General features: G+C 71.4%; 51 protein-coding genes and 1 tRNA gene (2 of these 52 running past the window's edge). 29 read left to right on the forward strand and 23 right to left on the reverse strand.

Annotated elements, in window-relative coordinates:
• Together O0S08_RS48280 and O0S08_RS48285 are read left to right on the forward strand one after the other, a co-directional pair.
• Nucleotides 1–193 carry the 3' portion of an HD domain-containing protein gene (locus O0S08_RS48280; RefSeq protein WP_269036327.1) on the forward strand. The gene continues 1,076 nt to the left of window position 1, outside the view, so only the last 193 of its 1,269 coding nucleotides appear in the window; its start codon lies beyond the left edge, outside the window; the stop codon is at nt 191–193.
• Nucleotides 194–254: 61 nt separating this feature from the next.
• Nucleotides 255–881, forward strand: a complete 627-nt coding sequence (locus tag O0S08_RS48285) for a tRNA-uridine aminocarboxypropyltransferase (protein ID WP_269036328.1) — start codon at nt 255–257, stop codon at nt 879–881.
• 241 nt (nt 882–1,122) lie between these two features.
• On the opposite strand, the gene O0S08_RS48290 is transcribed toward O0S08_RS48285, so the two are convergent.
• From O0S08_RS48290 to O0S08_RS48305, 4 genes are read right to left on the reverse strand one after another with little or no spacing between them, the layout of a single operon-like run.
• On the reverse strand, nt 1,123–2,787 hold the full coding sequence (locus O0S08_RS48290; protein WP_269036329.1) for a hypothetical protein: 1,665 nt from the start codon (nt 2,785–2,787) through the stop codon (nt 1,123–1,125).
• A gap of 59 nt (nt 2,788–2,846) precedes the next feature.
• Nucleotides 2,847–3,224, reverse strand: a complete 378-nt coding sequence (locus O0S08_RS48295) for a hypothetical protein (protein WP_269036330.1) — start codon at nt 3,222–3,224, stop codon at nt 2,847–2,849.
• A gap of 14 nt (nt 3,225–3,238) precedes the next feature.
• Nucleotides 3,239–4,009, reverse strand: a complete 771-nt coding sequence (locus tag O0S08_RS48300) for an ATP-binding cassette domain-containing protein (RefSeq protein WP_269036331.1) — start codon at nt 4,007–4,009, stop codon at nt 3,239–3,241.
• A 10-nt stretch (nt 4,010–4,019) separates the two neighbouring features.
• Complete coding sequence (locus O0S08_RS48305; protein ID WP_269036332.1) at nt 4,020–4,754, reverse strand: ATP-binding cassette domain-containing protein; 735 nt, start codon at nt 4,752–4,754, stop codon at nt 4,020–4,022.
• 153 nt (nt 4,755–4,907) lie between these two features.
• Between O0S08_RS48305 and O0S08_RS48310 the strand changes: the two genes are divergently transcribed.
• From O0S08_RS48310 to O0S08_RS48350, 9 genes are all read left to right on the forward strand, one after another.
• Entirely contained in the window at nt 4,908–5,732 is an 825-nt protein-coding gene (locus O0S08_RS48310; protein ID WP_269036333.1) for an energy transducer TonB, read from the forward strand.
• 35 nt (nt 5,733–5,767) lie between these two features.
• Nucleotides 5,768–6,451, forward strand: coding sequence for a MotA/TolQ/ExbB proton channel family protein (locus O0S08_RS48315; RefSeq protein WP_269036334.1), 684 nt, complete (start codon nt 5,768–5,770; stop codon nt 6,449–6,451).
• Complete coding sequence (locus O0S08_RS48320; protein WP_269036335.1) at nt 6,426–6,875, forward strand: ExbD/TolR family protein; 450 nt, start codon at nt 6,426–6,428, stop codon at nt 6,873–6,875. Before O0S08_RS48315 ends, O0S08_RS48320 begins: the two co-directional genes overlap by 26 nt.
• A 2-nt stretch (nt 6,876–6,877) precedes the next feature.
• Nucleotides 6,878–7,309: an ExbD/TolR family protein gene (locus tag O0S08_RS48325; RefSeq protein WP_269036336.1), complete on the forward strand. Its 432-nt coding sequence runs from the start codon at nt 6,878–6,880 to the stop codon at nt 7,307–7,309.
• Nucleotides 7,310–7,425: 116 nt separating this feature from the next.
• The gene (locus tag O0S08_RS48330; protein WP_269036337.1) at nt 7,426–10,608 is read left to right on the forward strand and encodes a TonB-dependent receptor domain-containing protein; all 3,183 of its coding nucleotides are present in this window, start codon (nt 7,426–7,428) and stop codon (nt 10,606–10,608) included.
• Between the two features lie 119 nt (nt 10,609–10,727).
• Nucleotides 10,728–12,080: a beta-helix domain-containing protein gene (locus tag O0S08_RS48335; RefSeq protein ID WP_269036338.1), complete on the forward strand. Its 1,353-nt coding sequence runs from the start codon at nt 10,728–10,730 to the stop codon at nt 12,078–12,080.
• A gap of 12 nt (nt 12,081–12,092) precedes the next feature.
• Nucleotides 12,093–12,641, forward strand: a complete 549-nt coding sequence (locus O0S08_RS48340) for a hypothetical protein (RefSeq protein ID WP_269036339.1) — start codon at nt 12,093–12,095, stop codon at nt 12,639–12,641.
• A gap of 60 nt (nt 12,642–12,701) precedes the next feature.
• On the forward strand, nt 12,702–13,406 hold the full coding sequence (locus tag O0S08_RS48345; protein ID WP_269036340.1) for a response regulator: 705 nt from the start codon (nt 12,702–12,704) through the stop codon (nt 13,404–13,406).
• 238 nt (nt 13,407–13,644) lie between these two features.
• Nucleotides 13,645–14,334: a glutathione S-transferase family protein gene (locus tag O0S08_RS48350; protein WP_269036341.1), complete on the forward strand. Its 690-nt coding sequence runs from the start codon at nt 13,645–13,647 to the stop codon at nt 14,332–14,334.
• Nucleotides 14,335–14,499: 165 nt separating this feature from the next.
• Here O0S08_RS48350 and O0S08_RS48355 read toward each other — a convergent pair whose 3' ends face one another.
• Nucleotides 14,500–15,438 (reverse strand): alpha/beta hydrolase, encoded by a 939-nt coding sequence (locus tag O0S08_RS48355; RefSeq protein WP_269036342.1) that lies wholly within the window; start codon nt 15,436–15,438, stop codon nt 14,500–14,502.
• Nucleotides 15,439–15,855: 417 nt separating this feature from the next.
• Here O0S08_RS48355 and O0S08_RS48360 point away from each other — a divergent pair, with 417 nt between their 5' ends.
• The 4 genes from O0S08_RS48360 to O0S08_RS48375 are packed head-to-tail and all read left to right on the forward strand — an operon-like array spanning nt 15,856 to nt 20,984.
• The gene (locus tag O0S08_RS48360; RefSeq protein WP_269036343.1) at nt 15,856–16,518 is read left to right on the forward strand and encodes a hypothetical protein; all 663 of its coding nucleotides are present in this window, start codon (nt 15,856–15,858) and stop codon (nt 16,516–16,518) included.
• Between the two features lie 40 nt (nt 16,519–16,558).
• The gene (locus tag O0S08_RS48365) at nt 16,559–17,110 is read left to right on the forward strand and encodes an RNA polymerase sigma factor (protein WP_269036344.1); all 552 of its coding nucleotides are present in this window, start codon (nt 16,559–16,561) and stop codon (nt 17,108–17,110) included.
• Nucleotides 17,107–20,046: a CHAT domain-containing protein gene (locus O0S08_RS48370; protein WP_269036345.1), complete on the forward strand. Its 2,940-nt coding sequence runs from the start codon at nt 17,107–17,109 to the stop codon at nt 20,044–20,046. Before O0S08_RS48365 ends, O0S08_RS48370 begins: the two co-directional genes overlap by 4 nt.
• Before the next feature lie 20 nt (nt 20,047–20,066).
• Complete coding sequence (locus tag O0S08_RS48375; RefSeq protein WP_269036346.1) at nt 20,067–20,984, forward strand: prenyltransferase; 918 nt, start codon at nt 20,067–20,069, stop codon at nt 20,982–20,984.
• A gap of 212 nt (nt 20,985–21,196) precedes the next feature.
• On the opposite strand, the gene O0S08_RS48380 is transcribed toward O0S08_RS48375, so the two are convergent.
• A complete protein-coding gene (locus O0S08_RS48380) occupies nt 21,197–24,355 on the reverse strand; it encodes a serine/threonine-protein kinase (RefSeq protein WP_269036347.1) in 3,159 nt (1,052 codons plus the stop codon).
• A 53-nt stretch (nt 24,356–24,408) separates the two neighbouring features.
• Nucleotides 24,409–24,834, reverse strand: coding sequence for a hypothetical protein (locus tag O0S08_RS48385; RefSeq protein WP_269036348.1), 426 nt, complete (start codon nt 24,832–24,834; stop codon nt 24,409–24,411).
• Between the two features lie 64 nt (nt 24,835–24,898).
• Between O0S08_RS48385 and hemF the strand changes: the two genes are divergently transcribed.
• From hemF to O0S08_RS48415, 6 genes are all read left to right on the forward strand, one after another.
• Nucleotides 24,899–25,837 carry an oxygen-dependent coproporphyrinogen oxidase gene (hemF, locus tag O0S08_RS48390; protein WP_269036349.1) on the forward strand — a complete coding sequence of 313 codons (939 nt, stop codon included), beginning with the start codon at nt 24,899–24,901 and terminating at the stop codon, nt 25,835–25,837.
• A 218-nt stretch (nt 25,838–26,055) separates the two neighbouring features.
• The gene (locus tag O0S08_RS48395; protein WP_269036350.1) at nt 26,056–28,365 is read left to right on the forward strand and encodes a TonB-dependent receptor; all 2,310 of its coding nucleotides are present in this window, start codon (nt 26,056–26,058) and stop codon (nt 28,363–28,365) included.
• An 18-nt stretch (nt 28,366–28,383) separates the two neighbouring features.
• Nucleotides 28,384–29,340 (forward strand): PstS family phosphate ABC transporter substrate-binding protein, encoded by a 957-nt coding sequence (locus O0S08_RS48400; RefSeq protein ID WP_269036351.1) that lies wholly within the window; start codon nt 28,384–28,386, stop codon nt 29,338–29,340.
• Nucleotides 29,341–29,910: 570 nt separating this feature from the next.
• Nucleotides 29,911–31,281 carry a sensor histidine kinase gene (locus tag O0S08_RS48405; protein ID WP_269036352.1) on the forward strand — a complete coding sequence of 457 codons (1,371 nt, stop codon included), beginning with the start codon at nt 29,911–29,913 and terminating at the stop codon, nt 31,279–31,281.
• A 12-nt stretch (nt 31,282–31,293) separates the two neighbouring features.
• Nucleotides 31,294–31,965 carry a response regulator gene (locus O0S08_RS48410; RefSeq protein ID WP_224197279.1) on the forward strand — a complete coding sequence of 224 codons (672 nt, stop codon included), beginning with the start codon at nt 31,294–31,296 and terminating at the stop codon, nt 31,963–31,965.
• Nucleotides 31,966–32,116: 151 nt separating this feature from the next.
• Nucleotides 32,117–33,412 carry a hypothetical protein gene (locus tag O0S08_RS48415; protein WP_269036353.1) on the forward strand — a complete coding sequence of 432 codons (1,296 nt, stop codon included), beginning with the start codon at nt 32,117–32,119 and terminating at the stop codon, nt 33,410–33,412.
• 238 nt (nt 33,413–33,650) lie between these two features.
• Here the strand turns inward: O0S08_RS48415 and O0S08_RS48420 are convergent.
• From O0S08_RS48420 to O0S08_RS48455, 8 genes are all read right to left on the reverse strand, one after another.
• Nucleotides 33,651–33,722: transfer RNA gene (locus O0S08_RS48420), tRNA-Val, on the reverse strand.
• Nucleotides 33,723–33,735: 13 nt separating this feature from the next.
• Nucleotides 33,736–34,254 carry a 2-amino-4-hydroxy-6-hydroxymethyldihydropteridine diphosphokinase gene (gene folK, locus O0S08_RS48425; protein WP_269036354.1) on the reverse strand — a complete coding sequence of 173 codons (519 nt, stop codon included), beginning with the start codon at nt 34,252–34,254 and terminating at the stop codon, nt 33,736–33,738.
• Between the two features lie 49 nt (nt 34,255–34,303).
• The gene (locus tag O0S08_RS48430) at nt 34,304–35,125 is read right to left on the reverse strand and encodes a hypothetical protein (protein ID WP_269036355.1); all 822 of its coding nucleotides are present in this window, start codon (nt 35,123–35,125) and stop codon (nt 34,304–34,306) included.
• 12 nt (nt 35,126–35,137) lie between these two features.
• The gene (gene cyaY, locus O0S08_RS48435) at nt 35,138–35,458 is read right to left on the reverse strand and encodes an iron donor protein CyaY (RefSeq protein WP_269036356.1); all 321 of its coding nucleotides are present in this window, start codon (nt 35,456–35,458) and stop codon (nt 35,138–35,140) included.
• 34 nt (nt 35,459–35,492) lie between these two features.
• Nucleotides 35,493–35,816, reverse strand: a complete 324-nt coding sequence (locus O0S08_RS48440; RefSeq protein WP_269036357.1) for a hypothetical protein — start codon at nt 35,814–35,816, stop codon at nt 35,493–35,495.
• Nucleotides 35,817–35,826: 10 nt separating this feature from the next.
• The gene (locus O0S08_RS48445) at nt 35,827–36,588 is read right to left on the reverse strand and encodes a hypothetical protein (protein WP_269036358.1); all 762 of its coding nucleotides are present in this window, start codon (nt 36,586–36,588) and stop codon (nt 35,827–35,829) included.
• A gap of 85 nt (nt 36,589–36,673) precedes the next feature.
• The gene (gene hemJ, locus O0S08_RS48450) at nt 36,674–37,114 is read right to left on the reverse strand and encodes a protoporphyrinogen oxidase HemJ (protein ID WP_269036359.1); all 441 of its coding nucleotides are present in this window, start codon (nt 37,112–37,114) and stop codon (nt 36,674–36,676) included.
• A gap of 33 nt (nt 37,115–37,147) precedes the next feature.
• The gene (locus O0S08_RS48455) at nt 37,148–37,924 is read right to left on the reverse strand and encodes a 7-carboxy-7-deazaguanine synthase QueE (protein WP_269036360.1); all 777 of its coding nucleotides are present in this window, start codon (nt 37,922–37,924) and stop codon (nt 37,148–37,150) included.
• A 64-nt stretch (nt 37,925–37,988) separates the two neighbouring features.
• On the opposite strand from O0S08_RS48455, the gene asnS reads away from it, so the two are divergent.
• The gene (gene asnS / locus O0S08_RS48460) at nt 37,989–39,380 is read left to right on the forward strand and encodes an asparagine--tRNA ligase (RefSeq protein WP_269036361.1); all 1,392 of its coding nucleotides are present in this window, start codon (nt 37,989–37,991) and stop codon (nt 39,378–39,380) included.
• Between the two features lie 424 nt (nt 39,381–39,804).
• Nucleotides 39,805–40,140: a hypothetical protein gene (locus O0S08_RS48465; RefSeq protein WP_267683333.1), complete on the forward strand. Its 336-nt coding sequence runs from the start codon at nt 39,805–39,807 to the stop codon at nt 40,138–40,140.
• Nucleotides 40,141–40,989: 849 nt separating this feature from the next.
• Here O0S08_RS48465 and O0S08_RS48470 read toward each other — a convergent pair.
• The 3 genes from O0S08_RS48470 to O0S08_RS48480 are packed head-to-tail and all read right to left on the reverse strand — an operon-like array spanning nt 40,990 to nt 44,204.
• On the reverse strand, nt 40,990–42,207 hold the full coding sequence (locus O0S08_RS48470) for a hypothetical protein (protein ID WP_269036362.1): 1,218 nt from the start codon (nt 42,205–42,207) through the stop codon (nt 40,990–40,992).
• Between the two features lie 18 nt (nt 42,208–42,225).
• On the reverse strand, nt 42,226–42,855 hold the full coding sequence (locus O0S08_RS48475; protein WP_269036363.1) for a hypothetical protein: 630 nt from the start codon (nt 42,853–42,855) through the stop codon (nt 42,226–42,228).
• Nucleotides 42,856–42,887: 32 nt separating this feature from the next.
• Nucleotides 42,888–44,204 carry a formimidoylglutamate deiminase gene (locus O0S08_RS48480; protein WP_269036364.1) on the reverse strand — a complete coding sequence of 439 codons (1,317 nt, stop codon included), beginning with the start codon at nt 44,202–44,204 and terminating at the stop codon, nt 42,888–42,890.
• Between the two features lie 343 nt (nt 44,205–44,547).
• On the opposite strand from O0S08_RS48480, the gene O0S08_RS48485 reads away from it, so the two are divergent.
• On the forward strand, nt 44,548–44,712 hold the full coding sequence (locus O0S08_RS48485; RefSeq protein WP_269036365.1) for a hypothetical protein: 165 nt from the start codon (nt 44,548–44,550) through the stop codon (nt 44,710–44,712).
• Between the two features lie 46 nt (nt 44,713–44,758).
• On the opposite strand, the gene O0S08_RS48490 is transcribed toward O0S08_RS48485, so the two are convergent.
• Nucleotides 44,759–46,903: an aspartyl protease family protein gene (locus tag O0S08_RS48490; RefSeq protein WP_269036366.1), complete on the reverse strand. Its 2,145-nt coding sequence runs from the start codon at nt 46,901–46,903 to the stop codon at nt 44,759–44,761.
• A gap of 73 nt (nt 46,904–46,976) precedes the next feature.
• Here O0S08_RS48490 and O0S08_RS48495 point away from each other — a divergent pair, with 73 nt between their 5' ends.
• Nucleotides 46,977–47,879 (forward strand): hypothetical protein, encoded by a 903-nt coding sequence (locus O0S08_RS48495; protein ID WP_269036367.1) that lies wholly within the window; start codon nt 46,977–46,979, stop codon nt 47,877–47,879.
• Complete coding sequence (locus O0S08_RS48500; protein ID WP_269036368.1) at nt 47,876–48,412, forward strand: YkgJ family cysteine cluster protein; 537 nt, start codon at nt 47,876–47,878, stop codon at nt 48,410–48,412. Before O0S08_RS48495 ends, O0S08_RS48500 begins: the two co-directional genes overlap by 4 nt.
• A gap of 199 nt (nt 48,413–48,611) precedes the next feature.
• Here the strand turns inward: O0S08_RS48500 and O0S08_RS48505 are convergent, their stop codons facing one another.
• On the reverse strand, nt 48,612–49,526 hold the full coding sequence (locus O0S08_RS48505) for a hypothetical protein (RefSeq protein ID WP_269036369.1): 915 nt from the start codon (nt 49,524–49,526) through the stop codon (nt 48,612–48,614).
• 302 nt (nt 49,527–49,828) lie between these two features.
• On the opposite strand from O0S08_RS48505, the gene O0S08_RS48510 reads away from it, so the two are divergent.
• Genes O0S08_RS48510 through O0S08_RS48520 form a run of 3 tightly spaced genes read left to right on the forward strand, consistent with a single transcriptional unit; the run spans nt 49,829 to nt 51,698 of the window.
• Nucleotides 49,829–50,386: a DUF2914 domain-containing protein gene (locus tag O0S08_RS48510; protein WP_269036370.1), complete on the forward strand. Its 558-nt coding sequence runs from the start codon at nt 49,829–49,831 to the stop codon at nt 50,384–50,386.
• Nucleotides 50,387–50,389: 3 nt separating this feature from the next.
• A complete protein-coding gene (locus O0S08_RS48515; protein WP_269036371.1) occupies nt 50,390–51,469 on the forward strand; it encodes an SGNH/GDSL hydrolase family protein in 1,080 nt (359 codons plus the stop codon).
• A gap of 10 nt (nt 51,470–51,479) precedes the next feature.
• Complete coding sequence (locus tag O0S08_RS48520; RefSeq protein ID WP_269036372.1) at nt 51,480–51,698, forward strand: hypothetical protein; 219 nt, start codon at nt 51,480–51,482, stop codon at nt 51,696–51,698.
• A gap of 84 nt (nt 51,699–51,782) precedes the next feature.
• On the opposite strand, the gene O0S08_RS48525 is transcribed toward O0S08_RS48520, so the two are convergent.
• The 3 genes from O0S08_RS48525 to O0S08_RS48535 form a co-directional block, all read right to left on the reverse strand.
• Nucleotides 51,783–54,398, reverse strand: a complete 2,616-nt coding sequence (locus tag O0S08_RS48525; RefSeq protein ID WP_269036373.1) for an HTTM domain-containing protein — start codon at nt 54,396–54,398, stop codon at nt 51,783–51,785.
• A 61-nt stretch (nt 54,399–54,459) separates the two neighbouring features.
• A complete protein-coding gene (locus tag O0S08_RS48530) occupies nt 54,460–55,140 on the reverse strand; it encodes a hypothetical protein (protein WP_269036374.1) in 681 nt (226 codons plus the stop codon).
• A protein-coding gene (locus O0S08_RS48535) for an HTTM domain-containing protein (protein WP_269036375.1) crosses the window boundary here: on the reverse strand, nt 55,089–56,425 show its 3' portion. Its footprint extends 1,000 nt past the window's final position; only the last 1,337 of its 2,337 coding nucleotides appear in the window; the start codon falls outside the window, past its right edge; its stop codon occupies nt 55,089–55,091. Before O0S08_RS48535 ends, O0S08_RS48530 begins: the two co-directional genes overlap by 52 nt.

The following is a 56,425-nucleotide window of genomic DNA, read 5'->3' on the forward strand; positions in this document are numbered from 1 at the left end:
CCGGGTCGAGATCGACGCGTATACCGACGACGAGGCGCTCATGGTCCTGCGCAGCGGCGGCCGCGTCCAGCGCCTCCTCGACGCCTCCCCGCTGCTCCGCGGCCTCGCCCGCGAGCGCTTCGTCCACCACCGCGCCGTCTTCCCGCCCGCCTTGCGCGCTCGCGTCTCGGCTGCCCTCTCGGACATGACCTGAAGGGCCTGCTCGAACGGCCCTGTCCGATTCACCCTGTCCCATTCGCCCTGTCCTTCAGAACATGTCCTCGCGCAAGAGCTCACGCCCGCGCTGCCCCGTCTGCGGCCTCCACCTCGAGCGGTGCCTGTGCGCCGAGCTGCCGGTCCTCGATTTGCCGACCCGCTTCGTCCTCGTCCAGCACAACCGCGAGCGCCACAAGCCGACCAGCACCGGCCGGGCGGCCGCGGCCGCGCTGCGCGCCCCGATCGTCTTCTACGGCGCGCAGAACGAGGCCATGGAGACCGGCCCGCTCACCGAGCCCGACCTCGACTACGTGGTCCTGTTCCCCGCCGAGGACGCGCAGGTCGCCGGCCCCGAGCTGCTGCAGACAGCCCCCGGTCGCCGGCGCTGCGTCGTCATCCTCGACGGCACCTGGCACCAGTGCTCGCGCATGGCCCGGCGCGCCGCCCACGTCGCCGACTTTTCAAAGGTGTCCCTTCCGCCAGGTGGTCCCTCGCGCTGGGGCATCCGCCACGCCCCCCGCCCCGAGGCCGTCTGCACCTTCGAGGCCGCCACCCGCCTCGTCGAGGTCCTCCACGGCCCCGACGTCGCCCGGCCGATGGAGCGCTTCTTCCTCGAGCTGACCGCCCGCATGCACGCCCAGCGCGGCTCCCTCCCGCCCGGCCAGGACGAAGACGACGAGGATTGATCGCCCGCCGTCGTCGTGCAGGCGTCGCGTGTCCTCGCGGTCGAAGGCACGCAGGCCGACCTCGCAACCCGCGATGAGTTCGAAGGTGCCCGCGTCGAGGTCTGGTGGAGCAGGCCCGATCTGGCGGCCCGTGATGAGGTCGCGAACCGGAATCGCCGCCTGAGCAGGTCGACCTCGCGGCCGCCATGATGTGGCGAGCCGGCGGCCACCGCCTGGTCGAGCGAGTCCGACCTCGGCCGTCTCACTTCGCGGCGCTCGACTGCACCGCCGCCAGCGCCGCCCAGTCCGGCGTCCCGGAGCGCAGCCGAGGCACCGGCATCGGCCGCCCATCGGCGCCGCGGACCCAGTCGACCGCCTCGTGCTCGCGCGTCGCCTTGCGCAGCCCGCTGCGCGCGTGCGGCGGCAAGCGAGCGACGTACACCCCCGAGCGTTCGCCGTCGCGGACCGAGTAGCTGAAGAGCCCGTCTTCTTCGCCCCACCACACGTCGAGCGAGGTGGCGAACACGTGGTGGTCGACGAGTCGCTCCGCGAGCGTCTCGGGGTCGGTCACGATGAGATCGGCGCTCCACTCGTCGTCGATGCCGACCGGGCCGAGGAGGCGCTCGTCGGGCAGCCGGCGCGTGTAGCCCGTGACGCGCTTGGCGATCTGCTGCGGCATGCCATCGTAGGGCACCCGCCACATCGGCCCCTCGTCGCTCCAGGTGCCGTCGATACAGCACTGCTTGGCCTCGAACAGCACCAGGCCGTCCTCCTCGAACCACCGGATCCGCCCCGGGCGCTCGAACAGCCGCCGCGACGTACCCGCGCGCAGGTCGAACAGGTCGTAGTAGCTGCTGAAGAGGAGGCTCCCGACCCAGCGCTCGTCGTCGATCTTCGCGTTGAGGGACAGGTCCGGCCGCACGTCGACGGAGTCGAGCCCGGGCAGGAAAAAGATCCGGCTCTTCGGCTCACCGTCGACGTAGCCGAGGCCGAGCTGGACGATCCCGTTGGTGGCCATCATGAGCGGGAACGCGCTGTACTGCAGCGACGTCTGGGCCAAGAGCGCGTCGGTCCCGGTCGACAGGTCGCGCAGGATGATGTCGCCCTCGGGGTACTCGGGATCGTCGCGCGTGAGGGTCGAGTCTTGCCAGAGCAGCCAGCGCCCGTCGTGGGACGCCTCCAGCGAGCGCACCTCGTCCAGCAGCGGCGTCACCGAGCGGTCGGCGAGATCGGCGCGGAACAGCGTCCCCGCGCCGTCGAGCGCCAGCACGAAGTCGGGGAAGGTGCGGATCGAGTCGGCGACGATGCCCGTGCCGCTCTCGCCCGAAGGGGTGATACGCACGTCGTCGAGCAGCACCTCGGGCTCCGACGTCTGGGTGAGCGGGTCGTCGGGGTAAGGGCTGAGCACCAGCGCACCGACGTCGTCGTCGTGCGGGACGACGGTCAGCAGCCCGTGGTCCGTCCAGCGCAGCGCGCAGCCGAGGGCCTCCGGGTCGCCGGCGAACACCACGTGCGGCTCGCGCTCTCCGAGCGGATCGAGGCTCACGATCTCCGCGGTCGCCTCGTCGCAGCCCAGCACCACTCCTGGCCAGCGCTCGAGGGTGAAGATGTTGTCGACGCCGCTGGCGACCAGCGCCGGCGACTCGCCGCACAGGCCCGTCGACCACACCTCCGGCTCGCTCCACCGCGGTAAGTCCCCCGCTTCTTCGCCCGGTGCGATCCGATGGGTGACGAACAACAGCCGCTCACCGACCCGCTCGGTCCAGCCGAAGAGGAGCTGACGGTCGGGCTCCAGCGGGAGGATCCGGAACGGCCCATCCTGGCCGCACACCTCTTCGAGCTCCTCCTGCGCGATCGGCTCGGGCCCGCAGGCCGAGCAAGTCATCACCGCGCCGATGCAACCAATCGCCGCTCCACTGCGCTTCATCCTCTCACTATAGAACGCCCCGCCGGGCAGTGCACATCCGACTTTCTCGCAGCCCGGGATCAGCGATAGATGCGCGTCTCTTCCTCGTGCAGCGTCAGGTACGTGAACACCGTCCAGTCGGCCGCCACCAGCCCCGTGACCACGCGGCAGGCCACCACCGTCCCGGTCAGCGCGCGGGTCGGCCGGACCGACGGGGACATCTCGAGCACGCGCGGCGAGCTCGGCCCGAGGTGATCGCGAGCTTCGCGCTTGAACAACCACTCCGGCGCGTACTCGATTCCCGTGTCGAGGTCGCGGATCAGCGGCATGTCGAGCTGCTCGCTGTACTCCACGCTGAAGAAGCCCGTGTCGCGCTCGAAGAACTGCAGCTCCACGCGGTGGCCGACGGCGATCGGCGCCGCGTGGTGAAAGACGTAGACGACCGGCTCGGTCCCCATCCCGCGATCCTCTATCAGAGCCGCGGCGCCGCGTCGACGAGCGCGCGGGTGGCCTCGGCCTGCGGGGCGGCAAGCACCGTCGCCACCGGCCCGGCCTCGACCGGGCGGCCGTCCGCGAGCACCAGCACCTGCTCCACCGTGCCTGGCAGAAAGGACAGATCGTGGCTGATCATCAGCAGCCCGATCGCCTCGGCCCGCAGCGAGCGCAGCAGGTCGACGATCGTCCAGGCGACCGGCCGGTCGAGCGCGCTCGTGATCTCGTCGACGATCAGCAGCGACGGCGCCGCGGCCAGCGCCCGCGCGATCGCGGCCCGCTGCCGCTGCCCGCCGCTCAGCGCCCCGGGCACACGGTCCAGCAGCTCGGGCGCCAGGGCCACGCGCTCCATCAGCGCGCGCAGCCGCGGGTCGTCGCGGGTGAACCGGTCGCGCCCGGCCAGCAGCCGCGACTCCTCAAGGCTGCGACGAACCGAGAGATTCGGGTCGAGCGCAGTCACCGGGTCTTGCCACACCAGCTGCACCTGCGACCGCAGCCCCGCCCACGCCGCGCGCGACGCCCCGACCAGCTCGCGCCCCGACAGCGTCAGCGACCCCGCGAGCTCCGGCTCGAGCCCGACCAGCGCGCGCGCCAGAGTCGACTTGCCCGAGCCCGAGCGGCCGATCACCGCCAGCCCCGAGCCCGGCCCGAGCTCGAGGTCGACCCCGCGCACCCGCCTCCCGACCGTCAACCCGCGCCCGATGAGGATGTCCCTCGAGACATGCTCCAAAGGACCTGTTGAACGAGACATGTTCATTCGTTCAACTCCTGCGGGCCGCCGCCACCATCGCCGCGGTGGTCGGCTCGGGGGGAGCGGCCAGCAACTCGGCCAGCGAGCCGTGGGCGACCATCCGCCCGCGGTCCAGCACGAGCGCTCGCGCGCAGCAGCCGGCCACGCGGGCCAGGTCGTGCGACACCAGCACCAGCGCGACCTGTTCAGCTGCGCAGCGGCGGACCAGCAGCTCGACGAGCTCGACCTGACTCACGCAGTCGAGCGAGGCCATCGGCTCGTCGGCCAGCAGCACCGCGGGGCGACAGGCGAGGGCGAGGGCGAGGGCGACGCGCTGGGCCTGGCCGCCGCTCAGCTCGTGCGCGAAGCGACCGACAAACTCCTGTGACAGGCCGACCTCGGCGAGTCGTTCACGCGGACGGCTGTCCGTGTCGTGGAGCACACAGACCTCGCGCAACTGTTCGCCGACGGTGCGCATCGGGTCGAGGCTCGCGGCGGCGGCCTGAGGCACGAGCGCGAGGCCACGGCCGCGGAGCCTCGCGAGCGCGGGACGGTCGGCGAGCGGCACCCTGCGATCGTCCCAGAACAACGTCCCGGTGACCCTCGCCTGCGCCGGAGCGAGTCCCAGGAGACAGCGGAGCAGCACGCTCTTGCCGGCCCCCGACGGGCCGAGGACGGCCAGCGACTCACCGCCGCAGATCGAGAAGGACACCGCCTCGAGCAGCGTTCGTCCGTCGATCGTGCAGCCGAGGTCGTCGACCCGCATCACGCCGAGCGTAACGCGCAGGCGGCCGCCTGTCGGATGTGACAGCCAAGAAACTTGTGAGAATACAAGTCACGCCCCTGGGCGATGTCACAGAGATGGAACATTCGCGACATCGGGCTGCAAAGCCTGTTCGTCATAAACCGTCGCGTCCCGATGTTCAACGGCTTCGACCCCGCGACCCGCGATCAGGTGTTCGTACGCCGGAACAAGCGGGCGATCGTCCTGGCCCTGTTCGGCCATATGTTGGTGATCGGCACCTGGGCCTGGCGCGACCGCCTGCGCGAGCCCGAGGTCGCCGTCGTCCTCGAGCCCGAGATCAAGGATTTCGCCGTCGACGAGCAGCCCGAGCCGGAGGTGGAAGAAGAGCCACCCCCGCCTCCGCCGCCCGACGTGCCGAAGCCCCAGCCGCAGGCCAAGCCGAAGCCCAAGCCGAAGCTCGAGCCGCCGAAGGTCATCCCCGAGGGTCCGCCGCCCGAGCAGGCCGCGCCCAGCAGCGACAAGAACTTCGGGGCAGGTGAGCCCGGACAGGGCAACGGCCAGCCGAAGAAGGCCGACAAGCCGCCGCCGCCGAAGAAGCCCGACCCGCCGCCGAAGAAGCCCGACCCACCGAAGAAGGTCGAGGAGCCGATCGACCCGACCAAGCCGGTCGACCGGCCGGAGCGGGCGAGCGTGCCGACGCCGGACCCGGGCAACAAGATGCCCGACTACCCGGGCGAGCTGCGCGACGCCGGCATCGAGGGCGAGGTCGTGCTCAAGCTGCACGTCCACCGCGACGGCACGGTCAAGGGCGCCAAGATCTTGCGGGCCACCAACACGGCCTCCGGCGACGAAGAGAAGACCAACGCCGAGAAGCTGTTCAAGGCCGCCGTCATCGGCGTCGTCAAGGGATGGAAGTACACCCCGTCCAAGCTCGACGGCGAGCCGATCTCGGTCTGGATCATCGTCAACTTCCCCTTCAAGCTCACCGGCGGCGGATGACGCGCGCGAGCAGCAACACTGAGAGGACTTGAGTCATGGAGCTGTCACTGTTCGAGATCTGGGAAAGCATGAGCCTCCTCTCCCGCCTGGTGGCGATCTCGCTGCTGGGCATGGGTGTGGCCAGCTTCGCGGTCATCATCGAGCGCACCTGGGTCTTGCGCCGCACCGACCGTGAGTCGATGGAGTTCGCCAGCAAGTCGCGCTCGCAGTTCGCCGACGGCGACATCGCCGGGGTGATCGAGCTGGCCCGCCGCTTCACCCGCAACCCGCTCGCCCGCCTCACCGCGATCGGCGTGCAGACCTTCCAGGCCAACGAGCGCAAGGACGGCGGCCCGGCCGCGGCCGCCGAGCTGACCCGCCGCGAGCTCGCCCGCAAGCTCGAGCTCTACAGCGCCGAGGGTCGCCGCGGCATGGGCATGCTCGCCTCGATCGGCTCGACCGCGCCGTTCATCGGCCTGTTCGGCACCGTCATCGGCATCATCGTCGCCTTCCAGGGCATCGCCTCCGCCGGCGGTGGTGGCATCGCCGCCGTCTCGGCCGGTATCGCCGAGGCGCTGATCGTCACCGCGGTCGGCCTCATCGTCGCCATCACCTCGGTGCTGTTCTTCAACTACCTGTCGGGCCGCTTCGACCGCCTCGACATGCAGATGCAGCACGCCGCCGGCGAGCTCATCGACTACTTGGAGGGCGCCCATGGGCATGGCGGTCGAGACCGGTAAACCCGGTAAAGGGCCGAAGCCCAGCATCAACGTCACCCCGCTGGTCGACGTCGTCCTCGTGCTGCTGATCATCTTCATGCTCATCATCCCGAACATGCAGGATGACAAGCCGATCGAGCTGATAAGCGTCATGTTCCCGGACAAGGACGCCGACAGCAAGGACGAGCCGCTCGTCGTCACGATCGATCGCAACGAGGTCTACACGCTCGAGGAGCAGGACATGGCCCGCGAGCAGGCGATCGCCCTGCTGAAGGACGTGTACGCCAAGAGCCCCAAGCGCAAGGTGCTCCTGCGCGGCGACGCCAAGGTCCCCTACAAGGCCGTCCGCACCTTCTTCAAGGACGTGCAGGACATCGGCTTCGGCGGCGTCTCGCTGGCCGTCGGCTCCCAGCGCAAGTGGGACGGCGGCGGGGAGGTCGACTAGCCATGGGCGCCAGCCTCAACACCGGCTTCAAGAAGGCCAAGGTCCAGCCCGAGATGAACGTGACCCCGCTGGTCGACGTCGTCCTCGTGCTGCTCATCATCTTCATGGTCCTCGCGCCCGTGATGGCCAAGAGCTTCTGGGTCCGCCTGCCGCCGAAGGACGACAAGGAAGAGCAGCTGGACCAGGCCAACGACCCCGACAAGCCGCTCGTGCTCAGCGTCGCCGCCGACGGCAAGACCGCGATCAACAAGATCGAGGTCGACCGCGCCGAGCTGACCGAGAAGCTGACGCGCATGTTCAACGCGCGGCCCGACAACTCCCTGTACCTCGACGCCGCCGACGACAGCGAGTACGGCATGGTGCTCGGCGCCGTCGACCTCGCCCGCGGCGCCCAGGCTTTCCCGATCGTCATCCTCACCACGAAGCCCGAGTGAAGCCGCCGTGACTTCTTGGTGACACGAGAGCCGCCCCCCTTGGGCGGCTCTTTCGTTTCCAGTACAACCCCCGCGCGGCTGTCCGAGCCGCATCAACAATCGAGATCTGGATCGCCATGTTCTTGCGAACCTGCAAGAGCCCGGCCCTGCTGACGTTACTGGCAGCGGTCGGTGCTGGAGTCTGTGCGCGTACTGTCCGTGCCGAGGGTCCCCGTGATTACGAGGGCCCGACCGGCTTCGACAAGGATGGCACGGTGATCGAGCAACCGGCCCCGGGCCAGCAGCCGCCCGCGGACGCCGAGCAACCGGCGGAGCAACCCGCCGAGCAGCCCGTCGAGCAGCCGGCGGAGCAGCCCGCCGAGCAGCCGGCGGAGCAGCCCGCCAAGGCGCCGCCCGCCGAGGAAGAGGAGGGCGGCTGCGCCGAGGACGACGGCTTCTGCGTCGAGGACCTGACGAACGACGCCGAGGCGCTCAAGAAGGAGATGGCGCCGAAGAAGCAGGTCAAGGTCGCGGGCGACGCCGGCACGATCAAGGGCCGCGTCCTCGACGCGACCAGCGGCTCGCCGCTCATCGGCGTCGGCGTCGCCGTGGTCGGCACCGACTACAAGACCAAGACCGACATCAACGGCGAGTACGAGCTGCCCGTCCCGCCAGGTACCTACCAGGTGCGGATCTCCTACGACGCCTACGAGGGCATGACGATCTCCGGCGTCGCCGTCGCCAAGGACCAGTCGCAGTCGATCAACCGCGAGCTCAAGCCGATCGCCGGCATGACCCAGACGGTCGTGGTCAAGGCCGAGATCAACAAGGAGAGCGCGGCCGGCAAGCTGGTCGAGCGCAAGAAGGCCGCCAGCGCGCGCGACGTCATGAGCCGCGACGACATCCGCAAGTCGGGCGGCGGCTCGGCCTCGGCGGTGGCGCGGCGCATCGTCGGCACCACCGTCGTCGGCGACCGCTTCATCTTCGTCCGCGGCCTCGGCCACCGCTACGGCAACACCCTCCTCGACGGCGCGCGCCTGCCGAGCCCCGACCCCAACCTGCGCACCGTCCCGCTCGACATCATCCCCTCGGGCGCGCTGTCGGCGATCAACGTGCAGAAGACGGCCACGCCCGACGTCCCGGCCGACTTCGCCGGCGCCTCGGTCCAGCTCGAGACGCGCGAGACCCCGGACAAGCTGTACTTCTCGGTCGACGCGCGCGTCGGCGCCAACACTGCGACGACCTTCCGCGAGGCCAACACCGGCAACCACTTCGCCGGCGACAACGCGACCTTCGGCAACCTCGGGCGCGACCTGCCGAGCAACTTCGACACGGCGCGGCCGATCCGTCCGACCGAGCTCGAGGGCGGCAAGCCGGTCTACTCGCCGGAGCAGCTCGAGCGCTTCGGCGAGGGCCTGCCGTCGACGCACACCACGATCGGCAGCAAGACGGCGATGCCGAACTTCGGCGCCGGCCTGCAGCTCGGCAACACCTTCAAGCCGTGGGGCACGCGGCTCGGCTTCCTCACCGCGCTGCAGTACTCGAACGTCCACCAGACGCTGCGCGAGACCCACCGGATCTACAGCGTCACCGGCGACCAGAACAGCGGCTACACCCTCGACACCGACCAGCCGACGGTCCGCTGGGAGGGCGTCAAGACCACGCAGAACGTCCAGGGCTCGGCGCTCGCGCTCATCAAGTGGAACTTCAACAAGGACCACCGGCTCGAGCTCACCGCCGTCTACACCCGCGACGCCGACAACGAGTCGCGCGCGCTCACCGGCAACGCGCGTAACACCAGCGCGACCGAGAACACCACCAGCCTCAACACCCGCCTGCGCTACATCATGCGCTCGGTGGTGTTCACCCGCCTGGGCGGCCGCCACACCTTCGCCGGCGCCAAGGGCCTGACGCTCGACTGGTTCGGCAGCTACGCCCAGGCGCGCCAGGACGACCCGCTGCTGCGCGAGATGTTCTTCAACAACATCGGCGGCGACTACCAGGTCGCGCCGAACGAGGCCGGCAAGTTCCAGTTCTTCAAGCTGGTCGACAACACCGGCACCGGCGCGCTCAACCTGACGATGCCGTTCAAGCAGTGGCGCGGCCTCGACGCCCGCGTCAAGGCCGGCGGGTGGGTCGAGGCGCGGCAGCGGCAGTTCGACGCCCGCACCATCGACCTCGAGCCGCGCGGCTGGACCGGCGCGCTGCCCTCGGGCTCCGGCAACCTCTTCACCAAGGACACCATCGGCGGCGGCGTGCCGATGAACCAGGGCGGCACCGAGCCGTTCGTGATCAACGAGATCACCCGCCCCGGCGGCCAGGACGGCTACAAGGGCTCGCAGCAGATCTACGCCGGCTACGCCATGCTCGACCTGCCGTTCACGCGGTGGTTCCGGCTCGTCGGCGGCGCCCGCTTCGAGGCCAGCAACATCGACGTCTCGCCGTACAGCCCGTACAGCCCCAACGCCGACCCGGCCTACCGCGCCACCCTGCGCGACCGCCAGGTGCTGCCGTCGGGCAGCCTGATCTTCTCGCCGCGCAGCGACATGAACATCCGCCTCGCCGGCGCCGAGACGGTCGCCCGCCCGGAGATGCGCGAGCTGTCGAAGTTCCTGTTCGTCGACTTCGCCGGCGGCTTCGGCGTGCAGGGCAACCCCGACCTCAAGAGCACCAAGATCTGGAACGCCGACCTGCGCTGGGAGTGGTTCCCGAGCGCCAACGAGGTCATCGCCGCCAGCGTCTTCTACAAGTACTTCGACAGCCCGATCGAGCGGGTCATCGCCACCTTCCCGCGCGTGCAGACCTACCGCAACGCGACCCTGGCGCAGAACGTCGGTGTCGAGCTCGAGCTGCGCAAGAACCTGAGCTTCATCCACCGCGACGCCCGCGACTTCTCGATCGGGGCCAACTTCGCCTACGTCCACTCGCGCGTCGAGATCCCCGCGCCCGTGCCCGGCGACCCGCTCAACGCCCTCACCTCGACCAACCGTCCGCTCGAGGGCCAGTCGCCGTTCGTGGTCAACGCCTACTTCGCCTACGACAACGACAAGTCGGGCACCAACCTGCGCCTGCTCTACAACACCTTCGGCCGCCGGATCGTGTTCGTCGGCGCCAACCGCCTGCCCGACGTCTACGAGAAGCCGATTCACACCCTCGACTTCGCCATGTCGCAGCGGGTCTACAAGGGCCTGAACATCAGCTTCATGGCGCTGAACATGCTCAACTGGCGCCAGACCTACGTGCAGGGTCCGCTCGACAGCGTGTTCTATCAGACCCGCAAGGGCGTCTCCTTCATCCTCGGCCTCAGCTACAGCATGTGACGGTGAAAGGGCGCGATAATGTCGCGTTGGCGTCACCGACCCGTGGGAGCGGCGTCACGGGCTTCTTTTAAGGATACCGCCGCGACCTCTCCGACCTCTCCGACGAAGGCTCTCCCGTGATGACGACCAAGAAGACTCTCCCGATGTTCGCGGCCGCCTTGGCGCTGCCGCTGGTGTTCGCCCAGGGCTGTGGCGACGATGGCATGCAGACCTCCGACACCGCCGACACCGCCGACAGCGACACGGCCTCCGGCGAGGAGGAGTGCGACAGCGAGATCGAGGGCACGATCGAGTCCGACACGACGTGGACCTGCAGCCACACGCTGAAGGACATCGTCACCGTCAAGAACAACGCCAAGCTCACGGTCATGCCGGGCGTCACGATCAAGGGCCTCAACGGCTCGGCGCTGGTCGTCGCCAAGGGCTCGCAGCTGATCGCCGAGGGCACCAAGGAGCAGCCGATCGTCTTCACGTCGGCGCTGGCCGAGGGCAGCCGGGCGCGCGGCGACTGGGGCGGCATCGTCCTCCTCGGCGACGCCAAGAACAACCTGCAGACCGGCTCCGGCATCGCCGAGGGCCTCGACGCCGGCAACCCCGACTACGCGTACGGCGGCGGCGACGACGCCTACTCGTGCGGCTCGCTCAAGTGGGTCCGCGTCGAGTACGTCGGCTTCGAGCTGACCAAGGACAACGAGCTCAACGGCGTCACCTTCTACTCGTGCGGCTCCGGCACCACCGTGGACTACCTGCAGGTCCACATGGGCAAGGACGACGGCATCGAGATGTTCGGCGGCACCTGGAGCGGCAAGCACATCGTCGTCACCGGCGCCCAGGACGACTCGGTCGACTGCGACCAGGGCTACACCGGCTCGCTGCAGCACGTCGCGCTCATCCAGGACCCGGCCGCCGGCAACTACGCGTTCGAGCTGTCGAACCAGGCCGACAACCTCGACGCCGAGCCGCGCACCGCGCCGAAGTTCGTCAACGTCACCGCCATCGGCACCGCCGCGGGCGGCGACATCGAGACCCAGAGCGCCGGCGTCCGCCTCAAGGAGGGCGTCTCGGCCGAGTTCTACAACGCGATCTTCTACGGCTTCCACGGGCCCGCGGTCGAGCTCACCGAGGGCGCGACCGAGGCCGTCGCCGCGGCCGGCGGGATCAAGTTCATGAACGACCTGTTCTTCGGCAACTCGGCGGTCGACGACGGCGCGACCCCGTACGTCGTCGGCGAGGGCTCGACCTTCGACCTCAAGGGCCTCATCGAGGACCCCGCCAACAAGAACCTCATCGACGCCGATCCGCAGCTCGGCAGCCTCGACTTCACCGCGCCGAACTTCGCCCCGGCCGACGGCTCGCCGGTCCGCGGCGCCGGTGCGGCCCCCGCCGGCTTCGACGCCGCCGACTACATCGGCGCCGTGGCCAACGCCGCCGGCGACTGGACCCTCGGCTGGACCTCCTACGCCGCCAACTAGTCAGGACCCGCCGTGCTCCGCGCCGCCGCCACGCTCGCGCTCTGCCTGTCCTTCGGGGCATGTGACGCGCCGTCGGCCGGCGACGCGAAGCCGGCCGCGCCCGCCGAGCCGCACGTCGGCGACGAGCCGCTGGCCGGTGGCCTGCCGAGCCTCGAGGCGCTCGGCGAGGCGGTCGTCGCCGGCCTCAACGACGGCGACGCCGCCGCCCTCACCGCCCTGGCGATCGACCAGGCCGAGTACACCGGCCGCCTGTTCCCCGCGGTCGCCAACCACCCGGCCGCCGAGGCGATGGGCCGTGAGCTCTTGTGGGACATGCACGTCCGTCAGAGCGCCGACGACCTCCAGCGCGCGCTCACGCATCACGGCCGCTCCGACCTCGAGTTCATCCGCTTCGAACCACGCCGGACCGTCCGCCGGGCCGGCGTGGTGTTCCACGAGCGCCCGCACCTCGTCGTCCGCGGCGCGGACGGCACCGAGCGCGAGCTGCAGATCCTCGCCTCGCTCGTCGAGCACGAATCCACGCAGACCTTCAAGCTCCTCGGCTTCCGCGATCACGACTGAGTCACCACGTTGTCGCGAGCCTGTGGGGCCGGCCCGTAGCGCACCTGTTAGGAACAAATCATGCCCGCCACGATCCTCATCGTCGACGATGAGCGCGACCTGCTCGACTCGCTGCGCTTCAGCCTCGAGCGCGAGGGCTTCTGCGCCCTCACCGCCCAGAACGGCACCTCCGCGCTGTCGCTCATGGGCCAGAGCCCGCCGCCGGACCTCGTCCTGCTCGACTGGATGCTGCCCGACATGGCCGGCACCGAGGTCTGCCGCAACATCCGGATGACCGAAAGGACACGCGGCACGCCGGTCATCATGATCACCGCGCGCAGCGAGGAGATCGATCGGGTGGTCGGCTTCGAGCTCGGGGCCGACGACTACGTGACCAAGCCGTTCAGCGTGCGCGAGCTGTTGCTGCGCGTGAAGGCGATCCTCCGCCGCCGCACGGCCGACGACCACACGACCGAGGAGCAGCACTACGAGCTGCTGCGCGTCGACCACGACGGCCACCAGGTGTGGGTCCAGAACAGCCGCGTGACCCTGACGGCGCTCGAGTTCCGCCTGCTGGCGACGCTGCTGGCCCGCCGCGGCCGCGTGCAGACCCGCGACACCCTGCTCAACGACGTGTGGGGCGTGCAGGTCGACGTCACCACCCGCACCGTCGACACCCACGTGCAGCGCCTGCGCAAGAAGCTCGGCGCCGCCGGCCAGTACATCGAGACGCTCCGCGGCGTCGGCTACCGCTTCCTGCTGCCCGAGCGCGAGGCGGCCCACTGACTGCAGGTCGCTGCGTCGTGAGTGCACGGAGTCCGCAGCACTCGCCGGACCTCGACGATCTTCCGCCGCACTCGATCGACGACGGCTCGGTACGCCGCCCCCGCCGACCGCAGTGGTCCGCAACCACTTGATCTCCGCGCCAGCGAGCGCATCCACGGCCGCGAAGGCCTCGTCAGCGGGCGCATTCACGGATGCTCGCTTGCGATCCTCGGCGGCGCGGGGCTACCGTCGCGCCGCCATGAAGCTCCTCAATTCCGCCCTCTCGCCCTTCGCTGCCCGCGTGCGGCTCGCCATTCACGCCAAGTCGCTGCCGGTCGAGATCGCCCCGGCCGCCATGTGGTTGCCCGACGGCCAGAAGTCGCCGGACTACCTGGCGATCAACCCGATCGGCAAGGTCCCGGCCCTGATCCTCGACGACGGCGACGTGCTGCCCGAGTCCGACACGATCGTCGAGTACCTCGCCGACACCTTCCCGCAGGCCGGCCTGCGACCGTCGCGCCCGCAGGACATCGCCCGCGGCCGGCTGCTCGCGCGGATCTTCGAGCACTACGTGATGGCCCCGGGCTGGGGCGGCCTGTTCGGCCAGCTGTTTGCGCCGTCGCGCGACGACGCCGCTCTCGACGCCGCGCTCGCCAAGATCCACGAGGGCATGCGGCACCTGGCGCACTTCATGATCGACGCCCCGTTCGCCGTCAGCGACTCGATCACCACCGCCGACTGCGCGCTGGTCCCCTTCCTCACCTTCCAGAACCGGCTCGCCCGCTACTACGGCCGCGGCGACCTGCTGGCGGAGCACCCGCGGGTCGCCGCCTACTACGCCCGCGCCCAGCGCGACCCCGCCGTACAGAAGCTGCTCGCCGAGATGCGTGACGGCCTCGTCGGCAGCCGCCTCTCACGCCTGCTCACGCCCGACGAGCAGCCCGCCTGAGCGCGGCCGATACCTGGTCTTCGGGACATGTCCTTCGATGGAGCCGGAGGCCGCGGCCGGGGCCTCCAGGTCGTCGGCGCCGAACGTGTCGACGTGCGGCTCCCGGCTGCCGGCAGACGCGCCCACGAGGTCGAGCGTGGCTCGACCGTGTGAACCCGCCGTGAATCAGCGCGGTCGCAGCCCGCGGCGCAGGGCGTCGCGCAGCTCGCGTTCGAACCGCTGCGCCACCTCGGCGTGCGCGACCATGTCGAACCCGTGGAAGGCGCCCGGGTACACGTGCAGCTCGGTCGGCACGCCCGCCCGCAGCAGCCGCTGCGCGTACGCGACGTCCTCGGCGAGGAACAGGTCGAGCGCGCCGACGGCGATGTAGGTCGGCGGCGAGCCCGAGAGGTCGCTCGCGCGGGCCGCCGCCGCGTAGGGCGAGACGTCCTCGGCGCCCGGCTGGCCGCCGAGCAGGGCCGTCCAGGCGAAGCGGTTGTTCTCCGGCGTCCAGAAGAACTCGCCGACGTGCGGGTCCGGCTCGGCGACTGCGGTGCGGTCGTCGAGCATCGGATACACGAGCAGCTGGAACACCACCGGCACCTCGCCGCGGTCGCGCGCCAGGAGCCCGAGAGCGGCCGCCAGCCCGCCGCCGGCGCTCTCGCCCCCGATGGCGATCCGCCCGCGATCGACGCCCAGCTCCTCGGCCTGCTCGAACAACCACTTCAGCGCCGCGTAGCAGTCCTCGACCGGCCCGGGGAAGGGCGTCTCGGGCGCGAGGCGGTAGTCGACGGAGACCACGACGCAGCCGAGCGCCGACGCCAGCGCCTGATTGCGCGCGGCGGCGAGGTGCGGCGAACCCATCACGTAGCCGCCGCCGTGCATGTGCACGTACGCGGGCGCGAGGCCTTGCCGCCGCCGCGGCTCGTAGACGACCACGCGCACCTCGGGCGCCCCCTCGGGCCCGGGGATCGTCCGGTCGGAGGCGAGGACGTCCGAGGACGCCGGACTCGGAGGAGGCATGAGCGCGCGGATCTGCGTGAGCGCCTGCGGGCTCAGCTCGAACGTGGGCAACGCGCTGACCAGGGGCAGCAGCTGCGGATCGACGAGATGACGTGAGGACATGAACGGGCTCCGTGGGGAGGCGATCAGTCTGAAGCAAGCAAACCGCCGCTTCCACCCGCGCCGAGGTGCGCCCTCGCGCAGCTTCGCAGTGTGATGTCCAAAAAGACATGTCCTAAAAAACATCCCATTGTCGTCGACTCGACAGATGACGCCGCTCACGCTCGCCGAGCCGGGCAGCCCCGTCATCTGCCGACCCGGCGCGCGGGCGCGCAGCGAAGGTCGCGAGAAAATTGTTCGGGCGCCGGGAAGATAGCGACCGCGCGGCGTTGTCGGGGGGCGAGAGCCTCGCCGTCGATGGGTCGCCCGCCAGGCCGCGCGCGGGCGGCCCGAGGCCCGTGAACGAACCCGTGGTTGGTAGAGTGGGCCGCCGCGCGGGCGGCCGAGCGCGCCTGGTCGCGCAGGAGGAGGAGCGGAGCAATGAACGTGTCACTCGTGATCCTCGCCGCCTGGTGGTCGGCCTTCGTCTCGCCGATCGTGCCGGTGAGCCCCAAGGTGCCGTCGCCGGTGCCAGGGCCGATGAAGCCCGAGTCGCCGTCGACCGAGGTCGGACCGCTGAACCCGAAGGTCCCGCCGCCGCCCGAGCAGATCGACACGAGCAAGCTGCCCAGGGTCACGCAGGCGCCGAAGTTCTCGTTCCGTGCGGGCAACTACTCCGCCGAGTCGCTCAAGCTGCCCGAGGTGTTGCAGCTGGAGAAGTTCGAGCACTGGCAGGGCGGACCGAACTGGCCGCAGCTCGAGAGCGCGGTGGTCGTCGTCACCGACAACTCGCAGGACTCGCAGCGGTTCCTGGCCTTCCTCGTCGACCTCAAGGAGCAGCGGGTCGCGGCGATCCGCGACGGCGACCTCGTCAAGCACTTCGGCACGATCGGCCAGGGCTTGCCCGGCGACGGCAAGTACCAGGAGGGCGCGCCGCAGAACTTCATGGGCCTCGCGGGCAGCGGCGCGGTGATCATTTTGCGTCCGCCCGTGCCGCCCGGCCCGCCCGGATTCCCCGACGATCTCGTGCGCAGGATCCTCGACACCGGCAACATCGCCGCGCAGGCGGGCCTCCTGATGCACGGCAAGCTCGCCCGCGGTTGACCGTCGATCTCGCGCGTGGCATCGTCCGCCGTCGCCATCCATGGGCCCGCCGCCAGTCATCGATCCGCCGATCGACGCCGCGGCGGACTTCCACCGCAGCCTGCGTGAGCACGAGCAAGCGCTGCGGGACCTCGCCTCGCGGCTGTGTCGCAACCCCGCCGACGCCGGCGACCTGTTGCAGGACACCTTCGAGCGAGCGCTGCAGCGGCGCGCGCAGTACCAGCCCGGGACCAACCTGCGCGCGTGGCTGTGCACGATGCTGCACCACCTCTTCCTCGACCGCTGCCGCGCGCGCGTCCGCGGGCCGACGCACGCCTCGCTCGACGAGGTCGCGTTGCCGGCGCCGGAGCCCGCGACCGAGCCGGCCTGGGCGGCGCTGACCCGCGACGACGTCGTCGCCGCGGTCGAGCGCCTGGAGCCCGACTTTCGCCGCGTGTACCAGCTTCACAGCCTCGAGGGCGTGCCGTATCAAGAGATCGCCGCGCGCCTGGGGATCCCCAAGGCCACCGTCGGCACTCGCCTCGCGCGGGCCCGCCGCAAGCTCCGTGACCTGCTGATGCCGGCCCGCGCCGCCGACGAGAGCCACCCATGACCCGCCGCTGCGACGACATCGACCGCTACTTCGACGGCGAGCTCGAGGGCGACGCGCGGGCGACGTTCGAGGCGCACCTCGTCGACTGCGCGACCTGTCAGCAGGCGCTCCACGTGTCGATGCAGCTGCAAGCGGCGACCGGGCCCGAGGCGGCGCCGGCGGCTCCGCCGATCTCGCTGGCCTCGCGCAGGCGGCGGGCGTGGTGGGCCGCGGCGCCGCTGCTCGCCGCGGCGGCCGCGATCGCGCTGTACCTGCGTGGGCCGGGCGATGAGCCCGAGCTCGGGCATGTCTCCGAGGGCATGTCGCAAGAGACAGGCGCTCCGGCGCTGACTCTGGCGCCGACCCGCGGCGTCGAGGCGCGGCTCAGCTTCGGTCCGGCCGACGTCCACCGCGAGTACGCGGTGCTGCGCGCCGGCGGCCCGGTGACGGGCGAGCCGATCCCGCTGAGCGAGCTGTCGCGGCTCGAGCAGGCCGGTGAGCTGCGCGGGCTGGCGGCCGCGCACGCGCTGCGCGGCGAGCTGGCCCAGGCCCGGGCGGTGCTGCTGCGGCTCGGGCCCTCGCCGGATCGCAACAGCGACCTCGCTGCGCTGGCGCTGATGGAGGGTCGGGCGGAGGAGGCGCTCGCGCTCGCCGACGCGGCGCTGGCGGGCGCGCCGGAGCACCTGCAGGCGCGCTGGAACCGGGCGCTGGCGCTGCGCGAGCTGGGCCTCCTGCGCCTGGCCGCGGACGAGCTCGACGCGCTCGCGGAGGTCGACACCCCGGCGTGGGGCGCGGAGGCGGTGCGCCAGGCAGTGATGCTGCGGTACGAGCCGGGCGCGCGCGAGCAGCTGTTCGTCGACGTGCAGCGGGCCGGCGCGGCGCTGATCGAGCGCGGCGAGCCGATCTCCGAGGAGGCGATCGCGGGGGCGCCGTCGCTGGTGCGCCTCTACTTCTACGACGCGGTGCGCGCGGCCCCGTCGCGGGCGCGGCTCGAGTCGCTGGCGCCGCTGGCCGAGCGGCTCGACCGCGTCGCCGGAGGACATGTCCTACAGGACATGCTTCAAAAGACATCCAAGGAAAACTTCGCCCGCCGCGGCCCGCTCGCCGAGGAGTTCGCCGGGCTCGCGCTCGGCCGCGGCGGCGACGGGGCCGAGCTGGCCGCCCGGGCGCGCGCCGCCAGGCAGGTCGACATCGCCCTCGGCGCGATGATCCACGCCGGGCTGGTGCGCGCCGACCTCGACGTCTTCATCGAGCTGGCCGAAAGTACAGGTGACCCGTGGCTGCGCATGCTCGTCGCCCAGGAGCGGGCGGGCGCGCAGGTCGACGCCGGCGACTACGCGGCCGCCGAGGCGACCCTGGAGGCGGGGCGAGCGCTGTGCGGGCCGGGGCTCGGCTATCGCTGCGCGCGGCTCGAGCTGGCCCACGCGGAGCTGCTGGCGCTGATGCACCGCCTGACCGAGGCCGCGGCGCCGCTCGCAGCCGGGGCGCGGCGGGTGACGCAGGACGTGCACTGGGGCGCCGAGACGACCTCCTTGCAGCTGCGCGCCGAGGTGGCCCGCCTGCGCGGCGGCTTCGGCCTGGCGCGGGCGATCACCGGCGAGACCTTGCTGCGCCTGCCGGGCGCGCCCGCGGCTCGCTGCCGGGCCGAGCGCCACGCGCACGACGTGCTCGCGGGGCTGGCGATCGTCGCGCTCGACGTCGCCGGGGCGCGGCGCGAGCTGCAGGCCGCGGCCGACTGCGAGCAGCCGCCGTCGCTCACCCGCCTGTTCGTGCAGGCCGACCTGGCGCGGATGAGCGGCGACCTGCGCGACCTCGACGTCGTGCTCGCCGGGCTGCAGGCGCTGCGAGCCGGCGGCCTGCGCGGCGGCGAGGCGGCGCTCGCCGATCACATCGAGGGTCGCGCGCGGCTCGCCGTCCAGCCCGAGGGCGCCCGCTCGCTCCTACGCCGGGCGATCGCCGCCGGCCGCGAGCTGCCGCGCAGCGACCCGCACGCGCTCAAGGCGGTGTCGTTCAGCTACGCCTCTCTGGTGTTCGACGCCGCCGCGCAGGGCGATCACGCCGCCGCTCTCGACCTGCTCGCCGAGGAGGTCGGCGCCGCCGCGCCGCGCAGCTGCGCCCTCGGCCTCGCCGTCGATCACGAGCGCGGCTACAGCGTGGCGATCGATGCGTCGGGCGCCGCGATCGGCCGCCTCGTCACCCGCACCGCCCCGGTCGGCGCCGACGAGGCGCTGGTGCCGGCCGACGCGATCGCGGCGCTGCGCACCTGCCCCGAGGTCGCGGTGTTCGCCCGGCCGCCCCTGGCCGGCCGCCCCGGCCTGTTGCCGCCCGAGATCGCCTGGTCGTACCACGTCGGTCACAGGTCCTTGCAGACAGGTTCTAAAAAACATGTCCCATCGGACATTCATGTGGTGGTCGCCGACGCGGCCGCGCCGGCCGCGCTCAATCTGCCGCGCCTGTCCCCGTGGACAGGTGAGAAGGACGCCGCGACGCGGGTGCTGACCGGCGCCGAGGCGACCCCGTCGCGGGTGCTGCAGGCGCTGCCCGACGCGGGGGAGATCGAGTTCCACGTCCACGGCCTGGTCGACCTCGCGGTGTCGGACGCGTCGTTCCTGGCGCTGACGCCCGACGCCGACGGCCGCCACGCGCTGACGGCCGGGCAGCTCCGCGGCGCCTCGCTGCAGGCGCGGCCGATCGTGATCCTCGGGGCCTGCCACGCCGGGCAGGTCGCGCCGTACCTGCACGAGGCGTGGAGCCTGCCGGTCGCGTTCCTCGAGGCCGGCGCGCGGGTCGTGATCGCCTCGCCGGCGCCCGTGCAGGACCGCGAGGCCGGCCCGTTCTTCGCCGCGGTGCGGGCGCGGATCCGCCAGGGCGCCTCGCCGGCGGTGGCGGTGCGCGACGAGCGGGTCCAGCAGGGCCCGGGCGCCGAGTGGGCCCTGCACGTGCTCGTCTTCGAGTAGCGGTGGTACCGTAGCGGCGCATGTTCGACCCCGCCGCGTGGCTGCAAGCGTCCCGGCCGCTGGCCCAGGTCAACCTCGTCGTCCCGCTGTGGCTCGGCCAGGCGCTGGCGTTCGCCCACACCGGCGCGTTCAGGCTGCCGACGCTGTACGCGTCGCAGATGTTCGTCGCGCTGCTGCTGCTGGTGATCGTGTTCAGCAACGACTACGCCGACCGCGACACCGACGCCGCCAACACCACCTACAACGAGTTCTCCGGCGGCTCGCGCGTGCTGCCGGAGGGTCGGCTGCGCCCGGGCGAGCTGCGCGACGCGGCCTGGCTGGCGCTGATCGGGCTGGCCGCGCTGTCGCTCTGGCTGGCTCTCGGGGCAGGTCGTCCGTGGGCCCCCGCGTTCGTGGCCGGCGCGGCGCTGCTGGTGTGGATCTACAACTTCCCGCCGCTGCGCCTGTCGTACCGCGGCGGCGGGGAGATCGTGCAAGGCCTGGGCACCGGGGTGTTGCTGCCGCTGTTCGGCTTCTACGTGCAGGCCGGCTCGCTCGCGGCGTTCCCGTGGCTCGCGCTCGCGCCGCTGTTCCTGCTCGGCGTGGTCGGCAATTTTCTCACCTCACTGCCGGATGTCCCTTCGGACAGGAGCTCGGGCAAGCGCAGCTACGCGGTCCGCCGCGGCCAGTGGGCGGCGCGCCGCCACAGCCTCGAGCTGCTGGTGATGGCGGCGCTGATGGGCGGCCTGGTCGTGCCCGGCCTCGGCGCCGCGGGCGTGGCCCTGCTGGCCGCGCCGGCCCTGGTCCTGGTGGCCCGCAGCGTCCCCTTGCTCGGCAGCGCCGACGCCGAGCAGCGCGACGAGTGCCGCCGCTTCATCCTCCTCGTCGCCGGCGCCGGCCACCTGCAGTGCGTGCTGTGGAGCCTCGCGCTGGTGGTGGTCGGCTTCTTGCGGCCGTGAGCGAGAGGCCGTGTCGGCCGTCACGTCTCCTTCCCGGCTAGCGCGTCAGGACATGTCCTTGGAGACATGCCCATGATCGTCAGCCCTGGACCCCAACAGGGGTAGGTGGTTTATAGAACATGTCTTATGCGACATGTTCTAAGCACCATGGTCGGGATCGGCCCGTCGTCCTGCCACACGCATGTCTGAAGAGACAGCTTCGGTACATCCGCTCACGGGCACGGCGGCGTCAGCAGCTTCAGCGCCTGCAGCGGCTGGCGGCTGGCGGGTGACGTGTCGCCGGCGCTTCTGCTGAGCCGGTCGGAGAGGCAGGCGGCCTCGCGGGCGCGGCTGCGGTCGCCGCCGCTACGGACCAGCGCGATCGCCAGCGTCTCGTGCAGCTCGGCCACGAGCTCAGGGCTGGGCCGGGCGTCCGGCACCAGCGGCAGCGCCCGTTCCGCCAGCGCCACCGCCTCGGCCGGTTTGCGCTCGCGGAGCGCGTACGCCAGGGCCAGCAGGGCCTCGAACCGGCGCGGGTCGTCCGGGCTCAGCGACGCGTCCTGCAGCGCGATCGCCTGGCGCGCGTGTCGCTCCGCCGCCGCGAACTCGCCGAGGTTGGTCTCGAGCCCGGCGATCGTCGTGTCGAGGTCGGACAGGTAGATGTGCGACTCGCCGAGGCTCGCGGACAGCCGCTCGCGCACGCGCGACACCAGGGCCAGCGCCTCCGGGACGCGGCCGAGCCGGCGCAGCAGCACCGCGTAATTCTGCTGCACCATCGCTGCGCCGAGGTGGTCGGGAGCGTGGCGCAGCTCGATCACCTTCAAGGCCGCGAGGTAGTGGCGCTCGGACGCCGCGTAGTCGCCGAGGCTGTGCTGCACCCCGGCCAGCAGCGCCTGCGTGTACATCGTCTCCGCGTGGTAGGGCACCAGAGTGGTGCGCTGGATCTGCTCGCAGCGCCGCAGCAGCCGCAGCGCCTCCTCGTGGTTGCCGAGCAGGTGCATCGCGCTGCCGAGGTTCGTCAGCGTCAGCGCCAGCTCCGGCGACTCGGGTCCCAGCAGCTTCTCCTCGATCCGCGCCGTCTCGCGCAGGTACCCTGCTGCGCGCGGCACCTGGTCGAGCTGCATCAGCACGCTCCCGAGGTTGTTGTACGACTGCGCCACGCCCACGCTGTCGCGCCCGAACGCCGCCAGTCGCAGCGCCAGCGCCTCTTCTCCGGTGCGGGCCGCCTCCTCGTAGCGGCCGAGCAGCTCGAGCGCGCCGCCGATGTCGTCGAGCGCCCTGGCGACGACGGGGTGACGCGGCCCGAACATCTCCGTCCAGCGGGCCAGGGCGCGGCGCTGGATCTCCAGCGACGCCTCGCCGTCGCCGAGCTCGGTGTAGATGCGGCCGAGTTCGGCCATCAAAAAGGGGCTCATGGTCGAGTTGCGGCACTCGAGATCGGCCTCGCACTCCGCGAGCGCCGGGACCAGGAGCTCGTACGCGCGCGAGAACTCGGTCGTCGCGATGCGCAGGTATTCGGCGCGCATCAGCTGCAGCGACAGCCGCTCGCGCAGCGAGCCCGAGCGGGCCACTTCGACCTCCGCCAGCCGCGACCACAGATCCCACACGGGTCGCAGGCGCAGGTCGCTGTCGAGGCGCTTCAGCAGGGCGAGCACTGCGCGACGGGCGGTCGCGTCGTCGCCGGCGCGGCGGGCCGCCAGGTAGGCCAGCTCCAGGCCATCGCGGCCGACCGCGAGGCGAGCGTTGTTGAGGTCGACGCGCGCGCGCACCAGCGCGAGCTCCGGCATGAGGTGCTGCGGCAGCGCCTCCGGCTCGACTTGCTGCAGCTCGAGCTCCGCCTCGCGCCCGCGGTCGGCGAGGATCAGCGCCTCGATCCGCTCGAAGCGCTTGCGCGCCGCCGCCTCCGCGATGGCCTCGGCCGCGGTCGCCGGCAGCGGGTGCTCGGCGCGCACGTAGCTGGTGTTGCTGCACGGCTCGAGCGCCGGCAGGGCCTCGACCGCCTCGACCGCGCGCTCGAGCGTCGGCGCCTCGGCCTCGCCCAGCAGCGCGACCGTCTCGGCCAGCGCGTGGCGGCGGCCCTCGAGGCAGGCCATGCGCAGCTCGAGCAGCTCCGGCGACTGCTCCTTGCGCACCGCGGTGTCCTCGCACGCGTCGCGGTGGGCCGCTGCCCACGCGGCGGCGTAGGCGTCGAGCCGGAGGTTCACGCGCGCGCCGACGTCGCGGGCGTACGGCAGGCCGGTCGCGGTGATGGCCGCAGAGAGCCTGTCCTTTTGTTCCTGTCCCCACGTACTTGTTATTCTCGCCGCTCCGTCGGTGCACAGCTCGGCGCGACCGACGACGAGGTTGCGGACGCCGAGGCCGATCAGCGCCGCCACGCACAGCAGCACCGCGGCGCCGAGCATGCGGACGCGGGCGCGCTCGGGGTCGCGGCCGGTCGCCGCCAGCAGCGCGTCCATGCTCGGGAACCGGCGCGCCGGCTCGGGGTCGAGGCCGCGGACCAGCGCCGCGTGCAGCCACGCGGGCGCGCGGCGGCCCGGCGGCGGCGGGGTCGTCCGGCCCTCGCAGATCGCCAGCGCCAGCGCTTGCAGGGTGTCGCCCTGGAACGGGCGCTGGCCGTAGAGCCCCTCCCACAGCGCGACGCAGAACGCGAACTGGTCGGAGCGCGCGTCGGCCGGCAGGCGCATGTACAGCTCCGGGGCGATGTACGCCGGCGTCCCGACCACCGCGCCGGCCACAGTCAGCTGTGAGCCCAGGGTGTTGCGCGACGAGCCCGTCGTGTGTTGCTCCGCGACCGTCGTCGGCGCGTCCGGCTCCGGCGCGCGGGCCAGGCCGAAGTCGAGCACGCGCACGCGGCCGTCGTCGCCGACCATCGCGTTGTCGGGCTTGAAGTCGCGGTGCACCAGCCCCGCCGCGTGGGCGGCCGCCAGCCCGCGACCGGCCTGCGTGAACACCCGCAGCACCTCGCGCCACGGCCGCGGCGTCGCCTCGAGCCACGCGCGCACGCTCTCGCCCTGGACGTACTCCATGGCCAAAAAGACATGGTCCAAGAAGCTACCGACCTCGTACACCGCGACCACGTGCGGGTGCGACAGCCGGGCCAGCGCCTGGGCCTCGCGGAGCAGGCGCGCGTGGCCTTGAGTGGTCTCGTGGTCGGCCTCGCCGTGCAGCAGCTTGATCGCCAGCTTGCGGTCGAGCTGCTCGTCGTAGGCGGCGTAGACCACCCCCATCCCGCCCGAGCCGAGCTCGCGGAGGATCGTGAAGCGCCCGATCCGGCTCGGCGGCTCGCGGACGCCGGGCGGGGGCCCGCCGGCCGCGAGGGTGGCCGCGTCGGCGAGCGTGCGCGCGATCAGCGTGGCTGCATCGTCGCGGGCCGGGGGCTGCGGCGCGTTCACGCCTGGCAGTTTGGCAAACTCTCGCCCACGTGGGGGGCGGACGGAGGCGCGCCTCAGCGCAGCAGGCCGCCGATCCGGCGACTGAGGCGCGCGCGCTCGAAGTCGGCGCGCAGCGACGAGATCCCCAGCGCGTAGATCGCCCAGAACACCAGGCCGACGCCGAAGCCCGCGAGCGTGGAGCCGAGGATCGGCGCCTCGGCCTGCATCTGTCGCAGCTCGCCGGCGGCCTTCTGCCAATTCACGGCGATGAACGCCAGCAGCACCGTGAGCGCCAGCGCCTTGAGCGCGGACAGGCCCGACAGGCGCGGGCGCGGGCCGAGGCCGCCGCGGTCGCCCTCGAGCAGTTGCATGAGCAACCCGAGCCACGACGACAGCATCGGCAGCACCAGCGCGCCCGCGATCCCGCCGAGGCCGGTCACTGCCAGGCGGAGGCGTTCGGTCGACAGCGGGATCTCGGCGGCGAGGTCGGACGGCGCCACGGGCGTGAGCCTACCGCAGAACGTGCGCGCGCGCGTGTGCGGCTGCGCGGCATACACTCGCGCCGTGGGGTCCAGCTATCAGACCGAGTTTCAGCGCCGCGCGCACGACGCCGTCATCGCCGTGCAGTCGACGATCTGCGCCGCCGTCGAGGCGCTGGAGCGCGAGCACGGCGGCAGCGGTGAGTTCGCCAGCGACGCCTGGGAGCGGTCCGGCGGCGGCGGCGGCCTGACGCGGGTCCTCCGCGGCGACGTGATCGAGAAGGGCGGCGTCAACACCTCGGCGGTGTTCGGCGAGTTGAACCCGCAGTTCGCCAGCCAGCTCGCCGGCACCGGCGCCAACTTCTTCGCGGCCGGCGTCTCGCTGGTGCTGCACCCGAAGAACCCGTTCGTGCCGACGGTGCACGCCAACTTCCGCTACATCGAGCAGGGCGACCGGCGATGGTTCGGCGGCGGCGCCGACCTCACCCCTTACTACTACTTCCCCGAGGACAAGGCCCACTTCCACGACGTCTGGCGCCACTTCTGCGACGCGCACCCCGGCATCGGCGACTACCCGCGCTTCTCCGACTGGTGCGATCGCTACTTCTATTTAAAACACCGCGGCGAGTCGCGCGGCGTCGGCGGGATCTTCTTCGATCACCTGTTCGTCGACGCGACGCGACCGGGCCACGACGAAGCGCTCTTGAATTTCATCCGCGACGGCGGCATGCGCTTCCTCGACGCCTGGCTGCCGATCGCGCGCCGGCGCTTGCCGAGTACCTACGGCCCGGACGAGCGCCGCTGGCAGGAGCTTCGCCGCGGCCGCTACGTCGAGTTCAACCTCCTCTACGACCGCGGCACCGTGTTCGGCCTCAAGACCGGCGGGCGCACCGAGTCGATCCTCATGTCGCTGCCGCCGCACGTGCAGTGGGGCTACGCCGAGGAGCCCGCGCCCGGGACCCCCGAGGCCGCGTTGCTCGCCGAGCTGCGCAAGCCGTTCCCCGGCGACGAGCCGAGTCCTTGAAATTTTAGCGAGCGGCATCGGCGGCGCCCTGCACCCGGCGATCTCCCCGCTCTCGTGCGCCGGCGCGGCGGATTCGTCTCCGGCGCCGCGCACGCGTCCACGATTTCGCGGCTCGATGAGCCCGTTCGCGCGCTCCGGCATCGGCGTCCAGGTGGATCCACCTGCTCCGATTCCGGGGTTTGCCCTGGCCGGACCTCGGCGCGACAATCCGCGGCCCGGTGGTCTTTCCCCTCCGTTCGTCGTGGCTGGTCGTCGTCGCCGTCGGGGTGCTGGCGCGCTCGGCCGCGGCCGCGCCTGCGCCTGTCCGTAAGAGCATGCCCCAAGAGACAAGTCCGAAAGGACCTGTCCCCGAGGGCCCGAGCGCTCCGGCTGCGACGACTCCGTCCGCGCCGACCAAGCTGACTCGAGAGGCCGCCGAGCAGGCGCGCACCGTCGGGCGGACCACGGTCCGCGGCGCGCGGGCGGACAGCAGCCACGACACGCGGGCGGCCAGCGTCGTCACCCGGCGCGACCTCGAGGAGCGGCTGCCGCGTTCGGCCCCGGACGCGCTGCGCTTCGAGCCGGGCGTGTACGTGCAGCAGACCGCGCACGGCCAGGGCTCGCCGTACGTGCGCGGCCTGACCGGCCAGCAGACGGTGATGATGTTCGACGGCATCCGCCTCAACAACAGCACCTTCCGCTACGGGCCCAACCAGTACTTCTTCACCATCGACTCGCGCACCCTGCAGAAGCTCGAGGTGTTGCGCGGCGCCTCGTCGACGCGCTACGGCTCGGACGCCATGGGCGGCGCGCTGCTGGCGACGCCGATCGACCCGGCGCTGGAGGCCGGCGGTCCGCGCGGCTGGTACGGCCACTCGAAGGCGATGATGCGCACCGGCACCGCCGACGGCGAGATCGGCGGGAGGGCCCAGCTCGACGTCGGCTACAAGGGCAAGGTCGGCCTGTTCGGCGGCGTCGGCTACCGCGACGTCGGGCTCCTCCGCGCCGGCGGCAAGCTCCTGTCCCCGAGTACAGGTCAGCCCGTCAAGTCGCCGCTGTTCGCCGCCGACGGCGTCACCCAGCGCGGCACCGGCTTCCGCGAGTTTACCGCCGACGCGCGCCTCGTCTACCAGGTGAACGACAAGCACCGCCTCACTCTCGGCTACTACGACTACCGCCAGTTCGACGCCCCACGCACCGATCGCTGCCCGCCGGTCACCGCGCCGCAGAGCGAGTGCCTGACCTACGACGAACAGTTCCGCACCCTCGTCTACGGCGCGTACGACGTCCAGGACGGCCCGGCCGCGGCCGAGACGGTGCGCTGGACCGTCAGCTACCAGCACCAGCACGAGCGGCGCCGGTTCGACCGCGGCGCCGACTCCACGTACCGCATCATCGGCCGCGACGAGGTCTACTCGCTCGGCACCGGCCTCAACATCGGCACCAAGAATTTCCGGCTCGCCCGCGGAGTCGACCTCAAGGTCAACTACGGCCTCGACGCCTACTTCGACACCCTGCGCAGCCAGGCCTGGAACACCTTCCTCGACGTCGGCATCACCACGCCGACCACCTCGCAGTACGCCAGCGGCAGCCGCTACCTGACCTCGGGCGTGTGGACCGAGGCGACGCTGCGGCTGTTCGACCGCGTCGAGCTGCGCGCCGGCGGCCGCGGCTCGCTCGTCGTCGCCAAGGCGCCCGGCAACCTCGACCCGATGGTCGGCCGGCGACCGATCGACCAGACCTGGGGCGGCGGCGTCGCCGGCGGCGGCGTCGCGGTGCGCCTCCTCGACGGCGTCCGCTGGATCACCAACCTCGACCAGGGCTTCCGCGCGCCCAACCTCGACGACCTCACCAGCCGCCAGGCCACCGGCGCCGGTCAGCAGTACGAGAACCCCAACCTGCGGCCGGAGCGGGCCCTGTCTTTGGAGACAGGTTTCAAGATCGAGCGCCCGCGCATCGAGCTGCAGCTGTTCGCGTTCCAGTCGTGGATCGATCGCCTGATCACGCGGGTCCGCTTCGACCGCGACCAGTGCCCGCCGGACGACAACATCTGCGGCGCGGCGATCTACAACGTCACCCTGGCCAACATCGCCGGCACCAGCCACATCCGCGGGGTCGACGGCGCGGTGCGGCTGTTCCTGCCGAAGGGCTTCGGCATGCGCGCGACCGCGGCCTACACCTGGGGCGACGGCCCCAACCCGGTGGCGGGCCTCGATCCCGTGCGCGTGCCGCTGTCGCGGATCCCCCCGCTCAACGGCACCGTCGAGATCAACTGGCGCCACCGCCTCGGCCTGTTCGCCAGCACCGCCCTGCGCTGGGCCCGGCCGCAGACGCGCCTCACCGAGACCGACAAGAACGACCAGCGGATCCCGCTCGGCGGCACCCCCGGCTTCGCGGTCCTCGACCTGCGCGCCGGCTACCGCCTCCAGCCGCACGCGCTCGTCGTCCTCGTGCTCGAGAACGTCACCAACGCCGCCTACCGCTACCACGGCTCGAGCATCAACGGCCCCGGGCGCGGGCTCAACGTGCTGATCGAGGTCGGCTTCTAATTGGAGTACACCGTCGCCATGGCCGAGACCGCCGACGACCCGCGCGCCTCCGCGTCGCTCGCCGCCCTGTGGGCCGCGGTGCTGCTCGGCGTCGCCGGCGTGGCGATCCTCGCCGCGGTGTTCGTCGGCCCGCTGCTGGCCGGCTCGCGCGAGCCGCCCTTCCTCGAGGGACAGGTCCCGAAGAACTCGCAGCTCTACCAGCGCTCGACCCCGCGGCCGCACGGCGTGCTGCACCTGGCCGGCTCCGGCAGCAACATCCCGCTGACGCGCGCGCTGGCCGACGCCTTCGTGGCGAAGAACCCCGACGCGCACATCGTCGTGTTCGAGAGCATCGGCTCGTCGGGCGGGGTGATGGCGGTCTACGACGACGTCGTCGACCTCGGCCTGATCTCCCGCCCGCTGAACGAGCGCGAGATGCACCTGGGGGTCGACGACATCCCCTACGCGCGCGTGCCCGTGGTCGTCGCGGTCAACCTCTCCGTCCCCGACACCGCGATCTCCACCGCCGAGCTGGCCGACATCTTCGCCGGCCGCAAGACCCGCTGGTCCGACGGCGCGCCGATCACCGTGCTGCAGCGCGAGCGCGGCGACTCCGGCCACGCCGCGGTCGCCCAGGCCCTGCCCGCCTTCGCCGCCGCCGACGAGGCCGCCTACCGCGAGCACCGCTGGCGCGTCATCCTCCACGACCGCGCCATGCAGGAGGCCCTGGCGATCACCCCCGGCGCCGTCGGCCTCCTCGACGTCGGCGCCATCAGCCTCCAGCGCCTGCCCCTCCGCGCCCTCGAGCTCGACGGCTACGCCCCCAGCGAGGCCAGCGTCCAGTCGCGCCGCTACCCCTTCTCAAAAGACCTCGCCTTCGCCGCCCTCGAGAGCCCCACCGGCCTCGCCGCCGAGTTCATCCGCTTCGCCCACTCCGACGAGGGCCGCGTGCTGATGAAGGCCCACGGCTACATCCCGCTGCCGGAGGTCCAATGAACTTTCGCGCAGGTGCGAATGGGCATGTCCTTCGGGTCATGTTCAGAACAGGCCGACGGTCGCGCGGTCGCACGGGCCCCGACGCTCGAGCCGCGCGCGCGGGCGTGAGGTGGCCGAGGTCGAACCGTGTCGCATGGGACATGTCCGGTTCGACATGCGCTCGGCAGCGCGATCCCGGCTCTTCCCTCGCGGGCGTGAGGTGGCCGAGGTCGAACCGTGTCGCATGGGACCTGTCCGGTTCGACATGCGCTCGGCAGCGCGGCCCCGGCCCTGCTCTCGCCGGCGCGAGGTGGCCGAGGTCGAACCGTGTCGCATGGGACATGTCCGGTTCGACATGCGCTCGGCAGCGCGGTCCCGGCCCCGCTCTCGCCGGCGCGAGGCGGCCGAGGTCGAAACGTGTCGCATGGGACATGTTCGGTTCGACATGCGCTCGGCAGCGCCCCGGCCCCGCTCTCGCCGGCGCTCGGCGGCCGGGAGCGCCGCATGTCGCAGGGGACATGCCAAGCGCGCGGCGCCCCGGCCCGCGCTCCGCCCTCCCGGCCAGGGCTCGCCCTTCGCGTCGAGGTGAGCATGTCTGAAAAGACATTGCCCGAAGGGCATGCTCTTTCGGGCAAGGTCGGCCTGCGTCGCTACCTGTCGGCGCGCATGCTGCCGCTGGTGGTGCTCCTGCTGGTGCTGGTGTCGGCCTCCGCGCCGCTGGCCTACGCCACCCTGCAGGCCCGCGGCCTCCGCTCGCAGGCGCGGGCGACGGCGGTGCAGGCGGCCGACGCGATCGCGCGCGAGGTGCAGGAGCGGCCGGTGCTGTGGCGCTACGACGCCGGCAAGCTGCTCGCCCACCTGCGCGCCTACGCCGACAACACCGGCGCGGCGCGCATCGAGATCGCCGACCGCTCGGGCGTGCGGATCCCGCTGGACACCGGGTCGATCACCGGCCCGGCGGCGGCCGCCGGACCGCTCGCGTGGGAGGCCGCGCCGATCGTCCTCAACGAAGAGGTCGTCGGCCACGCGTGGGTCGCAGTCAGCCTCGCCGAGGCCCGCTACGCCGCCCTCCTGCTGCTGGGCCCGTTCGGCCTGCTCGGCGTCGGCCTCGCCGGCCTCCTCTACTTCATCCCGCTCGGCGCCATCACCCGCGCCGAGCGCCGCATCGAGCAGAGCCAGGCCGCCCTCGCCCGCTTCAACCAGACGCTCGAGCAGCAGGTCGCCGAGCGCTCCTCCCAGCTCGGCCAGGCCTACGAGCAGCTGCGACAAAAAGAGGGCCGCCTGCGCGAGCTGTCGGCCCGCGCCGTGCTGCTCCAGGAGGCCGAGCGGCGCGTCATCGCCCGCGAGCTGCACGACTCCGCCGGCCAGGCGCTCACGGCGATCCGCATCAACCTCCAGCTCATGGTCCAGCTCGCCGAGCCCGACAGCAAGGTGGCGAAGATGGCCGCGCGCACGCTGACGATCGTCGACGCCACGCTCGAGGAGATCCGCCGCGCAGTCAGCATGCTGGGCCCGGCGATCCTCGACGACGTCGGCCTGGTCGCCGCGATCGAGCGGCTGTGCGACGACTTCGAGCGCGAGGACCTCGAGATCTCGCGGGAGCTCGAGGTCCCCGAGAGCGGGCTGTCCGCCGCGCTCGAGAGCGTGTGTTACCGGGTGACCCAGGAAGCCTTGACGAACGCCGCTCGCCACGCCGGCGCCAGCGAGCTACGTGTGGTCCTGAAGGTCGAGCCCGCGCACATCGTGCTGGAGGTCCGCGACAACGGTCGGGGGTTTGTCCCCGGCGAGCGCGGCGAGGGACGCGGCGGCCGCGGCCTCGTCGGCATGCGTGAGCGCGTCGAGCTGCTCGGCGGCAACCTCCGCATCGACACCGCGCCCGGGGCCGGCACTGCCATCCGCGTCGAGTTGCCGCGGCGGGCGCTGAGCGACGATGGCGACGACTCGGCCGTCGTCGTCGCGTGATACAGTCCGCGCGTGAGCACCAAGAAGACCATCCGGGTCGTCCTCGCCGAAGACCACACGATCGTCCGCGAGGGCCTGCGCGCGCTGCTCGACGTGCGCGACGACATCGAGGTCGTCGCCGAGGTGGCCGACGGACGCGCCGCGGTCGAGGCCGTCGCCGCCCACAAGCCGGACGTAGCGATCATGGACCTCGGCATGCCCGAACTGAACGGCGTCGATGCCACGCGAGCGATCCGCAAGGACTTCCCCGCCACGCAGGTGCTTATCCTGTCGATGCACTCGGGTGAGGAGTACGTCCGCCCGGCCATCCGCGCCGGCGCCAGCGGCTACCTGCTCAAGGGCTCGGGCCTGTCCGACCTGGTCGCCGCGATCCAGGCCGTCTCGCACGGCGACGCCTTCTTCAGCCCGTCGATCGCCAAGATCGTCCTCCACGACTCGCGGCGCGACGCGCGACCCGGCGGTCGCGAGCCGCAGCCGGGAGACGCCCTCACGAACCGCGAACGCGAGATCCTCCAGCTCGTCGCCGAGGGCCGCTCGAGCCCGGAAATCGCGCGCCAGCTCAGTCTCAGCGTGAAGACGGTCGAGGGCCATCGCGGCCGGATCATGGCCAAACTCGACGTGCACCACGTCGCCGGCCTCGTCCGCCACGCGATCCGCATCGGCCTCGTCTCGCCGGACGCGTGAAAAATTCGGGCAGGTGCTGGGAGCCCCGTGGGGGCCGTCCGTGACGCTTTTCGCGCCAGGTGGATCCCCTTAAAGTCGGTCGCGGGGAAGTGCCGTAGGCCGGGGGTAAAGGCGTCGATACCGTCGCGGGGAACCCACAGCGAGTTTCCCCATGAGAAATTTAGCCCTTTGCACTGCCCTGGTGGCGCTCACCGCCTGTCCGGCCGAGGACCCGAGCACCACTGATTCGCCTACCACGGACCAGACCACCGACAACACGACCACCGACGGCACCGACGGCACCGACGGCACCGCGACGGACGCACCGACCGGGACCACGGAAGAACCGACCGGGACGACCGAGGAGCCGACCGGGACCACGGACCCGGGGACCACCACCGAAGGTGCCTGCGACGGCATCGACATCCCGGGCATCGACGAGTCCGCCTGCGAGCCGCTGGCCAGCGACTACCAGCCCCGCGAGAACAACTCGGCCGACGACGAGTGGCCGGCTTGTGTGTCCGACGACGGCCCGTACACCCTCGTCGACAGCCCGCCGAGCACGATCGCCCGCATCGTCGCCTACGAGAACATCGCCGACTTGCTGTGGCGCAAGGCCGACCCGACCGGCGACGACTTCACCGCGGCGCGCAACGAGTACGTGCTCCCCGAGGGCCTCGAGTCGCGCCTCGTCCGCCGCGAGGACATGCACTACCCGCCGATCCCCGAGGCCGAGTGGGACCCGCAGGTCGACCCCGACAAGCAGTGCACCGTCGAGGCGCTGGTGACCAAGTACCCCGAGCGCTGCGTCGGTCCGGCGCACATCCAGCCGATCGTCGACGAGGCGTTCGCCGCCGGTCAGGCCGGCGAGGGCGACGCCAACATCCACGCTGCGCGGATCCACGGCGGCCTGCTCTGGTTCCTCTACCTGTCGGTCTACAAGGAGGCCAACACCTGCGCCACGGTCGCGCCGAAGGACTGCGACTCGGCGTGGGCCTACTACACCGGCGGCGAGGCGATCGACGCCCCGATCGGCATCGCCGCCGAGGTCCAGGCGCTCAGCGCCAACGCCCACGAGCGCATCCACGACGGCATCATGGCCACGCGCTGCTGGCGTGACATCGCCCAGGACATGGGCGAGTACCCGCTGCTCGACGAGCTGCCCACCGACCAGCAGGACCTGTTCGCGCAGGGCTGGGAGCAGCTCGACCAGGGCCTCCACCGCGGCTACGCCGTGATCGTCCGCGACTACATGCAGCAGTACGTCGACGCCGCGTGCAGCAGCGCCGAGACCAACGTCCTGTGGGCCTTCCTGCAGGTCGCCGGCCCCGTGCTGGGCCGCGAGGCCGAGGAGCGCGCCGCCTCCGCCGCCGCCGACCTCGCCGGTCTGTGGGCCGCCGAGGCCCCCGGCCCCGAGGAAGTCGCCAAGGGCATCGCCGCCCTCGACGAGATCTTCCCCTGCCCGTAAGGACATGACCTGAAGGTCAGCATGGGGCCGAGCGCCGCGCGCTCGGCCTCTTGTAATTTCAGGACATTGTCCATGGGACATGTCCTAATGGACAGCCGCGATCGCCTCGATCACCCGCATCACGCGAGAGCCAAAGGCGCGCCTGCGGGAAGATGTCCCGAAGAGCATGACTTTTTAGTCATGTCTCATGAGACAGCACGAAGGGGCCGGCGAAGCGCTCGGCCCCTTCGTGCTGGGATAGGCGGAACAGGGTTCGAACCTGCGACCCGCGCCTTGTAAGGGCGCCGCTCTACCGCTGAGCTATCCGCCTGGGCGCCGGGAAGCTAGCACAGCGGGGCGCTGTCGTGCGCGAGGATCGTGCGATCCTCGGGGGAAAGGGCCGCGAGCAGCTCGGCCGCCGTGGCGCCGCCGCCTGGGCGCAGGTCCGGGCGCAGCGCCGCGAGCGGGGCCAGCACGAAGTCGCGACGGGCCAGCTCGGGGTGGGGCAGCGCGAGCCGCTCCGTGTGGACCTGCAGCGAGCGGCCGGCCTCGGTCATGACCAGGAGGTCGAGGTCGAGCGTGCGCGCCTCCCAGCGCTCGCGCCGGGTCCGGCCGTGCCGGGCCTCGAGCGCGAGGAGCTCCGTCAGCAGGGGCTCCGGCGCCAGCCCCGTCCGCAGCTCGACCACCGCGTTGAGAAACGGGTGCAGCGACGGCCCCAGCGGTCGGGTCTCGAACACCGGCGAGCAGCGCAGCAGCTCGGTCCCCGCAATCACCCCCGCACGCAGCTCCTCGGCCGCCGCCCGCAGCGTCGCCGCCCGGTCGCCGAGGTTGCTGCCGAGGCCGACGTAGGCCAGCGCAGTCATCGTGACCTCCATCGCGCGCGCGCCGGCGCGGGGCGAGCATCGAGGACGATCATTGCGGCCCCGACCGGGTCGTGCCCGTGTGCGGCGCGTCCGCCGTGTGTGCGTACGGGGTCACCAGCGAGATCGGCAGCGCCCCCGCGAAGCCGATCCGCAGCGTCGCCGCCAGCGCCCGAGGAGGAGAATCTGTCTCCGAGGACATCTCGGGTTCGGCCGGCAACGAGAAGCGGACGCGCCCCTCGGCGTCGGCGGTGCTGGCGAGGACGCGCTCGCCGATCACCAGCTCGACCGCGCGGCCGCTCGCCGGCCCGTCGGGCGGCGAGCACGGCTGCACCGGCCCCTCGCGCAGCGCCACCGTGTCGCTGACGTGCACCCGGTCGCGCGCGCGCACGCTGTCGACGATGCCCGCGGTCAACAGCCCGAGGCCCACCGCCGTGAACACCCCGCCGACGCGGCGGCCCGTCTTGAGGTCGCGGACGTACTGCATGCGGTCTTCGTCGTAGCTCGCCTCGGCCGCGAACAGCTCCGGCCGCGCGAACGCCAGCGCCGACACTCCGAGGGCGACCGCGGCCAGCCCGTACTCGAAGTAGATCATCGCGTCCGGCTTGCGGACGATCCGCTCTTCCTGTCGCGCGGCCAGGTGCGCCACCGTCTGGCACGACCGCAGCTCGCGGAGCTCGACCTCGAGGTTGCCGCCGCGCTGCGCCCAGCGGGCCTCGACCGCCACCGCGACGACCTTGACCTCGTTCACCAGCGGTCGCGCGTCGGGGCGGACGGTCGTGCGGATCACCGTCTCCGAGGTGATCTGCGAGCAAGCCGCGGCGAGCGCCGCGACGAGGCCCAGAGCCGTCGAGGAAGGTCGGACCTCGCGCACGCGATCACCTGGTCAAAGGGACACCTCGGTCCCGAGCTTGGCGCCGACGACCCGCGCGACGGTCGCCATCAATTCATCGTCGGTCTTGCGGGCGACCCACTTGCCCTGCTCGGGCACGAAGTCGAAGTGCCACGCGGTGGTGCCGGCGGCCATCCAGATCTGCCCGGCCGCGCTGTGGGCGTTGATGACGAAGCGCGCGCCGTCCTTGAACGCCAGCGTGAGCACGTCGCCGGCGAGCTGGACGTCGAGCTCCTCGAGCTCGAGGGAGCCGAGGCCGGCGTCGATGTGCTCGAGCGCCTTGGCCGACCGCTTGAAGAAGTCCTTCTGCTCCATGGCCCGTGAGGGTTACGCGATCGTGCAGAGGCGGTCAATTCGCCGGTGTCGGGGCCGCCGGGGGCGACTTGGAGTCCTCCGCGTCGGCCGCCTTCGCGGGCGCTTCGGCCGTGCCGGGCGGCCCGCTCTTGCTGGGGTCGAAGCCCATCTGCCGCGCCTGGTCCTCGGTGATCTCGACGACCTCGACCGACTTGCCGTCGGGCAGGGTGAAGGTGTGCTTGCGCCCGTCGAGCACCGGCGCGGCCTGCTCCTGCTCCTGCTCGGCCTTGTACTTCTGGCACGCCTGGTAGCCGAAGAAGGCGAGCAGCGGGCCGTAGATGCAGATCCGGATCAGGACGCCTTTGGATGGCAGTTTCATGGAGGATGTCTCAAGGGTCAGACGTGAACTTGAGCGACCGCCAGGTCGCGACCGAGGCGCGGCTGTCGGCGTGGAGTCGAGAGGCGCCGCTGGCGGGCTCGAGCGCCCCGGTGGCGACGCGCGACAGGCGGAGGGTCGCGCTGCACGGCTCGGGCCGGGTCAGGCCGGTCTTGAGCTGGCCCTGGGCCACCTGCGCCGCGCCCTCGTCGGGCAGCTCGAGCTCGAACGGCTCGGCCAGGCAGGCGACGCCGTCGATGGCGTCGTCGATGCGGGCGAGGATCGTCGCCTCGGGCCGCGCCGGCGTCCACGCGACATCGAACGCCTGCGTGCGCGGCAGCTTGGCGCCCGCCTTGGGCGCGGTGATCTCGAACGCCGGGGCCTCGACCGACACGAGGTAAGTGGCCGCGTAGTCGTCGTCGACGAGCCGCAGCTCGTGCTTCACCGCCCCGCCCTCCTTGGCCTTGTCGACGCCGTCGACCTTGTAGACGTAGGAGCCGCTGGGCCGGCGCACGCGCGTGGCCGCGGTGCCGTCGACGCTGATCGAGCTGCGCTTGCACAGCGCGAGCGACAGCCCGGCGTCGTCGTCGACGCGCTTCACTTCGATCTCGGTGCGCGCCTGCTTGCCGTCGTGGTCGATGTACGCGGTGATGAGCAGGCCCTCGTCGGCGAGCGCGGCGCACGACGCGTCGGCGTCGTCACAGGCGGGCAGCCACGCGCACGCCGCCAGCGCCAGGAGGCGACAGGACGACGCGCAGCGGGGCAGGGCGACCATCTTCGGCAGGATAGCAAAAAACCGGGGTCGCGTTGCACGGGCCGCGTCGCGGGCGCAAACGGCCGGCCGGGCCGCGCGGAGCGGATCAGCCGCCGAAGTGCGGCTTGACGACGACCATGATGACGATGAGAAAGAGCGGGACGAGCGGCGCCTCGTTGAGCAGCCGACATTGCCGCGAGGTCAGGTTGTAGCGCCCGGCCGCGAGGTCCTTGCGGACCTTGCCGCAGTACAGGTGGTAACCGATCAGCAGCAACAGGCCGAGCAGCTTGGCGTGGAACCACCCCTGCGCCATGTAGAAGCCCGGCATCTGCACGAACAGGGCGACGCCGAAGGTGGCGGTGAAGATCATCGCCGGCCAGCAGATCCCGCGGTACAGCCGCCGCTCCATGGTCGCGAGCAGCTGGGTGATCTCCGGCTTGTCGCGGTTCTCGACGTGATAGACGTACAGCCGGAAGATGTAGAAGAGCCCGGCGAACCACGCGACGAAGCCGATGATGTGGAACGCCTTGAGCCAGGAGTAGAGCACGGCTTCTTTTTACCCCTTCCCCGCGCCGCGAGGTCAGGTGCCGGGCGTGTGACCGAACATGTGGATGTGGAGCCGCTCGCCGAGGCGAAACCCGCGCTCGATGCAGATCGGCAGCAGCGCCCGGTAGGCCTCGCGCAGGGCCTCGCTGTCGGTGCACTCGGGCATCAGGAGCACGCGGCCGCGCTGCTCGTCGGGCAGCGAGAGCTCGCGCAGCAGCGCCTCGACCTCGGCGACGTCGGCGGCGCTGGCGTCGGCGCGGACGACGAACTTGAGCTGCCACGGGTAGCTCGCCATCAGCCGCGCGAGCACGGGGAGGTTGAGGCGCGCGCGCTCGTGCCGCTCGGCCTGCGCCGGGTCGCGGGCCCACGGGGTGCTGTGGCGCAGCTTGGGGCTCAGCGACACGAGGTCGCAGGCGAGCCCGTCGAGCCACACTGTGCCGGCGGTCTCGACGGTGATGTGGTGCCCGGCCTCGCGCAGGCGGCGGCTGAGCGCGGCGACGCCGGCGAACAGGAGCGGCTCGCCGCCGGTGAGGACGACGTGGCGCGGCCCGGCGGCGCAGAAGGCGACCAGCTCGGCGAGGTCGGTGCGACGGCCCGAGGGGGCCCAGGAGGTCGCCGGCGAGTCGCACCACGCGCAGCGCAGGTTGCAGCCGGACACGCGGACGAACGAGCTCGGGACGCCGACGAGCGTGCCCTCACCCTGCAGCGAGACGAAGCGCTCCTGGATCGGCAGCCACGTCGGCGGTGAGGTCGAGAGCGACGGCGCGGCCGGGTTCGGGGCGCTGCCGGGCGGGTCGAGGAAGGCGGTCATGCGCGCGGCGTCGCTGTACCGCACTTGCGAACCGCAGGCCAGGGGTTCTACGCTTCGGTCCGCCATGCAGACCCCGCGGACCAAGATCGTGGACGTGCTCCAGCTCGAGCCCCCACGCGCCGGCGTGCGCGTCAAGGGCTGGGCCCGCACCGTCCGGGACAGCAAGCAAGTCGTGTTCATCGAGCTCAACGACGGCTCGTGCTTCGCCAGCCTCCAGGTCGTGGTCAATCCCGAGGTCGCCAACTACGAGCAGCTGCGCAAGCTGACGACCGGCAGCGCGGTCGAGGTCGTCGGCGAGGTCATCGCCTCCCCCGCGGCCGGCCAGCGCGTCGAGCTCAAGGCCGTCGAGGTGACGATCATCGGCCTCGCCGACTCGACCTTCCCGCTGCAGAAGAAGCGCCACGGCTTCGAATTCTTGCGCGAGATCGCCCACCTGCGCGCGCGCACCAACACCTTCGGCGCCGTCTTCCGCGTCCGCAGCGCCCTCGCCCAGGCGGTGCACGAGTTCTTCCAGGCCCGCGGCTTCGTGTACGTACACACGCCGATCATCACCGGCTCCGACGCCGAGGGCGCCGGCGAGATGTTCCGCGTCACCACGCTCGACGTGAACAGCCCGCCGCGCACGCCGGAGGGCGCGGTCGACTGGCACGAGGATTTCTTCGCCCACTCGTCGTACCTCACCGTGTCCGGCCAGCTCAACGGCGAGGCCTTCGCGCTCGGCCTGTCCGACATCTACACGTTCGGCCCGACGTTCCGCGCCGAGAACTCGAACACGACCCGCCACGCCGCCGAGTTCTGGATGATCGAGCCGGAGATGGCGTGGTGCGACCTCGACGACGACGCGGCGCTGGCGGAGGCGTTCGTCAAGCACCTCATGCATACGGCGCTCGAGCGCTGCGCGGAGGACATCGCGTTCTTCAACAAGCAGATCGACCCGGGCCTCGTCGCCCGCCTGCAGCACGTGCTCGAGTCGGGCTTCGAGCGCATGACCTACACGGAGGCGGTCCGCCGCCTCGAAGCGTCGGGCCAGAAGTTCGAGTTCCCGGTCCACTGGGGCGCCAACCTGCAGGCCGAGCACGAGCGCTACCTGACCGAGACGGTGGTCGGTCGACCGGTCTGCGTCACCGACTACCCGACCGAGATCAAGGCGTTCTACATGCGCCGCAACGACGACGGAAAGACCGTCGCGGCGATGGACCTGCTGGTGCCGAAGATCGGTGAGCTGATCGGCGGCTCACAGCGCGAGGAGCGACTCGACGTGCTGGTGAACGCGATCCGCTCGTCAGGCCTGAACCCCGAGCACTACGGCTGGTACCTCGACACCCGTCGCTTCGGCACTGCACCCCACGCAGGCTTCGGCCTCGGCTTCGAGCGCCTCGTCATGTACGTGACGGGCATGGAGAACATCCGCGACGTCATCCCCTTCCCGCGGACGCCGCGGAACTGCGATTTCTAGAGCCATCAGGCGTGTGGGCCCAGGTATCACGCGCCGCGTGAGTCGCGCACGGCCCCGAAACGCGTGAAAAAACCCAAAGAAATTGAGCAATTTGGCTGCAGCAGTCGGAAATCTCTGGCGACCCTCTGGCGCAAACGCTAGCCTTGTGTTCGTGGGCACAGGGAGCCTTGGGATGCAGGCAAACAGGGGCACAGACCACGGGGACAAGGTTGAAGTTTTGCCCGGCACCTGCGTCCAAAATGGTGCCGGCCTGATGCCGGGGTCACACGCGCAACCTTGGATTGCCTGAGGAAGGATTATCCCTATGTATCTGCGGAGAAACAAAGTCCGATGTGGTGAGTCGCGCAGGACCTACCTGTCCATCGCGCACAACGTCTGGTGGTCCGGCGAGGGGAACAAGAAGGCGCAGAGCCGACCCATCGTCGTGGCGAGTTTCGGTGTCGAAGACCAGGTGGATGTCGACCTGGCCCGCGACCTGGTCGCAGCGGTCGAGCGCTGCGCCCCGAAGTTCCAGATCCGCCGAGGCGAAGGCAAAGAAGCGACGATGCGGATCGCTCAAGAGATCCGCAAGATCGAGCCTTTCCTCAAGGTGCTCGCCAGCCGCAAGCTGGGCCTCGCCCAGCACCTGCCGCCGCACCCCGAGCGCATGGTGATCCTCGAGGCGCTGATCCGCGACAAGCTCAGCGACCCGGCCGACACCACGATCGCCGCCCGCGAAGAGGCGATCCTGTCGAGCCTCAAGAACCACCTCTCCGCGTGAACATCCGCGCCGACAAGGCATCGCTCCTCCCTCCGGGAGGCGATGCCGTTTGTCGCCGGTAAGTGTTCTTCCTCGGCCCATCCAGCGAAGACGGCACCGCTCTCCTCCCCGGGATCGGTGCCGTTGTCGCGATCGGAGATCGCGTGCGAGACGATCTCCCATCCGCTTCGATGCCTCTCGCCGGCCAGCGGAAAGTTCTTCCTCGGCCCATCCAGCGAAAACGGCCCGCTCTCCTCCCCGGGATCGGTGCCGTTGTCGCGATCGGAGATCGCGTGCGAGACGATCTCCCATCCGCCTCGATGCCTCGCCGGTCGGCGGAGATGGCGAGGAAGAGCTCTCGCAGTGAAGTCGAGGCGCTCGGCGTGGAGACAAGCAAGGCTTCGCGCGCGACCCCGCACGAAGCACGCGCCGCGGCGCGCGAGCATGCTCGCAGAGGCGCGCCGAAGAGGCGATCTCCGCGAAGAAGATGCGCCGCTTTGCGACGAATTTGGGGCGCTGAGCGCGAAGCCACGCGACGAGGAGCCGCGCTGGGGAAGCGATGCGCTGCATTCGCTTCGGCGAGGCGGAGATCACGAGTGCGAGGCGACGAAGCGCGAGGCAATCGACCGCGTGGTCGTCGGCGAGGTGGAGGCGACCCCGCGATGAGCTACGTGTACTTCGACAGGTGCACGCTTCGAGCCGAAGAACGCATCGCCCGTTCGTTCGGGCGTCGACGAGGCGTGGAGCTCTCGCGTGTACCGTGTTGCGAGGGGCTCGTGCGCGAGTAGTGGTTCGGATGCGAGAGCAGCCGAGGGCGGCCTGCGAGGGCTCGCCGTCGGCTGCTCGTGAATCGCACGGACTCGCGGCGGCTCAGCTCTTCAGCAGCGACAGCAGCAGCTCGGCCGGCAGGGGCGCGTCGGGGCGGCGGGACACGAACACGTTGGTGCTGCCGAGCCGGAGCAGCGTGCCGATGCCGAGGCGCGGCGCCAGGACCTCGAGGGCCTTGACCTTCGTGCCGCCGAGGTCGAGCTCGCGGGCGCGTTCCTCGAACTTGGGGCGGTTGAGCGGCTGGGCGTCGACGAACACTTCGCTGAAGAACTCGACCTTGACGGCGAAGTCGATCGAGCGACCGGTGAGGGTCTTGAGGAGCGAGCCCGGCAAGCCGTCGGGCAGCGAGCTCTCGACCGCCGACACCGCGTAGTTGCTGAGCACGGAGGTCTCGGACAGCTCGACCGGGACGAGGACCACCAGGCCCTGCTCGTCCTCGACGTAGCGCAGCGACTTGGCGGCGTTCTCGCTGCGGGTCTGAAGCTCCTGCAGCTCGGCCGCTCGCTCGGTGGCGCGGCGCTTGGCGTCGTCCGCCGCGCTGATCTGCGGCGCCTTGGCGGGAGCCTTGGCCTGCTGCTGGCTCGGCGCCGCGTGGGCGCTCGCGGAGTTCGGCGGCGGCGGGGCCGAGAAGCCCTGCGTCAGCCCACCGCCTCCACCTCGCGCGGGGGGCGGCGGCGGCGGCTCCTCGCCCATGTCGTCGAGCTCTTCGTCACCGGCGTCGCCCGGGGGCTGGCCGACCAGAGTCATGAGCAGGTTCTGGTCGTTGCCGGTCGGCTCCATCAGCGACAGCTCGATGCGGGGGCCGCCGGGGAAGCCGTTGGCGAGGTCACCGACGGTGATTCGCAGCTGGTCGACGAGGCGCGTGACCGGCCAGTGCTGGCCGCCGGCGTCGCGGTCGCTGTCGTCGGCGGCCAGCGCCTGGCCGCGCTGCGCGACCAGGAAGCCCTCGCGGCGGTTGGGGCCGGTGCGCACGTAGTAGACGAAGCACTGCCGCGGCACCGCCTGGCTGGCGGCGAGCGCGATGTCCGGGTTGGTGCGCCAGAACTCGGCGGGGTCGTCGCCGACGACGTTCCCGTGGATCCGCGCCAGCGCCAGCGGCGACGTCGGGTGCCGGGAGATCTCGAGCGTCGCGTCGAGGATGTTGCGGACCTTGCCGAGCAACAGCTCGGCGATCACGGCCGCCAACACCGTCGGTCGGAACATGTCGAGCGGGAAGATCAGCCCGCCGTGGCTCGTGGGCGCGGTGGAGAGGGTGTCCATACGGGTGGCGGGAGGATATTAGCCCGGGCCGAGTACAGCCAGCGAGAAGTGCCACTGGCCCGCGGCCAGGTTGATCGGGAAGCGGCCGACCACGACCTCTGCGCCGGTGGCGGTCGGGCAGCGATGGAAGTCCGCGAGAGCGTTGTCTGCGCGGGCCGCGGAGACCCACGGCTCGCGACAGATGCCACGCAGCCGTTGCATGACCTGACGGACCAGTTCGCCGCTGTCCTGATCGGAGAGCTCACGGGCGACCAGGCCGATCGTGCTGTCACGGCCGAGCTCGAGCTCGAACTCGTGGCCGAGCGCGGCGAACGGGGATTTGGGCGCGCAGAGGACGGCCTCGGGCGGAGGGTCCTGCTCGAGGGCCTCCGGGACCTCGCTGCACAGCTGCTTGGCCAGCCGCGGGACCGAGACGGTGGTCGAGCCGCCGGACAGCATCTCGCTGGCGTCGGTGGTGAACTGGGCGAGCGCCTGCCAGTTGTCGCGCAGCCCGTTGCCGCGGGTGGTGCCGCGGCCCCCGCCGGCCCCGCCCGAGCCCTTGCTCGCGCCGTCGCGGCCGCTGACGGCCTTGTCCCACGCCGCGCGCGACTTCTCGGTCGCGCCCGTGCACGCGCTGCACGCGAGGACGAGGGCGAGGAGGGGACGCACGGTGCGGACGTAGCACCGGCGGCAGTGGGGGTCTAGCGCCGTCGTACTCCGCCCACGAACACGCGATCGATGGCGGCGGCGGTGCCCGACAGCCACAGAGCGTCGTGGGCCTGGTCGTCCGGCAGGTCGGCGAGGTGGGGGTGGTCGAGGTCGGCGGCGCAGGCGTCGAAGGGGTTCCCCGGCGCGAGGCGGCCGAGCTCGGGGCGCCCGAGGGCGCGAGCACCTCCGAGAGTGGCGATGTCGAGGAGCGTGCGAGCGACCGGCTCGGGCCCGGCGAGGCACAGGCGCGCCTGCGCGCGCAGACGCTCGTGCATCTCGAGCAGGCGAGCCTCCTGGACGAGATCGATCACTGCGTTGCTGTCGCTGCCGAGGGCCAGGCCGGTGCCGTGCTGGCGGTGCCGCGGGGCGGGGATGATGCCGTCGCCGAGGTCGGCCTCGGTGGTCGGGCAGGCGCAGACGTTGTGCCCGGCGAGCAGGGCGTGGTCGCGGTCCTCGAGGTGGATCGCGTGCACGGCGGTGAAGCTGCCGGGGCGGGCGAGGCACCCGGCCTCGGCGAACACCTCGGTCGGGGTGAGGCCGTGCTCGGCGCGGCACTCCTCGTTCTCGCGGCCCTGCTCCGAGACGTGAGCGTGGAGCACCAGGTCGTGCGTGCGGGCGTAGTCGGCGAGCTCGCGCAAGGCGGCGAGCGGAACGGCGCGGACGCTGTGCGGGGCGAGGCCGATCGCGTGGCCCTCGGATCTCAAGGCGTCGATGCGGACGAGGTAGCGGTCGACGGTGCCGTCACAGAAGCGGCGCTGTTCGGGCAGCGGCGGGCGGTCGGCGCCGGCGCGTTCATAGTAGACCTCGAGCAGGACGACCCGGATCCCGACCTCCGCGCCGGCGCGCAAGATCTGGCGCGACAGCTCGTTGGCGTCGGCGTACGGCGTGCCGTCCGGCGCGTGATGCAGGTAGTGGAACTCGCCGACGCAGGTGATCCCGGCGCGCAGCATCTCGGCGTAGCAGCGGCGCGTGACCGCGTAGACCTCTTCGGGCCCGAGGCTGCTGGCGACGCGGTACATGGCCTCGCGCCAGCTCCAGAAGCTGGACGGATCGCCGTGGCCGCGCCGGTGCGTGCCGCCCCGGATCGCCCGCTGGAAGGCGTGGCTGTGGGCGTTGACGAGGCCGGGATAGAGGAGCCGGCGGCCGAGGTCGTGGACCACCGTCGGCGCGTCCGCAGGCCGACCGGCAGCAGTGCGGACGATGACGCCCCGCCCGTCGACCTCGACGTAGGGCCGCTCGACCCAGGCGTCGCCGAGGAGACCCCAGGCGGCGAGGTAGCCGACGCGATCGTCATGTAGTTCTTGGGACATTTTTTGAAAAGAAAGACAGAGAGCAGTGAGGCTGTGGCGAGCCGGCCCCGCGCGTGTGGGCGATGGGTGGCTCTTGGGACATGTTCTGAAGGTCAGTGAGACCAGGGCCGCCGAACGAAGCGGCGGTTACCGGTGAAGCGAGGGTGGCTCTTGGGACAGGCTGCGACAGGCTGGCTGGGCCAGGGAGGGCGGCGAAGCGGTGGGTGGCTCTTGGGACAGCTGTGTCCGGTCGGCGGTAGCTCTGGGACAGGTTCTGACGGCTCGATGAGGTCAGAGGTTCAGCTTCGACCTGGCGTTCTTCACCAAGGAGTACCCGACGTGGAAGAACCAGCCGTATAACGACATGTTCGTCGGCTGGCTGGAGTCGACCAACTGGACCGGCAACATCTCGTTCGACCAGCAGGGCAAGGCGCTGTTGGTTGGCGGTCAGGAGCGGTTCTGGCCGCTCGATGAGGTCGGCAACGCGGCGGTTGGGTGGCTCTTGGGACATGTCCTCGAAGCTTGGTGAGGCTGTTTTCGGGGACATGTCCGTTAGAGCAGGTGTGTGCGTCGGCTTACTTGCCCTTCGCCGGGGCCGCGGGGGCGGCGGCGGGCTCGGCGGGCGGGGCGGCGAAGTAGAGCTTGCGCTCGGGGTAGTCGATGGTGAGGCGGCCGCGGCCGACGAAGTCGAGGCCGAGCATGCCGTCGATGCGGAACTGGTCGCTGCTCTCGTTCTGCTCGAAGTAGCCGTAGGCGCCGCGGAGGCCGAGGGCCTTGAAGGCGTTGCCGACGGTGAACTCGGCGACGTCGACGAGAGCGGCCTCGTTGCGGCGCAGCGGCGGGGCGCCGATGCCGGCGCGGGCGAACGCCTTGGTGGTGGCGGTGACGGCGACGCCTTGCATGCCGGTGTTGACGAGGAACAGGCCCTCGGCGCCGTTCATCGCGGCCAGCACGTAGAGGAAGTGGGTCTCGTGGAGGTAGAACGGGGCGCCGCTGCCGGTGCGGTACGAGGCGAGGGCGGTCTTGCACTTGGCGATCGGGTTGACGAGCACGAGCTTGTTCGCGGGCAGGTCGAAGTTGACCTGGAACAGCTCGAGCACGCGGGCGCCGAGGACCGCCTGCGGGGCCGCGCCGGCGCCCCCGGTCATCTGCTCGAGGACCTGGTGCGGGAACACGTCGACGGGGATCCCCGAGATCGTGGCGTTGCCGGCGGTCAGCGCGTCGATCTGGCCGTGGCCGATCTCGGCCCCGCCCTCGCCGCCGAGCCGCGACTTCGAGCGGATCGGGATCTTCAGCTTGGCCGCGACCTCGCCGTCGAGGATGACGTCCGCCGCGCCGGTGTCGACCAGCGCGCGCACCTTCTCCTCGCCGATCTGGATGTCGACGAAGGTGACGGTGCCCTCGGTGGCGATCGGCAGCTCGGCGGTGCAACCGTTACCCTTGAAGCTGACCTGCAGCGGCTTGCCGGCGAAGTTGCGGTAGCGACCGGCGAGCTGGGCGTTGGCCTCGCCGAGGTGGTCGAGGGCCTCGGCGACGGCCGGGAAGTCGCGCTGGTGGCTGGCGATCCAGGCCCGCTGGGAGTGGACGAGGACGTCCCGCACGCCCGCCTTGGCGGCGCGGTCGAGGACCGGCAGCGCCTCCTTGAAGCGGCCCTGCAGCACGCGCGCGCGGGCGAGGATCCACAGCGCCTCGGCCTCCTTGGGCTGGAGCTTGAGGGCGACCTGGGCGGCGTCGGCGGCCTCGTCGAAGTGCGAGGCGGCCCACAGCGCGCGGGCGAGGGTGACCTGGGCGTCGAGGTTCTTGGGCTCGGCGCGCGCGGCCTCGCGGGCCTTGGCGAGCGCCTCGAGCTTCTCGTCCTTGGCCTTCTCCGGCGGCGGGACCTTGGGGACCTGGAACACCTCGGGCTTGATCGGGGCGTGGTCGATGCGCTGGGTCAGGAACAGGACCTCCTGCATGCGATCGCCGAACTTGTTCATCAGGCGGATCTTGTGCGCGACGAGGACGCCGTCGATCGGGCGGTAGTCGTCGTAGAGGATGTGCTGGCTGATCGGCGGCTCGGCCTTGTCGTCCTCGAGCACCTCCTCGGCGAGCAGGCCGGTGGCGCGGTCGTACCACTGCGTCTTCGACGGGATGAGGTCGCCCTTGGTCGACCAACGCACGCCGTCGAGCACCCGCGCCTTGCCGTCGAAGTCCTTGTCGCGCGGCTTCTCGAGCGAGAGCTCGATGCCCCGCTTGTCGAAGTCGAAGTACCAGTGCAGCGCGGCGTCCTCGCGGGTGATGACCGACTCGTCCTCGTCCTCGAGCACGAGGAAGCCGCGGCGGAACTGCCAGCCGGTCTTGCCGTCGAAGCCCTCCTCCTCGATCTGCTTGTCGATGACGGTCCGCCGGTAGAGCCGCTGGTCGGCGGTCGACTGCAAGGTGAAGGTGCCGACGGTCTCGGTGGTGCGGCAGTTCTCGTCCTTCTCGGTGCAGCCGGTCTCCGGCAAGAAGGTCATGCGCGCCTCGACGGTGCGCTGGGCGATCTTGCGCAGGGCCTCCTCGCCGCCGAGCGCGGCGACGTAGCGGTCGACGACGGCCTTGGCCTCGGCCGGGTTGCCTTCCTTGCCGCCGGGCGCGTCGAGGTCGCCGACCGGTACTTTGAGACAGCCGGGGACGGCAGCGGCGGCGAGCGCGAGGGCGAGACTGGCGCTCAGGCGGAGACGGCGGGGTGCACGGGACATGGCCCGGGAGAGTGCCCGAGCGCGCCCCCCGGCTCAAGTCGGCGGACGCGCCGGCCGTGGTAAGCTGCCCGCGGTGGTGCGCGGCACAGGGATCCGAGCTCCGGCGCGGCGCGCTGCGGCGTCGTTGCTGCTGGTCGCCGGCTGCGCGGGGCTCGGCGGCCGCAGCCGCGAACCGGGGCGCAGCGAGGTCGATCCGCAAGTGACGGCCGCCGTGGCCGCCCGCGTGCCGGAGTCCTGTCGCGCCGAAGTGGCGGCGGCGTTGACCGCCGGCGAACAACTCACGACCCCGTGCGCGGAGCCGCTGAGCCGCGCTGCCGACGAAGCCCTCGCGGCCGGGCGCCAGCGGTCGTTCGGGATCGTCGATCGCACGACGGTGCACCTGGCGAGCATGGGCCTGGTGCTGTCGAAGGCGTATCTGTGCCGGCGCAGGCCGTTGCGCGCGCCCGGGCAGACGTCGCTCGACGTCGGCGCGGCCCGGTACGCCGGCTGCGTCGTGCGGCGTTACGCCGGACCCCTGACGATCTCCGTGGCCTCCACCGAGGGGACGGTCCTGCCGGTGATGACTGTCCGCTCCGACGAGGACGGCCGAGTCGAGGTGTCGTTCGCCGAGGTGGATGCGCTGCTCCGCGCGCGCGGTCGCGGTGGCCTGAGCCCCTACGCGACGCTCTTGGTGGGGCGCGACGGCTGGGCCGGGCGCGTCGACCTGACACAACTGCGGGCGCAGCTGGCCGACTGGCATGCGACGTGGGTCGGTCGCGGCCGCGGCTCGCCGGCGCTGTTCGCCGCGCTGCACCCCGAGGCCGAGGCGGCGGCAGGGATGCGGACGCGGGCGCTCGAGGCGTCGCTGAAGCGCCAGGCCGAGGACGCGGCGGCGGTCGAACGCGGCGAGCTGTCGCCGCGGCGCTTCCTCGAGCGGCACGTGTGGTCGCCGTATCGCTCGGTGGTCGAGCAGAAGGACGGCGGCTCGTCGCCGTGACGCCGAGGCTCCAGCGCCTGCGCGTGCACCTGCGGATCGTCGACGGCGACGTCGCGCCGGTGGTGGCCCGCTACCGCGAGCACATCCAGTGCCGGCCGGGCTGCGGCGAGTGTTGCCGCCAGAGCTTCACGGTGTCGGAGCTCGAGGGCGAGCTGCTGCGCGAGGGGCTGGCGGCGGCAGACCCGATGACCCGGGCGGAGATCGTGGCGCGGGCCCGCGAGCACGCGGCCGGCGAGCCGTGTCCTGCGCTCGGGAGCGGCGAGACCTGCCTGCTTTACGCCCACCGGCCGCGGATCTGCCGCAAGTACGGGATCCCGCTGTGGCACCCCGAGCGGCCCCACGAGCTCAAGACCTGTCGCCTCAACTTCCGCGGAGTCGCCGATCTCGACGCCGACCTGATCGTGGAACCACAAGCGGGCTGGGCCGCCGACTGGATCGCGCTGCGCGAGGAGCTCGAGCTCGGCCGCCAGGACAACCGCAGCATCGCCGCCTGGCTGGCTGGTGCTTCGGACATGTCCGAAGATTCGCTTTAATAAAAAGGGGCGCCGCTCGCCGGATGGGCGTGGCTCGAACGCGCGGGCGAGTGGCGAGGCGGACTGCCAGGGCTAGATGCTTGTTCGTACATGTCCGAGAGAACATGGCAAAAGAGGCATGTCCATTCGGACATGCCTTCAAGATCAGTGACCGGGAGCCGGCGCCGCAAGGCATGTCCGTTCGGACATGCCTTCAAGGTCAGTGGCCGGGAGCCGGCGCCGGTGTTGCGGGGGCGCTGGTGGGGGCGGGGGTCGCCGGGGCGGGGCCGCTGGTGGGCGCCGGAGCCGGGGCGGGCGCGCCGGCGGGGGCGAGGGCGCCCGCCGGGCTGGGCGGGCGGATGCCGGGGGGCGGGTCGCGGCGCTCGATCTGCAGCGGGATCGACTCGCTGCCGGAGCTCATGAACGGGCCCACCGGGGCGGTGCCGCGCTTGACCTGCGGCGTCATCGGCGGCGGCTGCGGCGGGTTCTTGCCCCGATGGGCGGAGATGCCTCCGGTCGCGCGCGTCGGCAGCAGGCCGATGTAGTCGATCTTCGCGCTGCCGTTCTCGTAGACGAACTTGAACGCGAGGACGTCGAGGCCATCCTTGCTGAGGTAGGCGCACCACATCGGCTCGGCGCCGTTGCGGACGTAGACCTGGGCCGCGGGCGGGACCACCGGCGGGCAGAAGAAGGCCTCTTTGCGGGCGAAGCGGCTGGCGGCGTCGCGGAAGATGTCGAAGAACTCGCGGCCGCCGTCGGCGAAGATCGGGCGGGCGTCGTACTCGCGGCGGTCGGGGATGCCCCAGCGCGCGTGCTCGGTGAAGACGGCGGGCAGGCCGGCGAGGTCGTCCTTGGCGGCGAGGGTCAGGAGCGCGACGGCGATCCGCTTGGCCTGGAAGGGCAATTGCCAGGTCGCGATCTCGGCGGCGGAGGCGACCTCGCGGTCCGCGTACTCGTGGAGCAGGCTCTCGGGCACCCCTTCGGCGCTGCCGGCCGGCAACGGCCTGGCGGCGGCGGGCGCCTGAGCGGGCGGGCTCTCCTTCGGCACTTTGCCGACGTGGTGCGGCGTGGTGCAGGCGACCACGAGGCCGGCCAGGACGACGGTACCGAGGCAATTCAAAGGAGCACGAAGCATGCCGCACTCTTTAGACCGCCGCGTGCCGATGAGCAAGCGCACAGGACGCTCCTGAGGCCGGTCGATGTCGCGTTTGTGGACGAGCGGTTGTGAGGCCGCGAACGCACCGGTTAGGATGCGCTGCGCGGTGACCCCCCCGCCGCGTGAAGGCCGCGAGCGTGCGACGAACAGGCAAAGGCGTCCCGAGGGGCGCGAGTCGCTGCGGGCTGCAGGGCGCTGCGGCGGCGCTGGCGTGCCTGGCTTGCAACCTCGAGGCGCCTCGCGTCGAGCGCAGGGCGGTGGAGGACGACGGAGTCGAGCGCGTGGAGCGGCCCGAAGCGACGCCCACGCCGGCCTCGGCGCGGGAGATCCGTCTGCCGGCGGCGCACGTGCCGACGGCGGACGAAGAGCCCGAGCTCGGGCCCGACGACTCGCGCGCGGCCGGGCCGCGCACTGTGCCGCCGGGGACGCCGCCCGCGATCGCCCGCGTGTTCGAGCGCCTGCCGGTGGGGATCCACGACGAACCACCGGTGGGCGCGATCGGGACCTCGGGGATCCACGTGGACAAGATCTGGGTCGGGCAGGCCTACGAGCGCGAGGGCTGCACCGGCGAGTCGGAGAAGTTCTCTCTGGCCAAGCACGGGGCCGTGAACGTGTGCTTCCGCGTGGTCCACAGCCGCGTCGAGGAGACCGTCGACGTGTTGTGGGAGAAGGACGGCGAGCTGTTTCGCCGCCGGGCGGTGCAGATCCCCGAGCTGCACGCGTACCGCACGCGGGCCTATCTGGTGCTGCGGCGCGAGTACATCGGCAGCTGGAAGGCGCGGGTGGTCTCCGTCGACGGCATCGAGCTGGCGGCGGCGGCGTTCGCCGTTGTGGAGTGAGTCATGCGTGGCGTGGTCGTCGGGCTGTTGGCGAGTTGGTTGTGGGTGACCGGAGCGCGCGCGCAAGAGCCCGAGCCGGTCGCGGAGGCGCCCGAGGTCGAGCCGCCGCCGACGTGGCGCTTCAAGCAGAAGGAGCGCCCCGTCAAGGTGGTGGTCCTGGCCGGGTCGATCGGCGCCTGGCCGAAGCAGCCCTACGCCGAGCGGCTGGCGGCGATGTGCAGCAACGTCGAGGTCCGCAACCTGTCGAAGGTCGGCTTCGGCGCGCTGCAGCTCAAGCAGCGGTTCAAGCAGCAGTTCCTGGAGAACCCGTACGTCAGCCTGCGCGACCCGGAGCTCGAGTACTGGCTGGTGTTCCAGGGCGGGCTCAACAGCGTCGGCACGCCCGAGCGGACCAACCACGACATCCGCGAGCTGTTCACGCTGGCGCACGCGCGGGGGATCAAGGTGGTCGCGTTCAGCCTCACGCCGTGGGGCGACGACTCCGACCCCAAGCGCTGGGCCGGCGCGGCCGGGCTGCGCTACCTGCGAGCGACGCGGACGGTGGTCGATTTCGTGCTCGGGGTGCTCGCGCCCCAGCAGGCGCTCGGCGACTACGCCCGCAAACGGATCGGCGGCGCGGAGGCGCCGTGGCGACCCGACGAGCTGCCCGAGGTCGCGGTCGACCTGTACCGCTCGTCGCTGCGCGCCACGTCGGCGCCGCTGCGCGACCTCGAGGCGATGCGCGTCGCGCTGACGAAGGACGCGCTGTGGAAGCGACAGCACGCGGACCTCGACGAGGCGGCGCGCGCTGCGGCGCTCGAGGCCGATGCGGCCGAGGCCGCCGAGGTGCCGCGCTGGTTCTTGCGCACCGAGCTGCGGAGCTTCGACCATATCCACCCCAACGCCGAGGGCCACCGGCTGATCGCCGAGACGGCCTGTCCGCGCCTGCCGGCCAGCTGGGGCTGCACCTGCCCGAACACGCCCGCGGCCGCGGAGAGCCCCGCAGAGGCCCCTGCGTCGCAGCCGCCGCGGCTGCCGATGACGACTCTGCTACTTTTGTACCCGCACTGGCTCCGGGTGCTGCTCGGGGCGCCTCACCTGTGAGCCTCACGCCATGACCGAGCTGATCAACCTGATCTTCACCATCCTCGCCCTCATCGCGGCGGTCATCGCGGGGCTGTGGTTCGGCGCCAAGCTCGCGGAGAGCACCCGCGACGAACAGGGTCGGACGCGCAAGAGCCTCACCTCGGCGTTGCGCGACACGACCACCGCCTCGGTGGTGAAGCTGTGGCGCTGGCGCCGGGCGCGGGCGCGCGAGGCGAAGAAAGAGTAAGAGCCTCCGAGGGCGAGGCCGCCGGCGCGGCTGCATCTTCGGGCATGCTCATGAGAGCATGCCCGAGAGGACATGTCCTGGGCGCTATGTCTTTTCGGCCAGGGCGCGCTTCTTGTTGTCGAGGTCGAGGCGGCGCCAGCGGAGCCCGGCGGCGCCGACCACGAGGACGCTGGCGAGCACGATCCACGGGATCTGCGGCGACTTGGGCTTCTTCTTGTTCCACGCGGTGAGGTGGTTCTTCACCCACGGGCGGAACTCGCCGGGGGCGAGCAGCGGGAGGCCGTGGCGGGCGCGGATGGTGTTGGGCAGCTGGGCGTTGATGTCGGTGCACTCGCCGGTGTAGACGAGCTTGCGGAAGCGGTTGGCGGCGAGCCGCTCCTCGGGCTTGTAGGGGCCGTTCTTGGCGACCTCTTCCGGCGTGGGGATGACGTAGGAGAGCTTGTAGAGCTCGACCTTCTTGGGCGCCTGGCCGCCGTGCTTGAGCGCCCAGTCGCGGCAGATCCACCGCGCGTGCCACTTCTGATACCAGTCGCCCTTGCCGCCCTCGCCGCCGATGATCCGGCGGTTGATCTTGCGCTGGCGGGTGTAGCCGATCCACGGGATCGGCTTGTTGTCGGGGTGGTAGACGTCGGTGTTGAGGTCGTACGCGTTGCCGTCGTGGTCGGTGACCAGGACCTGCATGAAGACGTTGCTGCGCGGCGGGTTGGGCGCGAACATCTTCCAACCCTGCGCGGTCTGGCTGGTGCGGATCCACCACTTGAACGGGTCCTGCGCGCGCACCCGCCAGCCGTCCTTGCCCTCGCCGCCGAGGCTGTCCTTCTCGGGCAGCAGCCAGATCGCCACGCCCGTGCAGTGATAGACGACGAACACGCCGACGAGGAAGCGACCCATCGAGCCGTAGGCCCACGGCCGTCGCGGCCGCCCGGTGTACGGGTCCATCCGCGACAGCTGCTCGGCGCCGCGTCGCTGGGCGACGCTGAAGCCCAACACCGCGAGGCCGGCGAAGATCACCGCGCCCGTGGCCGCCCAGGGGACGCCGAGCTTCGTCTCGGCGGCGACGTAGACGCCGCCGACGGCGACACCCAGCGCGCCCCACAGGGCCCACGCAGGCAAGGCGGCGGCGTCGCGGTGGAGGTGCGGCAGGGTCGGGTCCTCGGCCGGCAGCGGGGCGTCGCCGCGGGTGATGTCCTTCGGGACAGGTAGGCCGATGCGCCCGAGCCGCTCGCCGATCGCCCGCAGCAGGAAGGCGACCTCGCTGCCGTTGAGGAACGCGATGTAGGTGGCCATCGTCGCCGGCGTGAACCAGCCGATGTTCATCATCACGATCAGGTGGGCGTGGAAGACGAGCCCGAGGCCGAGCCACAGCCGGCGGCCGAGGAACCAGGTGCAGAACCAGTCGAGGTCGAGGGTGAGGCGGCGGCCGCGGATCGTGACGGTGGGCCGGCGGCCGAGCCCGTAGAAGAGGCCGCCGATGACGGCCATGCCGGCCAGCCAGGCGACCGGGAACCACCGCTGCCAGCTGGCCAGGTCGGCCATGCCCGCGCGCGGGGCGACCGGGATGTGGAACGGCAAGGTGATGTAGACGACGACCAGGCCGACGAGGCCGAGGCCGAGCCAGCAGGCGCGCACGGCCCAGCGCTGCCACTCCGGCAGCGGCGGCAGCTGCTCGCGGCGGACGAAGCGGACCACCAGGCCGATCACGACCAGCGGGAAGAAGGCCTCCCAGTAGTGGGTGACGATCGTGTTGATGCGGAAGAGGTTGGTGCCGAAGACGGCCGACAGCTGCTGCGGCTCGAAGCGGTAGAAGTGGTCGAGGTTGAGCGCGTAGTAGAAGGCGTCGCCCTTGGCCCAGATGTCGCCGTTCTTGACGGTGCCGGTCGAGCAGTAGAGCGCCGCGAGCTGCAAGATCATGATCATCCGCGGCCACGCGGGGATCAGCCGGTACACGGCCTCGAGGCCCTGCGGGTGCTCGGCGCCGGGAGCGACGCCGGCGCCGGCGCCCGGGCCGTCACGCTCGCTGAGCCGGCCCTGCTTGCGCAGGCGACGGCAACGCAGCCAGTTGTCGACGCTGTATGCGGCGCCGCACCGCGACATGCACAGGTAGAGGAGGAAGCAGCGGTAGACGTTCTCGGTGCCCTCCCAGAACACCTGGTTGCGCAGGATGATGCTGTGGAAGAGGATCAGCGTCAGCCACTTGGTGATGTTCGTCTTGAAGCCGACGATCATGCACACGCAGGCGACCTCGAACGCGCCGAGGACCAGCCAGAAGGCGGTCGGCGAGTCCCAGAAGAACAGCGGCGAGTACTTCGGGCCCTTGAGCCACTCGACGACGCCGCCCCAGTCGAAGAAGCCGTGGGGCTCGGGGTCGATGCCGTCGCCGAAGCCGGCGAACTGCTCCTTGGCGAACACCTCGCGCGCGACGTCGGTGAGGAACAGCCCCTCGTCGGTGAAGAGGTAGATGAAGAGGTCGGACAGGCCGTTGATGTTGAACAGGGTGACGAGGCCGAAGACGATGCGAAAAAGGCCCATCGTCCGCGGGTCCTCGGCGCGCAGGAACAGCCGGCGGAACGCCTCGCGGTGGAAGATGCAGGCGCTCACGAAGAAGACGAAGCCGAGCAGCATCCACCAACCGACGGTCGGCGAGAGCGCGAGCGCTTCGGCGTTGGGGATCCGTTCGTCCGCGAGGAGGCCCAGCAGCATGTGCTCGGATTAAAACAAAAGGCCCGGCGTGATGCCGGGCCTTCTGCTGTGAGAAGCCGTGTCAGTCGACCGGCTTCGTCAGTGGCTTGGTCTCGGGCGGCGCCGGCTCCGGCGCGGCGGCCTCGCCCTCACCCTTGGCCAGCGACGGCTTGACCGTCGCGGGGGTGCGCTTGCCGGAGGTCGTCCCGGTCGTGCCCGGTTTGCTCCCGTCGGTGGTCTTCGGCGGGTCGTAGCGCTTGTCCCAGGCCTTCTTCTTGTTGTGGATCCACGGCTTGAACACGCCCTCCTCGAGCAGCGGCAGGCCGTGGCGCTCGCGGATGAAGTTGGGCAGCTGCCCGTGGTCCGACGACGCGCACTTGGTCGTGTGCTGCCGCTCCTCGCGGCCCGTGTCGTAGAGCAGCTTCTCCGGCGAGTAATAGCCCTGCTTGGCCACGATCTCCGGCGCCGGCATGCGGTACGAGACCTTGTAGAGCTCGACCTTCTGCGGCATCACCCCGCGGTGGCTCATCGCCCACTGGCGGCAGATGAAGCGCGAGTACCACTGCTGGTACCAGTCGCCCTTGCCCGACTCGCCGCCGATGATGCGCCGGTTCATCTTGCGCATGCGGTCGTTCCAGACCCACGGGATCGGCTTGCGCTCGAGCGCGTAGGTGTCGGTCCGCAGGTCCCAGCGCTCGCCGGTCTCGTCGGTCACGACGGTGCGCATGAGCACGTTGTGACGCGGCGGGTTGGGCGCGAACATGCCCCACTGCTGGTCGGTCTGCGTCGCCAGCACCCAGGTCGAGAACGGCTCGCGCGCCTTGATCCGGAAGGTCGAGACGCAGTCCTTCTCGGGCAGCTCCCACACGGCGATGGCGACGATGTGATAGAGGACCAGCGCGCCGATGAACAGGCGGCCGCCCGGCCCGTAGGCCCACGGCGCGATGGTGTGCCCGGTCTGCGGGTCGATCGCCGGCATGTCGGCTCGCGCTTGGGCCGGTCGGGCGGCGAGAAGGTCAGGCCGATCTTCGCCAGATGCCGGTGCACCGCCGGGATCTGGTTGAGGCAGACCACGAGCAAGAGCGTGCCGGTCGCCGCCAGCTTGTAGTAGAGCAGCTGGTCCTTGTCCTGCGTGGTCTCGCCGGTCAGGCTCATCAGCCACAGGTAGGCGAAGATCCCGATCGCCAGGCCGACCAGCTTGGCGACGAAGTTCCGGGTCCCGCGATGGCCCTGCACGTAGGTGTAGAGCGTCAAGAAGGCCATCATGGCGATCAGGGTCCACGCGAAGTGGATCCCGAGGTTCGCCCCCGGCGCCGTCTCTTCGCGGCCGAGCACGCTCACCTTGAACCAGGGCACCAGCGGGCTCGCGTGCAGGATCACGCCGAGCACCGCGACCACGAGCATGCCGTAGAGCAACGTGGGCGGCAGCCGGCGGCCGTCGCGGCGGTGATGCGGCAGCGTGCGATCCTCGCCCGGCAGCGGCGGCTCGCCGCGGCGCACGTCGGCCGGGAGCGGCAGCCACGGGAACGCCCGCGCCAGCCCGCGGCCGAAGAAGCGGAGAATCCGCCCCGGCTCGTCACCCTGCAGGAAGAACAGGTAGGTCGACATCATGATCGGCGGGAACATGCCGATGTTCATGAGCAACTGGAGGTTGCCGTGGAACACCAGGCCGCAGGTGAGCCACACCCGCCGGCCGAGGAACCACCGGCAGAACCAGTCGAGGTCGAGCAGGTAGCGCTTGCCGCGGATCTTCACCGTCGGCGGGCGCCGGCCCAGCCACCAGAACCCCCCGCCGATGGCCGCCATCAGCGCGACCCAGCCGACCGCGGTGACAATCTGCACGCGCTGCGTGGTCCACCAGCTCTTCGGCAGCTCGACGTGGTGCACCGGCAGGGTGATGAGCACGACCGCCAGGCAGCCGAGGCCGAACGCCACCCAGCAGGCGCGGACGGCCCACAGCCGCCAGCCTTCCAGCCGCGGCAGCTGCTCGCGGATGCCCCAGCGGATGATGGTGCCGAGCACCATGAGGGGGAACATGGCCTCGAACC

It is taken from the genome of Nannocystis punicea, assembly GCF_026965555.1.
Lineage (GTDB): Bacteria > Myxococcota_A > Polyangia > Nannocystales > Nannocystaceae > Nannocystis > Nannocystis punicea.

What these genes read in the sequence shown, in the direction of transcription:
- O0S08_RS48285 (WP_269036328.1), top strand. Translation starts at nt 255, where the DNA reads ATGTCCTCGCGCAAGAGCTCACGCCCGCGCTGCCCCGTCTGCGGCCTC.
- O0S08_RS48290 (WP_269036329.1), bottom strand. Translation starts at nt 2,787, where the DNA reads ATGAAGCGCAGTGGAGCGGCGATTGGTTGCATCGGCGCGGTGATGACT.
- O0S08_RS48295 (WP_269036330.1), bottom strand. Translation starts at nt 3,224, where the DNA reads ATGGGGACCGAGCCGGTCGTCTACGTCTTTCACCACGCGGCGCCGATC.
- O0S08_RS48300 (WP_269036331.1), bottom strand. Translation starts at nt 4,009, where the DNA reads ATGTCTCGTTCAACAGGTCCTTTGGAGCATGTCTCGAGGGACATCCTC.
- O0S08_RS48305 (WP_269036332.1), bottom strand. Translation starts at nt 4,754, where the DNA reads ATGCGGGTCGACGACCTCGGCTGCACGATCGACGGACGAACGCTGCTC.
- O0S08_RS48310 (WP_269036333.1), top strand. Translation starts at nt 4,908, where the DNA reads ATGTTCAACGGCTTCGACCCCGCGACCCGCGATCAGGTGTTCGTACGC.
- O0S08_RS48315 (WP_269036334.1), top strand. Translation starts at nt 5,768, where the DNA reads ATGGAGCTGTCACTGTTCGAGATCTGGGAAAGCATGAGCCTCCTCTCC.
- O0S08_RS48320 (WP_269036335.1), top strand. Translation starts at nt 6,426, where the DNA reads ATGGGCATGGCGGTCGAGACCGGTAAACCCGGTAAAGGGCCGAAGCCC.
- O0S08_RS48325 (WP_269036336.1), top strand. Translation starts at nt 6,878, where the DNA reads ATGGGCGCCAGCCTCAACACCGGCTTCAAGAAGGCCAAGGTCCAGCCC.
- O0S08_RS48330 (WP_269036337.1), top strand. Translation starts at nt 7,426, where the DNA reads ATGTTCTTGCGAACCTGCAAGAGCCCGGCCCTGCTGACGTTACTGGCA.
- O0S08_RS48335 (WP_269036338.1), top strand. Translation starts at nt 10,728, where the DNA reads ATGACGACCAAGAAGACTCTCCCGATGTTCGCGGCCGCCTTGGCGCTG.
- O0S08_RS48345 (WP_269036340.1), top strand. Translation starts at nt 12,702, where the DNA reads ATGCCCGCCACGATCCTCATCGTCGACGATGAGCGCGACCTGCTCGAC.
- O0S08_RS48350 (WP_269036341.1), top strand. Translation starts at nt 13,645, where the DNA reads ATGAAGCTCCTCAATTCCGCCCTCTCGCCCTTCGCTGCCCGCGTGCGG.
- O0S08_RS48355 (WP_269036342.1), bottom strand. Translation starts at nt 15,438, where the DNA reads ATGTCCTCACGTCATCTCGTCGATCCGCAGCTGCTGCCCCTGGTCAGC.
- O0S08_RS48360 (WP_269036343.1), top strand. Translation starts at nt 15,856, where the DNA reads ATGAACGTGTCACTCGTGATCCTCGCCGCCTGGTGGTCGGCCTTCGTC.
- O0S08_RS48365 (WP_269036344.1), top strand. Translation starts at nt 16,559, where the DNA reads ATGGGCCCGCCGCCAGTCATCGATCCGCCGATCGACGCCGCGGCGGAC.
- O0S08_RS48370 (WP_269036345.1), top strand. Translation starts at nt 17,107, where the DNA reads ATGACCCGCCGCTGCGACGACATCGACCGCTACTTCGACGGCGAGCTC.
- O0S08_RS48375 (WP_269036346.1), top strand. Translation starts at nt 20,067, where the DNA reads ATGTTCGACCCCGCCGCGTGGCTGCAAGCGTCCCGGCCGCTGGCCCAG.
- O0S08_RS48400 (WP_269036351.1), top strand. Translation starts at nt 28,384, where the DNA reads ATGGCCGAGACCGCCGACGACCCGCGCGCCTCCGCGTCGCTCGCCGCC.
- O0S08_RS48405 (WP_269036352.1), top strand. Translation starts at nt 29,911, where the DNA reads ATGTCTGAAAAGACATTGCCCGAAGGGCATGCTCTTTCGGGCAAGGTC.
- O0S08_RS48415 (WP_269036353.1), top strand. Translation starts at nt 32,117, where the DNA reads ATGAGAAATTTAGCCCTTTGCACTGCCCTGGTGGCGCTCACCGCCTGT.
- folK (WP_269036354.1), bottom strand. Translation starts at nt 34,254, where the DNA reads ATGACTGCGCTGGCCTACGTCGGCCTCGGCAGCAACCTCGGCGACCGG.
- cyaY (WP_269036356.1), bottom strand. Translation starts at nt 35,458, where the DNA reads ATGGAGCAGAAGGACTTCTTCAAGCGGTCGGCCAAGGCGCTCGAGCAC.
- O0S08_RS48440 (WP_269036357.1), bottom strand. Translation starts at nt 35,816, where the DNA reads ATGAAACTGCCATCCAAAGGCGTCCTGATCCGGATCTGCATCTACGGC.
- O0S08_RS48445 (WP_269036358.1), bottom strand. Translation starts at nt 36,588, where the DNA reads ATGGTCGCCCTGCCCCGCTGCGCGTCGTCCTGTCGCCTCCTGGCGCTG.
- O0S08_RS48455 (WP_269036360.1), bottom strand. Translation starts at nt 37,924, where the DNA reads ATGACCGCCTTCCTCGACCCGCCCGGCAGCGCCCCGAACCCGGCCGCG.
- asnS (WP_269036361.1), top strand. Translation starts at nt 37,989, where the DNA reads ATGCAGACCCCGCGGACCAAGATCGTGGACGTGCTCCAGCTCGAGCCC.
- O0S08_RS48470 (WP_269036362.1), bottom strand. Translation starts at nt 42,207, where the DNA reads ATGGACACCCTCTCCACCGCGCCCACGAGCCACGGCGGGCTGATCTTC.
- O0S08_RS48480 (WP_269036364.1), bottom strand. Translation starts at nt 44,204, where the DNA reads ATGTCCCAAGAACTACATGACGATCGCGTCGGCTACCTCGCCGCCTGG.
- O0S08_RS48485 (WP_269036365.1), top strand. Translation starts at nt 44,548, where the DNA reads ATGTTCGTCGGCTGGCTGGAGTCGACCAACTGGACCGGCAACATCTCG.
- O0S08_RS48490 (WP_269036366.1), bottom strand. Translation starts at nt 46,903, where the DNA reads ATGTCCCGTGCACCCCGCCGTCTCCGCCTGAGCGCCAGTCTCGCCCTC.
- O0S08_RS48505 (WP_269036369.1), bottom strand. Translation starts at nt 49,526, where the DNA reads ATGCTTCGTGCTCCTTTGAATTGCCTCGGTACCGTCGTCCTGGCCGGC.
- O0S08_RS48515 (WP_269036371.1), top strand. Translation starts at nt 50,390, where the DNA reads ATGCGTGGCGTGGTCGTCGGGCTGTTGGCGAGTTGGTTGTGGGTGACC.
- O0S08_RS48520 (WP_269036372.1), top strand. Translation starts at nt 51,480, where the DNA reads ATGACCGAGCTGATCAACCTGATCTTCACCATCCTCGCCCTCATCGCG.
- O0S08_RS48525 (WP_269036373.1), bottom strand. Translation starts at nt 54,398, where the DNA reads ATGCTGCTGGGCCTCCTCGCGGACGAACGGATCCCCAACGCCGAAGCG.
- O0S08_RS48530 (WP_269036374.1), bottom strand. Translation starts at nt 55,140, where the DNA reads ATGTTCGCGCCCAACCCGCCGCGTCACAACGTGCTCATGCGCACCGTC.